This window comes from Ruegeria sp. AB5 (genome assembly GCF_056542645.1).
The window spans coordinates 113,341-166,650 of record NZ_JBQGAE010000008.1 but is presented as its reverse complement, the minus strand read 5'-3'; the positions used below and the strand labels follow the sequence as shown (position 1 = coordinate 166,650).

Sequence of the window (53,310 nt, the reverse complement as noted above, 5' to 3'; positions counted from 1 at the left end):
GTCGGGGGCCGTCCCTTCCCCGCGCAGACAGGGTGGCAAGGGTAACAGACGGTCGGCCCAATCCCCCGCGCCGCCCGCACTGACGGCCCGGCCCGTTTTGGGTGAAACGTAAACCAGCCCCTCGGTCACACCAGTTACAGCACAACAGGACAGATCCAGGCCAAAGCCCAACTCCTCCAGCAGCGCAAGCTCCCACCGCAGGTAGGCCAGCGGCCATACCGCGTCCTGACCCAGCAGGTCCATCAACTGTTCGGTCTGGATGTAGATCGCGGGATGGGGCTCACGCTCGGGTAGGCAGAAGGACAAAAGCGACACTACCGCGTTCAGCCCAGCCAGTGCCAGCCGCCCGGAAAACGCGGCAGCCGCGCGTGAGCGCAAAGGCTCGACCTGGAAGGTGCCTATATGTTCCTCGAGCCGGGCGCGCCACAACACGTCCAACTGAGCGCCGGGCTGAAGGATCGGGGCGATCTTGCGGCTGGTTCCGCCGCGCACCACCCCGGCATGACGGCCGTGGGCTTCGGTGAAGACCTCGACAATCGCGGCCGTCTCACCGTGCCGACGCGTGGTCAGTAAGATGCCGTGATCGCGCCAGTCCAAGGTAAGCTCCGGTCGAGGGTCAAAAATGGTCAGTTTACAAGAGCGCAACTGACGGGCAGGCGCAAGCTGGATGACCTGTCGGGCGTGAGACTCGACAAACAGTTCGGTTGGAACAAAGCTAGGATCAAGCGCGATGAGATGGAGGACATCAATGCCAGCCAGACTTTGGGTCACACTGTTTTTGGGGGCAATCGGATTTGCACCTCTTCAAGCACTGGCGCAAGCCGAGTGGTCGCAGGTCAAACCGGTTCTCGATAAGCGCTGCGTTGTGTGCCACGGGTGCTACGACGCGCCCTGTCAGGTCAAACTCACTTCACCTGCCGGCCTTTTGCGCGGTGGCAGCAAACTGTCGGTGTATCATACCGATCGGCTGGCCGACGCGCAGACGACCCGTCTGGACATAGATGCGACAACAGTCGAGGAATGGCAAACCCTGGGATTTCATTCGATCCTACCTAGGACAAAAGGCACGCCCGAGACGGTCAGCCTGCTGGAGAGGTATCTGGCCCTTGGGCGCGAAAATCCTCTGCCCGTCAACGCACCGCTGCCGGACGAACTGAAGCTGGCACTGGACCGTCCGCTGGTTTGCCCGACGGATCAGGAATTCGATGCGTTTCGCGACAATCACCCCCTGGCGGGTATGCCCTACGGCATGGCACCGCTGGAGGCCTCAGAATACGACCTGCTGATGGCGTGGGCGCAAAACGGCGCGGCCCTGCCTGACGCTGCTACACCTTTGCCCGAGGGCATAGAGGCGCAGGTTTCCACCTGGGAGGCGTTTTTGAACGCACCAGATCCGCGCGCGAGATTGATGAGTCGATACCTCTACGAGCATTTGTTTCTGGCCCGCCTGCGGTTTGACGGGGATGATCCGCGGCGGTTCTTTCAGCTCGTACGATCCTCGACGCCACAGGGCGAAGAAATCGACATCATCGCAACCCGACGCCCGTTTGACGATCCCGGCGTGGACGCGTTCTATTACCGGCTGCAACAGGTTGATGAGACCATCGTCCACAAGGAGCATCTGGTCTACTTGCTGAACCCCGACCGGATGGCCCGCTATGACTCCCTGTTTCTTCAACCCAATTGGGCGCTGACGGATCTGCCGCCCTATGGCGATGCCGAAGGCGGAGATCCGTTTTCGACCTTTGCCGCGATCCCTGCGCGCAGCCGCTATCAGTTCCTTCTGGACGAGGCGCTGTTCTTTGTGCGCAGTTTCATACGCGGCCCGGTCTGTCACGGAGAAACCGCCGTTGACGTAATTGAAGATAGATTCTGGGTTAGCTTCCTTGACCCCGACGCCGATCTGTCCATTTCAGATCCCGGCTTTCTGGCCGAGGGTGCCACATATCTGGAATTGCCCGTCTCGCAAATGGATCGCAGCATGTTGGGCGAACTGCACATGTTTTCTCACCGGAACCAGGCGCAGTATCTCGAGTTTCGCGACACGCGCTATCGCAACAGCCCTGCACATCAAAACGGGTTGGGTTATGACGCGATCTGGGACGGCGAAGGGACCAACCCTAACGCTCTGATCACTGTGTTTCGGCATTTCGACAACGCCTCGGCCATGACAGGATTTCACGGCGACATCCCCGAGACGGCCTGGGTCATCGACTATCCTGTTTTCGAGCGGATCTATTACGATCTGGTCGCGGGCTACGACGTTTTCGGGCGCGTCGAGCACCAGTTGGCAACACGCATCTATATGGACGAGCTGCGGATGGAGAGTGAAGACATCTTTCTGACCCTCATGCCCCGCGATATCCGGGAAGACATGCACAAAAGCTGGTATCAGGGCGTGCTGGCCGAACTTCACACCTATTGGCATACCCGCCGGATCAAAGACAGCATCCCAAGCGGGATCACATTCGAAACCGACGATCCCAAGCAAGAGTTTTTTCTGGGTTTGCTGAGCCGGGGGAGCGGGCTTTGGCCCGAGCAAGATCTCATCAACCGATGCCCCGCCGGAGGTTGCCCACAAGACGCCATCGGCGACGCTCTGGCTGCCCTGACCAGCCAAACAGGACACTGGGTGACGTTTCTGCCCGACCTGTCCCTGCTGGTCATCGGAACGGACGACGACAAGCCTGACGTCTATTCAATGATTCATGACAAGGCCCACACCAACGTGGCATTCCTGTTCGACGAGGCCGCACGGCGCGCACCTGAGGATGACGCCCTGACCATTCTGCCCGGTGTGATCGGAAGCTATCCCAATTTCTTCTTCAAGCTGCGACAGGATCAAATGTCCGACTTCATCCGGGACTTGAGATCCATCGCCTCGCAAGACGATTGGATGCAGGTGGTCGCAGACTATGGCGTGCGCCGGACCAGTGAGGAATTCTGGGCGACAAGCGATCAGATCCACGCCGTCTTTTTGCAGGATATGCCCGTGCAGGCAGGTATTCTGGACCTTAACAGGTACAAGGATCCAAAAACCAAGGATGATCCGACCTGAGCGTTACGGCTAGATGAAAGGCTGATGAAGACGTGACCAGTTCGACCGTCGCGCGAGGGGTTGCACGATTAGTTCAACCCGATGGACTTGCCCGAAGGACGTGACAAGCCTACCTTTAACTGCATGCGATCTTTTGCAGATATCCGTCCGGCCTACAGCCGGGCCGAGCGCATCAGTGACGGAGTTGTACATGTTCTGGGCTTGTTTCTGGCCCTCATCGCGGTTCCCATTCTGATCGTCTTGACAGTTTTCTACCGCGCCGATCCGGACGCGGTCATGGGCGCGTCGATCTACGGCGTGACGCTGATCCTGATGCTCAGCTTTTCAGCACTCTACAACATGGTGGTCAGCGACAGGTGGACCGAATTGCTGCGCAGGCTCGATCACTCGGGCATCTACGTGAAAATCGCTGGCACCTACACGCCCTTCCTGCTGCTGTCCGGAGCGCAGGCACCGGGCCTGATGATCGGGCTTTGGTCCTCGGCCACACTGGGATCGGTCCTCAAGATGCTTGACCCGCACCGGTTTCGCTGGGTTGGGTTGGTTTTGTATCTGGGCATGGGATGGGCCGCGGTTTGGAGCGGGCATGCCTTGCTGGACGAGCTGCCACCCTCGGTCCTAGCCCTGATGATTGCCGGAGGGGGAGTCTACACCGCAGGCGTCATCTTCTACCTGTCCGACTGGATGCCCTATCACAACACGATCTGGCATGTGTTCGTACTAGCAGGCAGTGTTCTGTTCTTCGCCGCCGTATCGCTGCGGGTGTCTTTGGAACCGATGATCCAGGGTTAAGGCCCTGTCAGAACGTCACGCCCGCGTGGATCAGGATTCCAACCACCATCAAGAGGTTGAGAATCATGGACAGCCCGTTGCCCACATAGATAGGCAGCTTGCCGACCACCAAACCATAGGAAAACCAAAGAAAAGAAAGCGCAGCATAAAGCGACCAGGACAACAAAGACTGGCCGGTCGCATGTTCTGAATGCGTGAAGTACAGCTTTACCAACTGCGGCAGAGTGGCAAACGGGCCGACGACACCGACGAAGACCATGAAGCCCTCAAACCGCTGCATCCAGTGACCGAGGTTTGATTTTTCCAGTTTCTCTGCGAGTGTTTCAGCCACGCAAACACCTTACCTTTGTGCGTTGTTCCAAAGTCTCATCAGCCCAAGCCGACCAGTTCACGCACAAATTAGCCGGTTTGAGCCGCGCGTCCAAGGCCCACCGATGCAGGTGCTAGTTGAGCCCGTCTTCCCCCAACATATGCCGTCCCTCCCGGTCCTCGACCTCGACAACCCAAAGGTCGGGGTCAAAGCTGCGTTGGCGCAAGATGGCCTCATCCACATCACGCTCGGGACCGCTGGACAGCTCCACCCATTTGCGTGCGCCGCTCATCAGGTCAAAGCTGCGCTGGAAGGCCACCGCTTGACCATCAAGCGTGTTGAGTTTGACAAGAACTGCGCCTGCGGTGTCGTCGCCATGCGCAACGACGAAGGCGGGGATTTCCTGAAACCGCAACCGCGCCAGATAGGCGTGGACCCAGAATTCAGCCGTCAGTCGGGTCATGCGTTGCCGTCTTTGAAATCCAGACCCATCTCCGAGTAGCGCTCGGATTCTTCCAACCAGTTGGGGCGGACCTTGACCTGCAGGAACAGATGTATCTTGCGGTCTAGGAACTCTTCCAGTTCGGCCCGAGCGGCTTGGCTGACGGCCTTGATCGTCTCGCCTTTTTTGCCCAGCACGATGCCTTTGTGCCCATCGCGCATGACATAGATGATCTGATCAATCTTGGCCGAGCCGTCTTTGCGTTCTTCCCAGTTCTCGGTTTCGACGGTCAGCTGATACGGCAATTCCTGGTGCAGGCGCAGGGTCAGCTTCTCGCGCGTCATTTCGGCGGCAATCATACGAAGCGGAAGATCGGCGATCTGGTCTTCAGGATACAGCCACGGTCCTTCAGGCAGTTCCCCCGCCAGCCATGTGCGCAGGTCGTCGACGCCGTGGCCTTTTTCAGCCGAGATCATGAAGGTCTCAGCAAACGGATAGCGCGCGTTCAGGTCGCTGGTCAGGGCCAACAATTTTTCGGACGGAACCTTGTCGATCTTGTTGATCGCCAGTGCGACGGTGCGGCCTTGTCCAATCTCGTCCAGACCTTCGAGGATACGTTCGACCCCTTCGGTGATACCGCGATGTGCCTCAATCATCAGAACAACCACATCCGCATCGGCGGCCCCGCCCCAGGCTGCGGCAACCATTGCGCGGTCCAGACGACGGCGGGGTTTGAACAGGCCCGGCGTGTCGACAAAGACCAGCTGCGCATCGCCTTCCATCGCGACGCCACGAATACGGGCGCGTGTGGTCTGGACCTTGTGGGTCACGATCGAGACCTTGGCCCCGACCATACGATTTAGAAGGGTGGATTTGCCTGCGTTGGGCTCTCCGATCAGGGCGATAAATCCGGCGCGTGTGGTCATGTGTATGGCAATCCTGTTTGCAAGTGCGCACCCCTATAGCAGAAAGCCCGGACGGGCCAGAGGGATTTGTCGCATTGCAGTCATGCCTACGCCGTGACAGAAACTGACTGCGCCGCGCCAGTGACAGTTAGGCGTATCTTACCTTGAAGAGGCGTCTCATAAAACGTGGCGCGTTCCTTCTAAGAAGCGGAGCCGCTGCCGAAGCCATAGGTCTGGGGAATCTAGGGCTGGCCTCAGGTGAACCTGAGCTGGTTGTGCAGCCTGCCAGTTACACTTCGCGCGATCAGGTGACAACCGACAAGGTCGGCCTGTCGCCGGATGCGCCGCTGCCGGTGCTGTTTGCGCGCTAGGCGCAGGCGATGCGGCTGCCGGTACGGAACGCCACATCGGACTATACCGCGATGCATTGGCACGGGTTACGCATTCCAAATCGCATGGACGGTGTGCCTTATCTGACCCAGGTGCCAATTACGCCGGATGAGGCGTTCGACTATGCGTTCACGCCCCCGGATGCGGGCACGGACTGGTATCATCCTCATTGCATGACGATGGAACAGATGGCCCATGGGCTGACCGGGGTGAGTGGGTTTATTCGGGTCGCCTGAATTTCGAATTGGCTTTGCAGAGCCCGTCTATTTCGGCAACGTTTCAAGCAGGGATTTTGCGGCGGCCTGTTCAGCCTGACGTTTGGAACCTGCAGTGGCTTGTGCCTCGGTTCCGTCCTGCAGGCGGGCCGCGATTGTGAAGATGGGGGCGTGGTCCGGGCCGCTGCGTTTGACCTCGATATAGCTGGGCGGTGTCTGGCCGCGCGCCTGCGCCCATTCCTGAAGCGAGGTTTTGGCGTCCCGCGCATCCGATTCGACCGTGTGGATGCGGTCGCCCCAGAGGGCGAGGATAACATCGCGGGCCGCCTCAAACCCGGCGTCGCGGTAGATGGCCGCAATCACCGCCTCCATCGCGTCGCCCAGAAGGGCCAGTTTGCGGCGACCGCCCGACAGCATTTCGGATCGGCCGAGTTTCAACACCGCGCCCAGATCGATCTGACGTGCAACGTCTGCGCAGGCCTCTTTACGAACCAGTGCGTTGAACCGGGGGGCCAGTTGGCCTTCGGAGGCTTTCTTGTCCGCTTCAAGTAGTGCGGTGGCCATGACAAGGCCCAGAACGCGGTCACCCAGAAACTCAAGCCGCTGATTGTCGGGTCGGGTGGCTGATGAGACCGAACCGTGGGTCAATGCCCGCACCAGCAGTTCGGGGTTCGAGAATTGATACCCCAATCGCTGCTGGAATGCGTTTATCTCAGCCGATAGCTTCAATTGACCGCCTTGAAGAACCGATCGCCCCGCCACGTCCAGAAGAACAACATGGACCGGCCTGCGGAAGAGAACATGATCCGGTCGGCGCGACCGATCAGGTTTTCGTAGGGAACATAGCCAACGCCACCAGCGGATTGCGGCAGGCGGCTGTCGCTGGAATTGTCGCGGTTGTCGCCCATGAAGAAATAGTGGCCGTCGGGTACCGTGTAGATGCCGGTGTTGTCCGAACCCTGATTGCCGATATTCAGCACATTATATGACACACCGTTGGGCAAAGTTTCGATCAGCCGGTTCTTTTCGCACGTTCCCCCAATGCCGACCGGGCCGTTGGAACAGCGGGGGCGCAGGCGTTGGGGGCCTTGCGGCTCGGCGGTTTCGGTGAAGACGCCGTCCGGCTGTTGCGGAACCGGTGTGCCGTTGAGATTGATCTGGCCCTGACGGATTTGAATACGGTCCCCTGGCAGGCCGATCAGACGTTTGATATAGTCTCGACCCGTGACCGGGTGGCGAAAGACGATGACATCGCCGCGTTCGGGCTCACCACCCCAAATGCGCGAATTTTCGTCGCCTTGCATCCAGCCGCAGATGTCCTCGGCATCGATGTTCAGGCCGACGCTGGGGATGATCAGGCTGGGGCAGGACGCGTAGGAATAGCCGTACGCCATCTTGTTGACGAAGAGGAAGTCACCGATCAGCAAGGTCTGCTTCATGGAACCCGAGGGAATCCAGAATGGCTGAAAGAACAGGGTGCGGAACACGCCTGCGATCAGCAAGGCGTAGACGATGGTTTTGATCGTCTCCCAGATGGGATTTCCGGTTTTGACGTCCTCGGCCATACTGCTCTGTGCTCCTTGGGTTGTTGGGGTGCTACATGCGGGGCATGCAGGGGCAAGTCAAGGCTGCGAGGCCGGTTCTTGAAGCGGTCGCGCCTCGATCACCACAAAGGCCTGCGCCCAGGGGTGATCATCGGTCAATGTGACATGGATGATCGCCTCGTGCCCTGCGGGCGTCATCTCTTTCAGGCGTTCGGCCGCCCAGCCGGTCACATGCATCACAGGTTGACCAGTTCGCAGATTGGTAACCGCCATATCTTTCCACGCAATCCCCATGCGGAGGCCGGTTCCCAATGCCTTGGAGCACGCCTCTTTCGCCGCCCAGCGTTTGGCATAGGTCCCCGCGGTGTCGTGGCGACGTTCGGCCTTGCGTTGTTCGGTCTCGGTAAAAACGCGGTTACGGAAGCGGTCGCCGAACCGGTCAAGCGTGCCCTGGATCCGTTCGATGTTGGCGAGGTCTGTGCCGATGCCAAGGATCATCTGGAAAACGCTGATTTAATGAGGCCCAAACCCGCGACTGCAAACAGTCCAGAGACGATACCCTCAATCCAACGACGAAACCGGCGATACGCAGCCATCATCCCGCGGACCGAGAACGCAAGAGAATAAAGCGCGTTGTTGGCAAACCCTGCAACGATGCACACCAAAGTGGCAGCTGCTACGGAGACCAATCCGTCTTCCGGGCGCAAGCCGACGGACAAAGCTGCCATCCACGCGATAACCGATTTCGGATTGGAGAGGTTCAAAACCAACCCGCGCCAAAACCAACGCCCCTTGTTTGGCAAAGCGACGTCTTCAGCACGTGATCGCATTGCAGATCGGCCCGACTGCCATGCAAGCCACAGCAAATAGAGGCCTCCAAGCACCTTGAGAACCATCAGAACATAGAACGAACTGTTGAGCACTGCACCCATGCCGCTGGCGGCGATCACCCCCCAGAACATCAGACCACAGGACAGTCCCGCCCCATAGATCAGGCTGGTTTTTCGGCCATAGCTCATGGCAATGGCAGCGTTTGAGATGTTTGCCGGTCCGGGTGACACTGCAACAACAAAAAATGCAGCTGCCGCAACGGCGAGGGATGTCGGATCAATCACGCTCGCGCCTCGTCCATCAACAGCCGCATTTCCCGTATGGCGGGCGTGAGGCCCAGGAAGATCGATTCACCAATCAGGAAATGACCGATGTTCAGCTCGCGCACCTCGGGGAAAGCCGCGATCGACTGTACTGTGTCATAGGTCAGGCCATGCCCTGCATGGACCTCCAGGCCCAGCGAATGGGCGAAGGTGGACATGTCGCGCAGGGCGTCCAATTCGCGCGCGGCATCCTCCATGCGTCCTTCCGCGAAGGCGTCGCAATAGGCACCCGTGTGCAGCTCGATCACTTCGGCGCCGATTCGGTGCGCCGCTTCGATTTGACGCCGGTCAGCGGCGATGAAAATCGACACGCGACAACCCACCTCGCGCAGAGGTGCGATGAAATGCGCCAGCTTGTTTTCTTCGCGCGCGACTTCCAGCCCGCCCTCGGTCGTGCGTTCCTCGCGCTTTTCGGGCACGATGCAAACCGCGTGGGGCTTGTGACGCAGGGCGATTTTCTGCATCTCATCTGTTGCGGCCATCTCAAAATTCAGCGGCACCGACAGAACCTCCATCAACCCGTCAATGTCGGCATCCGATATATGGCGGCGATCTTCGCGCAGATGCGCTGTAATGCCATCAGCGCCGGCTTCTTCGGCCAGTTTGGCGGCGCGGAGCGGATCAGGATACGCCCCGCCGCGCGCATTTCGCACGGTCGCAACGTGGTCGATGTTCACGCCCAGACGCAGGTGGTTGTCAGACATCACGCGATTCCTTCTTCACGGTTTTGCCAGAACCTAGAGCGTTTTGAACGGGAACGTCAGGTTTTCCTTCGGCCAAACGCTTGATTTGATCAAATTTTGCCTTGATACGCGCAAGACGGCGCTGTTGATAGGTGCGCACCAAAGGCAGACTGAGGTAGTAACAGACCACCCCCGCAACGAGCCCGGGAGGGATGCCGCCAATCAGCCAGGGAAAGAACACCTCATCATAAAAAATGCTCAACCCGCGCCAGTCGGCGACGCGATCTGTGAATACGGCCAGAAAGTTGTTTTTCAAATCGCCCATTGCCTGGACAAAACTGTTCATCAGGCCGTGGGTCTCGCCTTCTTCAAAATCGTCACCCAAAAGGAAATGTCCGGTCTGAAGGCAGACGACGCCGATGGGCACATAGGTCAACGGGTTGCCGAAAAAAGTCGAACTCAGCGAGGCCAACAGGTTGGCGTTCAAAATACGGCTGAGCGCCGCGGCGACCACAAAATGCAGGCCGTAAAATGGCGTGAACGCCGTAAATACGCCCACCCCAACGCCGCGCGCAATGCGTTCAGGGGAATCCGGCAGGCGGCGAATGCGGTGCTTGACATAGAGAAAGGCGCGGGTCCATCCGCCACGCGGATAGATGAATTCCGAGGCAATCTGGATGGGCGAGCGTCGATCTCGGCGCTTGAAAACCACTCCTGATCACCCCTTCTCAACCCGCCGCAACGGCGGTTTTTTCCCTGTCCCGATGCCGTTCAACCGCAGCGACATCGCTTTCCGCCTCAAGCGTCAGCATCAGCGAATGCAGCTGTTCAAGGTCACGCAGTTCGACATTGATCAGCAGGCGGTAGAAATCCGGTTTGCGGTCGACGAATTCCAGGTTCGAGATATTGGCCTTTTTCTCACCGATCAATGTGCAAATGCGTCCCAGTACGCCCGCGTCATTCCCGATCGTGAGGTCCAGCGTCGTGCCATATGCCGCGGGGTGCGTGCCAGAATGCCAATGCAAATCGACCCAGCGCTCGGGCTCGTTCTCGAATTCGCCCAGACGGTTGCAATCGATGGCATGCACGACCACGCCCTTGCCGCGATAGGTAATGCCGACAATACGTTCGCCCGGCAGCGGCTGACAACAGGGCGCGCGGTCAAATTTCTGACCCGGCTCCAGACCGATCACCGCGCGGCGCATCGGAATGGCATCGCCCTCGTCCTTGGTCAGTTCGGGATAGACGGCCTCGACCACATCATGGGCGGTCAGTTCTGCACTGCCCAGACGGGCGAGCAGCTCATGCCGGTCCTTGAGACGCAAATGTTTGGCAGCCGTATCCAGAGCCTTGTCGGTGGACTTGCGCCCCACATGTTCAAAGCCCGAGCGCGCCAATTCCTTGCCCAGCTTGATGAACCTTTCTCTGTCTACCTCGCGCAGGGCACGGCGGATCGCAGTGCGGGCCTTGCCGGTCACGGCAATCTCGAGCCACGTGACCTGCGGCGTCTGGCCATCGGCGGTGATGATGTCAACCGACTGACCGTTTTTCAGGCGCGTCCAGAGCGGTACACGAATGCCATCTACCTTGGCCCCAACGCAGGCATGGCCAATGCGGGTGTGAATCGCGTAGGCAAAATCAATTGGCGTCGCCCCGCGCGGCAGCTTGACCACATCGCCTTTTGGCGTGAAACAGAAGACCTGATCCGAATACATCTCGAGCTTGACGGCTTCGAGGAAATCTTCGTGGTCTTCCTCGTTGTCGAATTGCTCGGTCAGGTTGGAAATCCACTTGGCCGGGTCGACGGCAAAGGGGTTTTCGGATCGCACACCATCGCGATAGGACCAATGCGCCGCCACACCGGTTTCGGCCACATCGTGCATTTGGCGGGTGCGAATCTGCACTTCGACCCGTTTGCCGTCGCGGCCGGACACCGTGGTGTGGATCGAGCGGTATCCGTTCGATTTTGGCTGGCTGATATAATCCTTGAACCGTCCCGGCACCGCGCGCCAGCGCTGGTGAATCGCGCCGAGGGTCCGGTAACAATCTTCCTCGGACGCCGTGATAATGCGAAAACCGTAGATGTCGGACAGGCGCGAAAAGCCCTGGTCTTTTTCCTGCATCTTGCGCCAGATCGAATAGGGTTTCTTGGCGCGACCAAAGACTTCGGCCTCGATCCCGGCTTTTTCCAGTTCGTGCCGCATATCGCCCGTGATCCGATGGATCACATCGCCAGTTTCGCGTTGCAGCGTGATGAAGCGTCGGATGATCGACTGGCGGCCCTCGGGGTTCAGAACGCGGAAGGCGAGGTCTTCCAGTTCTTCCCGCATCCATTGCATCCCCATCCGGCCTGCAAGCGGCGCGTAGATATCCATTGTCTCGCGCGCTTTCTGGACCTGCTTTTCAGGGCGCATCGCTTTGATGGTGCGCATGTTGTGCAAACGGTCGGCGAGCTTGACCAGAATGACCCGCAGATCCTTGGACATGGCCATGAACAGTTTGCGGAAGTTCTCGGCCTGCTTGGTCTCGCGGCTGGAAAGCTGCAGGTTGGTCAGCTTGGTGACACCATCAACCAGCTTGGCCACCTCATCCCCGAACAGATCGGACACTTTACCATAGCTGGCCTTGGTGTCTTCAATCGTGTCGTGCAGCAGGGCCGTGATAATGGTCGCATCATCCAAACGCTGTTCGGTCAGGATGGCAGCAACGGCAACGGGATGGGTAAAGTAGGGCTCGCCTGAATGGCGGAACTGCCCGTCGTGCATCTGTTGGCCAAATTCATAGGCCCGCTCGATACGATCGGCATTTGTTTTGGGATTGTAGTTGCGGACCAGCGCAATCAGATCGTCAGCAGAAATCATCCGGTCCGCACCTTCGTCTTTTTGGGGCTTACCCCTGGCCTTGCGCCTCCATCAGAGCGCGCAGCAGCTTTTCTTCCGACATGTCATCATCAGCAGGCTTGTCCGTCTCGGCACCCATAAGCAGCGCCATCTGATCTTCTTCCGGCTCGTCCACCTCGATCTGGGTCTGGTTGGCCTCGATCAGACGCTCACGCAGTTCGTCGGCGCTCTGGGTCTCATCCGCGATCTCGCGCAGAGATACGACCGGGTTCTTGTCGTTGTCGCGATCAACAGTGATCGGGCCACCGGCAGAAATCTCGCGTGCCCGGTGGGCCGCCAACATCACCAGTTCGAACCGGTTCGGAACCTTGTCTACGCAGTCTTCAACCGTCACGCGGGCCATGGGACGCTCTCCGTTAGTGAGTCCATATCAGGAAGCGTTGTATCTAAGGCCGATTGAACGCCTTGACAAGCAGGAAATACCCGCATCGCGCCAATCTAAAGGGGCGTCACCGCCGCGATATCTTCGGCTGGTAGTTCCGCCAGCATCTGTGTCACCGTCCGGCCCAATACGGGATGGCGCCATTCGGGGGCCACATCAGCCATCGGAACCAACACAAAAGCGCGGTCCTGCAACCGTGGATGGGGCAAAATCAACTGGTCCGGGGCTTCGTGCCGCTGCGATTGTTCCGACAATGTCAACCAGCGATCAAAGATCGCCCGGTCGGGCCAAACCTGATCATCATAGCTTACCAGATCCAGATCCAGCGTCCGCATGCCCCAGCGCTGGTCGCGTGCCCGTCCAAAGTCATCTTCGACCTGATGCAAAACCTGCAAAACCTCGGTCGGAGACTTGTGGGATTCGACCAAAACGGCAGCATTCACATAGTCAGGCCCAGCCCCGACCGGAAAACACGGGGTTGCAAAAAACCGGCTTTCGGCGCGAATCACCAATCCCTGGTGTGAAAGCGCATCTAGAGCCTGACGAAGTGTCACCTTGGGCTCATTCCCTCTCAGATTGAGATTGGCACCCAGGGCCACAACCAAGTTTGGCACAGATTCGCCCATTGATACCCCCATATTCGGCCAAATGCATACTTGCGATGCCCATTAAAAGCCCTAATTATAGACATACCAGCGCGCTGATTTTTTAACCACTCACATGTAATCAGGCAGCGGGCTGGATTATACCGGAAGGACCTATTTATGTTTTATAAGGACGAACGGCTAGCGCTGTTCATCGACGGCTCGAATCTTTATGCCGCCGCGAAAGCCCTGGGTTTCGACATCGACTACAAGCTTCTGCGGCAGGAATTCATGCGCCGCGGCAAGCTGCTACGGGCTTTCTACTATACAGCGCTACTGGAAAATGACGAGTATTCCCCGATCCGGCCTCTGGTGGACTGGCTGCATTACAACGGCTTCACCATGGTCACCAAACCGGCCAAGGAATACACCGACAGCATGGGGCGTCGGAAAGTCAAAGGAAACATGGATATCGAACTGACCGTCGATGCCATGGAACTGGCACCGCGTGTCGATCATATTGTGCTGTTCTCGGGCGATGGGGATTTCCGCCCGCTGATTGCAAGCCTGCAGCGTCAGGGCGTGCGCGTCTCGGTCGTGTCGACCATCCGCAGCCAGCCGCCGATGATCTCGGACGAATTGCGCCGCCAGGCCGACAACTTTATCGAACTTGAGGATCTGCGCGACGTCATCGGTCGCCCTCCGCGTGAGATACCGGCAGAGCCACGCAGCGTTGCTGCGGCAGGCGGTCACTAGACGCCGTTAAATCTCCGAAACTTCAAAATCGCGCGGTCAGGGTGTGACACCCCGACCGCGCTTCTTTAACTATGGATTGGTGCTGAAACAGCTCATTGGCTAGCACTGATTCATGTCAGATCAATGACGCGTTCCTGTCTGGACCTAGACCTGCAAAAGACTTACCTGTGGCGCAAGGAGACAGCGACATGACCAAGCCGCCACTGGCACTTTATCTGGCCGCACCGCGTGGCTTTTGCGCGGGCGTCGACCGCGCCATCAAGATCGTCGAGATGTCCCTGCAGAAATGGGGCGCGCCGGTCTACGTACGCCACGAGATCGTCCACAACAAATTCGTTGTCGACGGCTTACGCGCCAAAGGGGCGGTATTTGTCGAAGAACTGGACGAATGCCCCGATGACCGCCCGGTGATATTCTCGGCGCATGGCGTGCCCAAATCGGTGCCCGAAGCTGCCGCGCAGCGTCAGATGATCTATGTGGATGCCACCTGCCCTCTGGTTTCCAAAGTGCATGTCGAGGCACAGCGCCATGCGGATGCCGGTTTGCAGATGATCATGATCGGCCACAAGGGCCACCCCGAAACCGTGGGTACAATGGGCCAATTGCCCGAGGGCGAAGTGTTGCTGGTGGAAACTGTCGAGGACGTGGCGGCAGTCGAGGTCCGCGATCCAGAAAAGCTGGCCTTTGTCACCCAAACCACCCTGTCCGTTGACGACACCAAGGATATCATTGCCGCGCTGGAGGCGCGCTTTCCCTCAATCGTCGGTCCGCACAAGGAAGATATCTGCTACGCCACCACCAACCGGCAAGAGGCCGTGAAGGCCGTCGCGCCGAAGGCCGACGCCCTGCTGGTTGTCGGTGCGCCGAACTCATCCAACTCGCGCAGGTTGGTCGAAGTCGCGTCGCGCGCGGGGTGCGACTATGCGCAACTGGTGCAACGCGCGACCGAGATCGACTGGCGCGCGTTGGACGGAATCTCAAGCGTGGCCATCACAGCGGGCGCATCGGCCCCGGAAGTGCTGGTCAACGAGGTTATTGATGCGTTTCGCGACCGCTACGACGTGACCGTCGAGCTGGCCGAAACCGCCGTTGAAAATGTCGAATTCAAAGTGCCTCGCGTACTGAGGCAACCTGCGTGACTGGCGTGCCAAAGTCGGCCCTCTATCTGGGGTTGGCCGGGTTGATCCCGTTTGTCTGGGGTGCACTGACCTATCTGAACGGCGATTTACACGACTGGGGAAGCCGTGAGCTTGGATCGCGTTTTGTCGGACCCTACATTCAGCTGTTTTATGGCTCGGTCATCCTGAGTTTCATGTCCGGCGTACTGTGGGGTTTTGCAACAAAAACCTCGGGTAGCAAGGCAACGGTCGCCTATACGCTGTCGGTTCTGCCGGCGCTCTGGGCCTTTTTCATGACGGGTGGCGGGCCGGTCAGCGCGGGCACACACCTGATGATGGGTTTCGCGGGGTTATTGGCCCTGGACGCGCTGTTCTGGTATTGGGGGCTGGCCCCCAACTGGTGGATGCGGCTGCGTATTCTGCTGACGGCGATTGTGCTGATATGTTTGGCTGTCGGAGTGTATTTGTGAGCGACCGTGATACCATTTCCGTCTACGACACGCAGGCCGCCCGCTATGCCGAGCTGACCGATGACGCCAACGCGGAAGACCCGCAGCTGGTCAGCTTTGTTCAGGCTGTGCCTGACGGTGGCACGGTTCTCGATCTGGGCTGCGGTCCTGGCACCTCGGCTGCGATCATGGCTCGAGCGGGGCTACGGGTTCACGCCATGGACGCCTCGGCCGAGATGGTCCGGCTGGCCTCGACCCACCCCGGCGTTGCGGCCCGCCAAGCTGCGTTTTCCGACCTTGAGGCCGATGGTGAATATGACGGCATCTGGGCGAATTTCAGTTTGCTGCATGCCAAACGTGCAGAATTCCCCGCCCTGCTTGCGGCCATTCATCGGGCGCTGAAACCCAAGGGCATCTTTTTCATCGCCATGAAGCTGGGTCAGGGGGACGGCCCCGACCGGCTGGGGCGCTACTATAGCTACTATACCGAGGATGAATTGAAGACCTATCTGCAACAGGCAGGGTTTACCGTCACCGACCAGAAACACGGCAGCGGTACCGGGCTGGATGGCTCGGTTTCGGACTGGATCGGACTGGCCGCGCATGCCTGAACTGTTTGCCTATACGGATGGTGCCTGTTCCGGCAATCCCGGCCCCGGCGGCTGGGGCGTTCTGCTGCGCGCGATGGAAGGCGACACAGTCCTGAAAGAGCGTGAGTTGAACGGTGGCGCAGCCGAGACCACCAACAACCGGATGGAGCTGCTTGCCGCCATCAGCGCGCTTGAGACGCTGGAGCGCGCCTCGAAAGTCACGGTCGTGACCGACAGCGCCTATGTGAAAAACGGTGTCACGGGCTGGATTTTCGGCTGGAAACGGAACGGGTGGAAAACCTCGAACAAGAAACCCGTCAAGAATGTCGACCTGTGGCAACGACTGGACGCTGCGCAGGAGCGTCATGATGTGATCTGGGAATGGGTCAAAGGCCATGCGGGTCACCCGGAGAACGAAAAAGCCGACGAGCTGGCCCGCGCAGGCATGGCCCCGTTCAAACCCAAGAAAGCGCAGGCGTGAGCGCGCTTGCCCTATTGGACTATGCCTCGGTTCTGATTTTTGCACTGACCGGGGCGCTGGTGGCCAGTCGCGCTCAACTTGATCTGGTGGGTTTTGCGTTCATCGCCTGTTTGACGGCGGTGGGCGGTGGCACGGTGCGCGACTTGCTGCTGGACCGGCATCCGATCTTTTGGGTCGGCCAACCGGACTATATTCTTATTGCAGTTACCGCTGCCGTTTTGGTGTTTTTTACCGCGCATCTTGTGGAAAGCCGGTACAACTTGCTGATCTGGCTGGACAGTTTCGCCTTGTCGATTGCCGTGGCCGCCGGCACCGGCGCGGCGCTGTCGTTGGGCCAATCCGGAATCATCGTTGTTCTGATGGGTGTCACAACCGGCTGTCTGGGCGGTCTGATGCGGGATGTGGTCTGCAACGAGGTGCCACTGGTACTGAAACAGGGCGAGCTTTATGTCTCCTGCGCTTTCGCGGGGGCGCTGACGGCGGTCGTGGCGACGCGGTTCGGGCTTGAGGGGCTGCCGGCGCTGGGCCTTTGTGCAATGATGTGCTGGGCGCTTCGGGCCGGGTCCTTGCTGTTCGGGTGGCAATTGCCGGTCTACAAAAGCCGTCCGCCCCGACAGTGACCATTTCCGTGGACGGCACGCCGTACCGCCTGCTATCTCTTTCTGACCCTATCGTGTGAAGCTGATGAAGCGTTCTTCTTTCCTTTCGCTGACCGTGTTTTCCCTGCTGGCTGCTTGCGGCCAGAGCTATACTCCGGTCACGTTTGTTGCGCAGGACACCCGGATCATCGCGACGGGTACCATCGATCACACGACACTTGACGCGTTCAATGAGGTGTTGGCCGAGAACCCCCAAGCCGACACATTGGTTCTGCAATACATCGAAGGGTCGGTGGACGATGACGCCAACGTTGTCTTCAGCCGCGTCGTGCACGAGGAAGGATTCGATACGGTTGTCCCTTCGAACGGGATGGTCGCCTCGGGCGGAACCGATCTGTTTCTGGCCGGTCGCACACGGACCTTGCAGCCGGGGGCCTGTGTGGGCGTCCACAGTTGGAGCGGATCCGGCATCGTGGCAACCGAGTTACCCGATGATGACCCTGAGCATGAGCGCTATCTGGACTATTTTCAGGACATCGGCGTCGATGAAGCGTTCTACTGGTTCACGCTCAATGCCGCCCCTGCGGAAGAAATGCACTGGATGAACGCCGCCGAGGCCGACCGGTTTGACATGACCAGCCGCGCAGCGCCGCAGCTGGGATCAACCCTTGTCTGTGACGAACGCTAGGATCAGCGCGTCAGAAGCCGCGCCCCGATCTCTTTGACAAACTTCGCGGCGACCATTGCCGTCATTCCGTAAGGATCACGGTGCGGGTTCAGCTCGACGATATCCGCGCCAACCAGTTGCCCTTCGAATCGGTGGATCAGATCGATCACCTCGCGCGTGCTGAGCCCACCAGGTTCGTGATGCGACACGCCTGGCGCAAAGGCCGGGTCCAGTGCGTCCAGATCAAGCGACAGATAGACCGGACCGTCGAAGGAAAGCTGCAGGTCCGCGCGCCAGTTGCGCATGTCGATCACCTCGACTCCGAATTTGTCGGCCTGTTCGCGTTGATGCGCATTCATGGTCCGAATACCAACCTGAACCAGCCGGTTGATCTGGCAGCTTTCCATCACGCGTGCGAAAGGGCAGCCGTGACCCAGCGGGCCGATATCCTGCGTGTCATAAAGGTCTGGATGCGAGTCGATATGCAGGATGTTCAACCCCTCATTCCGCTCGGCATGCGCCTTGATCAGCGGGAAGGCGACCGAGTGATCCCCGCCCAGTGACAAAAGCCGCGCGCCGGTTGCGATCCGCTGGGCGGCCCCGGCTTCGATTCGATCAATAGGTTCCTGCCCGCGCATCTCGAACACTGCCAGATCGCCCGTGTCCTTGAACCGCTCGGTTGCGCCCAAATCGGTGCCATCCTCAGCCGTCAGGTTCGCGGCCCCCGAATGCAGCGCCTCACGGATACGACCCGGGGCGAAGGCCGGACCCTGCAGGAAGGATGAGTGCAAATCCAGCGGAACGCCCATCAGGGCGACATCGCCCGGCTTCAGATCATAAGACATAGATCACCTGTCATGAGTTTCGGGGTGATCTGGCAGAGGCCGGACCTAAAGGTCAAGGCTTAACGCCGTCGAATGGTCTGCCACAGCCAGATCACCAGCAAAGCCCCCAACACTGCGCCAACGAACCCCGAAAGCCACCCGGCGACGGTGATCAGCGTGCGCAGCAAAAACCCACCGACCAGTGCGCCAACGATACCGATCAGCATGGTGGTGGGGATGTCGGCCTCGACCCGCATCAGGCGGGTGGCGAGGAACCCGGCGGCAGCTCCGATCACGATCAAGGCAATGACGGGCATGTCACTTCCTCCAATGGGTGGGCACGATGATCAGCGCCCCGATAGAGGATAGGATCGCGTTCAGACCCGGTGGGCCAAAGGTGACGCCGAACATGATGCGGACAAAGTAGAACAGGAAGGCCCCGCCGACACAGATGATGATGGATTGCAAATAACCATTATGGGTAAAGCCCGTCTTCTCGGACAGGTAGCCGACGATCCCGGCAATCACGACGGTGCCCATCAGGACCATGAACATGTGGCTCTACTCCGAAGTCAGGCGGGTGCCGATCGGAATGGGCCACCCCCGCAGAAACGTTTCCCTATCCTGCGCGCCTTTGCCGGCCCTTTGCAAGCGCAGCAACTCAACAGCGCCCTGCCCGCAGGCGACGTGCAGATCTTCGGTCAGAACCTCTCCCGGAAGGCCGTTCCCATCTGCCACGCGTGAAGCCAGCAGCTTGAGACGGTCATCTCCCATTTCAGTCCACGCCCCTGGAAAGGGAGACAGGCCGCGAATCTGGCGGTCAACTTCGGCGGCGGGGCGGGTCCAGTCGATCCGTGCCTCGGCCTTGTCGATCTTGGAGGCATAGGTGATCCCGTCCTCTGGCTGCGGTTCAGCGGTAAGATCCGGCAGGTGTGTCAGCGCGGAAACGATCAACGAGGCCCCCATAGCCGAAAGCCGGTCATGCAGGTGCGCTGTGGTTTCTTCCGGATCAATCGGCGTGGCCCGACGCAGCAAAACCGGACCAGTGTCCAGCCCGGCTTCCATCTGCATGATGCAGATCCCTGTTTGCGTATCACCCGCCATGATCGCGCGGTGGATCGGCGCAGCACCGCGCCACCGCGGCAACAGACTGGCGTGGATATTCAGGCAGCCTAGTGCCGGCGCATCCAGAACGGGTTGCGGCAGGATCAGACCATAAGCCACGACCACCGCCACATCCGCGTTCAGCGCGGTAAAGCGCTCCTGTTCTTCCGGAGATTTCAGCGAGAGGGGGTGGCGGACCTCAAGGCCCAGCGCCTCGGCCCGGGCATGAACCGGGGTTGGGCGGGCCTTCTTGCCTCGGCCAGCAGGGCGCGGGGGTTGGCAATAGACGGCGGCAATGTCGTGCCCTGCCCCGACCAGCGCATCCAGCACCGGGACCGAGAAATCGGGGGTTCCCATGAAGACTATGCGCATTGTTGGCTCCGTTTTGGGGCGGAAGCCGGGCTGAAGCCCGGCCTACGTGGATTTGCGCGCCTTGCGCAGCAGCATGTCGCGTTTGACCTTGCTGAGGCGGTCGAAATACATCCGTCCGTTCAGGTGGTCGATCTGGTGCTGCACGCTGGTGGCCTCAATCCCCACAAAATCACGGCGGTCAATCTGGCCCTGTTCATTCAAGTATTTGACCGTCACCGCACGGGGGCGTTTCACTTTGGCTGACACTCCCGGAAGGTTCGGGCTGGCCTCATCATGTTCGCGCAATTCGATCGAGCTGTGCAGGACCACCGGGTTTGCCAGACGTACCGCACGGCCCCGTTCGGTCGAACCATCGACAACTGCCAGGCGCAGCATCACTCCGATCTGGGGGGCAGCAAGGCCAACACCCGGCATCGCGTCCATCGTGTCGATCATATCGTCCCAGATTGCACGGATCTCATCTGTGATCTCGGGGACGTTCTCGGCCTTGGTCCGTAAGCGCTTGTCTGGCCACGGCAGGCATGTCCGGACGGTCATGTACGTGCCTTTTCGCGCTTGAGCTTCTGCATCTTGCGCGTGATCATCTGCCGTTTAAGCGGCTTCAGGTAGTCGATGAACAGCTTGCCGTTCAGATGATCAATCTCGTGCTGGACACAGGTGGCCCAGAGACCATCAAACGTTTCCTGCTGCAGATTGCCGTCGCGATCCATCCATGTCACGTCCACCACTTTGGGGCGCGTGACCTCGGCATATTGCTCGGGGATCGACAGACAACCTTCCTCGTAGACATTGGTTTCGTCCGAAGATGCAATGACCTCGGGATTGAACATCACCAGCGGGCGCGGGGCTTGACCCTCTTCTTTGACACAATCCACTACGATCAGCCGATCCAGCACACCGATCTGCGGCGCGGCGAGACCAATACCCGGCGCGTCATACATGGTCTCTAGCATGTCGTCGGCCAGTTCGCGCAGCTCATCGGTCAGATCGGCAACAGGTGCGCAAACCTTTTTCAGGCGAGGATCGGGATGGATAAGAATAGTGCGTTTCATGAGGCTGATTTAGGCCATCGTGCCCGCCGCCGCAACGCCCCCCTTGCACCTGCCTGATTTGCGGTTAGCTTTCCGCCAGACAATCGGAGCAGACATGACCTTCAACGACCTGATCGACCGCCGGAGCACCCAGAGTTCAAAATGGGACAAGATGGAGCAGCTCTATGGTGTGTCGCCCGATGACGGGCTGGCCATGTGGACCGCCGATTCCGACTACCGGACCGCGCCCTGCGTCATCGATGCGGTACGCCGCGCGGCTGAACATGGGGTCTTTGGCTATTCGTGGAAACACACCGCGTATCTGGCGGCCATCCAGTGGTGGATGCAGAACCGACATGATTGGCAAGTTGACGCTGATTGGATATTGACCTCACAAGGCTTGGGCAATGCCATTGCACTCTGTCTCGATGTCTGGAGTGCGCCGGGGGACGGCGTGGTGATCTTCACACCCGTCTATCACGAGTTTGCTCACAAGGTGAACAAATCCGGGCGCCGTGTGGTGGAATGCCCACTGGTGCGCGACGGCGACACCTATGCAGTTGACCTCGACGACGCGCAGTCCCGTCTGGACGGGTCAGAAAAGCTGTTGCTGTGGTGCTCGCCCCAGAATCCGTCCGGTCGGGTGTGGACAAGTGACGAATTGCGGGCAGTGGCAGAATTTGCCGGGCGCAATGGGTTGGTTCTGGTCTCGGATGAGATTCATCACGATCTCGTCTATCCCGGCGCCACGTTTGTACCGATGGATATCGCCGCACCAGAGGCGCAGCCATGGACTGTCACTCTGACTGCGGCGTCCAAGACCTTCAACATCGCGGGTCAACGCACAGGGAACATGATCATCCCAGACCCTAAGCTGCGTGCGGCGATGCGCCATCGGCTGGATACACTCGACTACGATCCGAGCGCGTTGGGTGTTGCCATGATCACAGCTGCCTACACGCCAGAGGGGGCCGAATGGGTCGATGCTCAGATTGCGCATCTGGACGAAAACCGCAAACTCTTCGACGCCGCTATCTCGGAAATTCCCGGCCTCTGGTCCATGCCACTGCAAGCAACCTACCTGGCCTGGGTCGATTTTTCGGGCACCGGCATGAACCACGATGAGTTTGTTCGACGTCTGCGCGAGGACGCGCGGATTGCAACATCGTCCGGCCCCGGATTTGGCACCGGCGGCGAGACATTCGAGCGGTTCAACCTGGCCACCCAACGCGCCCGGGTCGAGGAGGCTTGTGCGCGGCTGAAAAAGGCGTTTTCAGATCTGCAGTAACCCATGCCCAAGCTGGCTTGGACATCGCTGGTTTTCCCGATCACAGACAATGGCCCGATCGGTGGATTGCGTCGCCATCTCGGACGCACAGGCCGCGTGGTATAGGTGCCTGACGCCGACCGGAACGACCGTCGAAATACGACCCTAGTCGTCGTAACCCAACAAGGCGATCGGTGCATCCGGCGCGCGGTAGAAATCCAGCGGGGCCTTGTCTGCGGCAGCTGTGTTGCGCTTGAACTCATAGCGCATCTCGCCCGATGCGTCCTCATCCGCGACAATCAGGCATTGGTAGAGGTGGTTTGCCCCGTCATAGATGTCGACCAGCCCGCGCAAGCGCGGCGTTGTCGCGGCCTCGACTGTGAAACCGTCTTTCCACAATTGCAAAATTTTGAAGTAATTGTCGCCCATTTCCACCCGCAAACGGCTGGCCTTTTTCAGCGAGGCGATTCGTGCCGCATCCAATTCGGCGCTCATTTCCTTTGAAACATAGGTACTCATAACAAATTCCCCCTCCGGCCCCTCTTATTGTGGGGCCAAAACTGTAAAATTCCAGTGAACCGGTACACATAGCTTGGCCGTGCATAGAGTTGTTGCACGGAAATCTCACCCCGAGACTGTGCGCAGGTGCAGGCCGAGTGCGCGCGGGCTGTTGTAGGAAGGCCGGGGTCAGCGCCCTATCTTTGCCGAAACGCAGATGCGGAGGACGCAAAATGGGCCTTCTGGTCAATGGGCAATGGCACGACAGCTGGTATGATACCAAATCCACGGGCGGGGCGTTCAAACGCAGCGCTGCACAGTTTCGCAACTGGCTCACCGCAGATGGCCGTGCCGGGCCTTCGGGCAAAGGCGGGTTTCAGGCCGAGCCGGGGCGTTACCATCTCTATGTCAGCCACGCCTGCCCCTGGGCGCATCGCACCTTGATCTTTCGCGAGCTTAAGGTCCTGGGCGATCTGATCTCGGTCTCGGTGGTCCATCCGGACATGCTGGACAAGGGCTGGACCTTTCAGGTGGATGATCACGGCGCGACCGGGGATGATCTCTATGGTCTCGACTTTGCGCATCAGGTCTACACCAGGGCCGATCCCAGTTATTCCGGCCGGGTCACAGTGCCGATCCTGTGGGACAAAAAACAAGAAACGATTGTTTCGAATGAAAGCTCGGAAATCATCCGCATGTTCAACTCGGCCTTTGATGGTATCACCGGCAACACCGATGACTACTGGCCCGCAGCGATGCGCAATGAGATTGAAGCAGTCAATGCGCGGATCTATTCCGACGTCAACAACGGCGTTTACAAATCGGGCTTTGCAACCTCGCAAGAGGCTTATGACGCCGCCATCCACCCCTTGTTTGAAACTCTGGATTGGCTGGAACAGCGCCTGAGCCAAAACCGCTACCTGATGGGCGACCGCGTGACCGAGGCCGATTGGCGGCTGTTTACCACACTGATCCGGTTCGATCCGGTCTATCACCTGCATTTCAAATGCAACAAACGGCGATTGATCGACTATCCCAACCTATGGGCGCATACGCGCGAACTGTACCAGTGGCCCGGTGTCGCCCGGACAGTGAATATGAGCCATATCGTGCGGCACTATCACTACAGCCATGAGACCATCAATCCAAACCGGATCATCCCGATAAACCCGGACCTGAACTATCACGAACCCCATGGGCGGGATCAGCGACCCGCCGCGTAGTGTTCTACCATCGCCGCCAGATCCTCTGGCGGCGTTCCGCTTTGGACATATGCGCAAGCATTTGGGCTGTGGGCAAAGATGGACCCGTCCGAGAAAAAGGTGGTGTTGGTTACAAAGATCACCCGCGCCTCGGGGCGGCGATAGCTGGCGAAATCGGCCACGGCCAGCGCGCTGCCGGTTTCCAGAACCAAATCCAGAACAATGATCTCGAATTCCGAGCCATAGAGCGCCAGAATCGCGGCCTCTTGCCCGGTCACCAGCGTGACCTCGGCGCCTTGCCGTTCCAGATGCCTTTGCCAGACCCGACCCAGATCGGGGTTACTCTCAACAATCAGAACTTTCATTTGCAACAACCTCGGCACTTGGTAAAGTGTATGGTGCCGACCCCCGAGGTCTGTGATCACGTGATTTCCTTAACAAAGTGTTAACGCCCCCCCCAGCGCGCTCGGATCATGCGGATTCCCTTGTCAAAACGGCAAAAATCCGCTTGAAACGGGCTCAAATTGACGTTTGGGGCGAAAAGTGCAGATGAACGACAACGGTTTGAACCCACGCGCCAAACGTGACCACGGTGGCGGGTTGGACGGGGCCATCGCGCGCTATGGTGGCACCCGTGAAGGTTGGATTGATCTGTCCACAGGAATCAACCCGCACCCCTATCCGATTGAAGGGCTACAAGCCTCGGATTGGGCCGAGTTGCCCGATCAGGGCGCGTTCGAGCAGCTTGGAACAGCCGCGCGACAGTTCTGGTCTGTGCCCAAAGAAGCAGCAATCCTGCCGACGCCCGGAGCTTCGGCTTTGATCGCCCGCATGCCCGCTTTGGCCAAGCCGGGCCGGGTGCAAATCACGATGCCTACCTACAACGAGCACGCTGCTGCGTTCTCTGCGCAAGGTTGGTCAGTGCAGGGCACCAACCCCGCCGACGCCCGTGTCATCGTGCATCCGAACAATCCAGACGGACGATTGTGGCAGGCAAGAGACGCGAATGCGGCGCTGACCGTGATTGATGAAAGCTTTTGCGACGTGACGCCGCAAGCTTCTTTGGTCCATCTGGCAACCCGCCCTGGGGTGGTTGTTCTCAAGAGTTTCGGCAAGTTCTGGGGGTTGGCCGGTCTTCGGCTGGGTTTTGCCATCGGAGATCCGGACCTGATCACCCGACTGAACGACCTGACCGGCCCTTGGGCTGTGTCGGGGCCGGCGCTGCGTGTTGGTACGCAGGCCTTGGTGGACACCGACTGGGCCACTGAAACGCGCGCGCGGTTGGAGGTTGATAGCGCCCGTCTGGATACTCTTGTCACAAAGAAAGGCGCCCGGCTGGTGGGGGGCACAAGCCTGTTCCGTCTCTACGATGTCGACGCTGCAACCACATGGCAAGATCGGTTGGCGCAGGCACATATCTGGAGCCGCGTTTTCCCCTATTCCAAAACCTATTTGCGCCTTGGACTGCCCCCCTCGGACGGATGGGACCGGCTGGAGGCCGCGTTGTGAGCACACCCCTGCTGCTGGTCTGTGCGATGTGTCTGGACGCTGCACTGGGCGAACCCGACTGGCTCTGGTCACGCATACGCCACCCTGCGGTGGCCGTCGGCAATGGTATCGGATGGCTGGATAGGCGTCTGAACACCGGTATGGCGCGGCGTGCCAAGGGTGTGTGCGTCCTGATCCTGTTGGGCAGCTTAGCCTGCGGTATCGGATGGCTGTTGTCGCAGCTTGGCGCTGTGGTTGAGGTTCTGATCTGCGCCATCCTGCTGGCTCAGAAGTCTTTGGTCGCTCATGTCCGTGCTGTTGGTGATGGGCTGCGCCTATCCCTGCCCGAAGGACGCGCAAAGGTGGCCATGATCGTCTCACGCGATACCACGGACATGTCAGAAGAACAGGTCGCCCGATCCGCGATAGAAAGTGCCGCCGAAAACCTCAGCGACGGCGTCATCGCGCCTGCCTTTTGGTTTCTTGTCGCCGGCCTGCCGGGACTGCTGGTTTACAAGGTCGTAAACACAGCTGACAGCATGATCGGCTACCGTACTGAGAAACATCGCGACTTTGGCTGGGCTTCGGCCCGGTTCGACGACCTGTTGAACGTGATCCCGGCCCGACTGACCTGTGTGATGATCGTTGCTTTGTCGAACCAATGGTCCCGATGGGGCGAAATCCTCGGGGACGCCCGCCACCATATTTCACCAAACGCGGGCTGGCCCGAGGCGGCGATGGCGCGCGCACTGGACATCGCACTGGCGGGACCGCGCAGCTATGACGGACAGATTCGGGATCTGGCCTGGGTCAACGGAGACGCTCGGCGCGAAATTGGCGCGTACGAGGTTTTCCGCGCATGCGACATGCTCTGGAAGGTTTGGGGGCTTGCGCTTGTCTTCTTGTCGGTGTGGGTTGGGGTCGACCTGATTGTTTAAAGGACACCCCATGCGCTTACTGCCCGGACTGTTTGCCGCCGCCCTGTTCGCCTCACCCGTAGTTGCCGAATGTGGAGGAGGGTTCAATTCCTTCGTCAATGGGCTCAAGGCCGAAGCTGTCCAGCAGGGCTTTGACACATCGACGGTCAACTTCTTCTTCCAGGGCGTGCAGCAGGACAGTGCGGTTCTGAAAGCTGACCGCGCGCAGGGCGTGTTTCAGAAACCCTTCATTGATTTCTCGCGCCGCCTGATCTCTGCCAACCGGATCGAACGTGGACGGTCGATGTCGCAAAAATACGACGCGGTGTTTGACCGGATCGAGCGGGAATACGGCATCTCGCGCGGTGTGCTGTTGGCCTTCTGGGCATTCGAGACCGACTACGGCGCGTTTCAGGGTGATTTCAACACTCGCAACGCGCTTGTGACACTGGCCCATGACTGCCGTCGGCCCGCGTTGTTCCGACCCCAGATTTTCGCCGCAATCGAGTTGTATAGCCAGGGCAGTTTCGATCCCGCCCGTACTACTGGTGCCTGGGCTGGTGAGATTGGCATGGTGCAGATGCTGCCTCGCGACATTCTGGAAAACGGCGTAGATGGGGATGGAGACGGCACCGTCTCGCTGAAAACCTCGGCCCCCGACGCGTTGTTGTCCGGGGCCAAGATGCTGTCGCATTTGGGCTGGCAACCGGGCCAGCCATGGCTGCAGGAAGTCACCCTGCCCGCGCAAATGGACTGGTCGCTGTCCGGCCCCGGCAAACCGCGCCCGATCACTGACTGGCAGGCGATGGGCGTGCAGGCTCGCAGCGGGTCGTTGGCCAACCTGCCTGCCTCATTGATCCTGCCGCAGGGCCATCAGGGACCGGCCTTTCTGGCCTATCCCAATTTCGACGTCTACTTCGAGTGGAACCAGAGCTTTGTCTATGTCCTGACGGCCGCCTATTTCGGAACCCGTCTGGAGGGTGCGCAGGTCTATGACGCGGGAAACCCGGCACAGGGTTTGTCGGGAGCGCAAATGAAGCAATTGCAAAGCAAGCTGCAGGCGCGCGGATATGACGTCGGCAAGATTGACGGCATTCTGGGTGCCGGGACGCGAGCAGCTGTACAGGCCGAACAAACGCGCTTGGGGCTGCCCGCAGATGCATGGCCGACGATCGAGTTGCTGAGACAGTTGTGAAGCGATGTCGGTTTTGAGCCCTTGGCTTACAGCGAACTGGAACGTTCAAAAGTCTTCTGCAGCTGCTCTCGCCACGCCCTGATCATACTATTGGAGAGATGGTGGATATTGTCAGATTCCCAACGGTCGGTTTACACCACCGTCAACGGTGAAGCATTGGCCAGTTATATAGCTTGAGGCCTCAGAAAGTAGGAATGCTATTGTAGAGCCTACTTCTTCATTGCGGCCAACACGTCCCAGCGGAACGGTCGTTGCCCAATCCGGATGAAACTCTGAGTTCGCACTTTCCATGAGACCAGGCGCTATAGTATTGAAACGGATGCCTTTCGGCCCATATCGATCAGACAGAAGTTTGATAAATCCCTGCAAAGCTAGACGCGTAGGACCAAGAGTGAAGGGCAGTCTGGGTTGGGCTGCCTCTATCCCGGAAATTGCAACAAACGAGCCTCGGCCGTTAGCGCCAATATGCGGCAGCACCGCTTTTGCCAATCGCATCGGTGCAACGACCATCATTTCGTAGTCATCGTGCCAAGCTGGCCAAGGAATATCGAAGACATCACGCGTATATTTTGGGTCGTAGCTGAAACTGTCGCGTGTTGTGGAAGGTGCTGCTGGTAAATCGTAGGCTTTCAAAACTTCACTATGTCTACCTGCACCGAAAACGGCAGAATCAATTCTGCCAAAGGCCTCCAATGCTATCGCTACTGTTTGGTCCACGTCGTCATCACTCAGCACTGAACCAGCAACACCAATACCTCCGGTTTCTTTCGCAATGTCCTGGCAGCCGCTTCGAGACATCAAGACAAGACGATAGCCCTCCGCGCTGAGAGCAAGTGCAGTAGCGGAACCAAGCCCACCGCTTGCGCCAGTAACAATTGCGACCGGTGCGTTGTTGTTGGAACTATTCATGATTGCAACCCTGCTAAGTATTCATTTCATTCAATACGCCATTCTACTTACTAGAGTTTTCTTTGATGTCTTTACAATAATGGTTTGTTCTTCGACTATCCTGCACATACTGGGTAACGGCATGGTCCGCTAAACTGTTCAAAACAAACTTTTTTCAACCGATTATCGTTTGAGGTGCCCGTGCAATCCCGAAAAATGACTTTGAAAGACAAGATTTCCGATCCTACTAAACGTTTGACGGCGCATGTCTGCACCATTCCGTCAGCAGCGGTGACCCAAGCCATGGCGGCGGCTGGAAGCGACGCGGTCATCATTGATATGGAACATGGTGCAATTGATTATGCGACTGCCCACGCGATGATCGCAGCAACGGCAGGCACAGCTTGTGCACCGCTCGTCCGCGTCACAGAAAACGACCGGTCACAGGTTAAACGAGTGTTAGACCTCGGCGCGGAAGGTATTGTTTTTCCGTTGATCCGAACAGTCGAAGATGCCGAAAAAGCCGTTGGCTCTTTGCGCTACCCGCCAAATGGCACACGTGGTTTCGGCCCCTTCCTCGCGCACTCTCGGTGGGGCACATCACTCATGGACTACCGCGAAACAGTTGATGGCCACATGGTGTGTTGTTTGCTGGTCGAAACACGGGATGCAATTGAGAATATCGAAGCAATATGCGAGGTTCCTGGCATCGATGCAATTATTCCGGCGCAGTTTGATCTATCGACGGATTTGGGCGTTTCCGGTCAATTCGACCATCCCGACTTTCTCTCAGCCATAGCCAAAGTCGAAAAAGCAGCGAACTCTGCAGGCATCCCACTCGGCAACGTTGGACTTGCAAAACCTCAAGCAGAAGCGCTATTCGCCAAGGGGTATCGGATTATCGCAGGCTTCGACATTCTATGGCTCAAGGCGATGGCTGCCGAAACACAATCCTGGACGCTATAGTTTGTGCTTCGCCATCCCGCTCAAAGCGGTCCTGGGCACTTCCGAGTCGTACGACGGCCTTGTCCGGGCAGCGGCCATCGGAAGAAGCGATTGAGGATTCATTTCCACCTCACTCCGGTCGCACCGGATACCGATCGCCCTTTTCATCGATCAGGATCAGTCGCTCACCCCTGTGGACGTACAGATCGCAGCGGCTGAAGCCGTTGCGATAGGCGATGCAGATGCTGCCATCCTCGGCGATGGAATAGGTGCCGAAGGCGGACTCGCCACTGGCGTAGGTGTAGGAATAGGCCCCGCCGGCTGAGAATTTGGACTGGCCGTCATCATAGAAGGTGAGGGTTTGCCCCGCCAACGCATCCAGTTCCTGCGGCGTCAGGGGGACGTCTCCGGGCTTTGTGGGCCAGTCTGCCGCCAATAGTGGATTGGCAACCAGCAAGGCAAGGATAAGGTATCTGGTCATGCGATCAGCCTAACCGGATACGCGAGGGATGGCTCATAACGATCCGGTGAGGGATCAGGCGACCATTTGCTCGGCCTTCTTCAGATCGACCGAAACCAGTTGGCTGACGCCCTGTTCCTGCATGGTCACGCCAAACAGACGGTCCATTCGCGCCATTGTCACCGCATGGTGGGTGATGATCAGGAACCGCGTATCGGTCTGGCGGCACATCTCGTCCAGCAGATCGCAGAACCGCGTGACGTTGGCATCATCGAGCGGCGCGTCGACCTCATCGAGCACGCAGATCGGGGCCGGATTCGCCAGGAAGACACCAAAGATCAGCGCCGTCGCGGTCAGGGTCTGTTCCCCGCCTGACAGCAGGCTGAGGGTCGAGAGTTTCTTGCCCGGCGGCTGGCACATGATTTCCAGACCGGCATCCAGCGGATCATCGCTTTCGACCATGACCAGATTGGCCTCACCGCCGCCAAACAGGTGCTTGAACAGCATGGCGAAGTTTGAATTCACCTGTTCGAACGCGGTCAGCAGACGTTCACGACCCTCGCGGTTGAGACTTGCGATGCCGCTGCGCAGGGCTTTGATGGCCTCTTCCAGATCAGCCTTTTCGCTGTTCAGCGTGTCGAATTCGACCTGAACGTCCTTGCTGTCTTCTTCAGCCCGCAGGTTTACAGCGCCCATCGCGTCGCGCTGACGCTTGTGGCGGTTCACTTCCGCCTCCAACGCATCGGCTGCGGGCATCTGATCGGGGTTGGTGTCCAACTGGTTCAACAGCTGGTTCGGTGTCAGTTGCTGATCCTCTGCAATCCGTTCCGCCGCTGCCACCACACTTTCCTTGGCCGCATCACTCCGCGCCTCAGCCGCGGCCCGGCTTTCGCGCGCTTCCGAGGCCAGACGTTCCGCTTCGCGCTCGGCCAGAACGACCTCGCGTTGCTGGGTCTCGGCCTCGGCCAGCTTGTCGGCGGCTTCGGCCCGACGGGCCTCGGCGGTTTCGATCAGTTCGTTCAGTTCCTCGCGCGCCTCGGCGATCTCACCGGGGGCGGCCATGGCATCCGAGAGATCCTCTTCCGAACTTTCCTTGCGCTCGGCCAGTTCCGCGATGCGTTTCTCGGCGGTTTCCAGACGGTGCTTCCAACCGCTGAGGTCTTTCGTCACTTCCTGCGACCGACGGGTGCGCGCTTCTCCCTCTCGGCGCAGTTCATCATGGGACGAGCGATGGGTCAGCATGGTGATCCGCGCGGCCTCGACCGTCTGCTTGATGTCTTCGACCTGCGCCCGGGCGCTATCAAGATCACCCAGATCAGTCAACGCGGCCTCAGCCTCGCGCAGTTGCGCGCGGGCGGACATAGCGTCTTCCTTGTGGCGGTCGACCGCCAGAGCCAGAGTTTCCAGCCTGCCTTGCGCCAGATTGCGATCCGCCTCGGCCCTGCTGAGCGCGCGCGCGGTTTCGGCCATGCGCTGATCGGCGGCGCGGCGGGTGTCACGGGCGCGGCGGTCAGCCTCGGTCACGTCCGTCAGTTGCCGCGACAACGCCTCATGCGCGGCGCGGGCACCGTCGGCCTGCGCCTCGGTCCGGGCAAGCTCCTGCTTCAGCGCTTCCAGCTTGTTCAGCTGTTCCAAACGCAAGGCGGCAGCGCTTGGTGCGTCTTCGGCCCAAGCGCGGAACCCGTCCCAGCGCCACAGATCGCCTGAGCGTGAGACCAGCCTTTGACCGGGTTTCAACAAAGCCTGCAACCTCGCGCCCTGATCCGCATCGACCAGCCCGATCTGGGCGATCCGGCGGCTGAGGCGATCCGGGCCGGACACATGCAGGGCCAAAGGCTCGGCACCTTGCGGCAGGGGCTGGTCACTGTCATAGCTTGCCACCTGAACCCAGCCCGAGGGACCGTCGCCTTCGACCAGTGGCGCACGCAGGTCATCAGCCAACGCAGCACCCAATGCCTTCTCAAAGCCCGAGGCGACGCGCAGCAGATCCAGAACCTGCCCGCCTTCGGCGGTGTCGCGTTCGACAAGCTTGGCCAGCGCGGTCGTTTCGGCGCGGATGGCCCCCAGTTCACCCTCGGCCTCGGACCGCTTGGCCCGCGCTTCGGATTCACGCGCCTGCGTTTCGTTGCGCAGCTCATCTGCTGCAGCCAATGCCTCTTCGGCGGCCTCGGCGGCCTCGCGCGCTTCTTCCTCGCCGTCCTGAGCAGTCGCAAATGCATCGCTGGCACGGGTCAGTGTGGATTTGGCCTCATCCACGGCGGCGCGGGCCTTTTCTTCTTCTCCCTCGGACCGGGCCAGGGTCTTGCGACTGTCCTCAACCAGGCGCTGCGCCGATTGATGGCGCGCTACAAGGCGGGCCATGTCTTCGGTCTCTTGCGAAAGATGGTCCTCGCGCTCTTGCAGAACCGATGCAGCATCACGAGCGATTTCGGCAGCTTCAGCCAATTTTTCGTCATAGCCTTCGGTGGCTTTGGCAAGCTCGCGGGCCTCCCATTGCAGCCGTTCGATCATATCGACAGCGTCCCGGTTCAGACCGGATTCGCGTTCGATGTCGTTGCCCAACTGCTGGATGCGGTTGGTCAGGGTCTCGATCGTCTGGCGCGCGCGCGTTTCCTGATCTGAGAGCTGATCGCGCTGCACTTGGTGGCGCTGCAGGACGGCGGCGGCGATGGCCTCTTCCTCGCGCAGGGGCGGCAGGGTTTCCTCGATCTCGGCACGCTTGGTACCCGCTTCACGGGCTGCAGCTTCGGCGCGGGACGCTTCTGTGATCCGGTCGCGCAGCTTTTCCTCGGCCTGTTGGCGCGCTACATCGGCCTCTTTCCAACGGCGATAGAGCAGCATCCCTTCGGCCTGCCGCAACTGTTCGCCAATCTCACGATAGCGCGCGGCCTGCCGGGCCTGACGCGCCAGTTGCGCCAGTTGCCCGCCCAACTGTTCCAGCACGTCATCGACGCGGGTCAGGTTTGCCTCGGTACCTTTCAGCTTCAACTCGGCCTCGTGGCGCCGCTGGTAAAGGCCCGAAATCCCGGCGGCTTCTTCAAGAATACGGCGGCGGGCGCGGGGTTTGGCATTGATCAGCTCGGCAATACGGTTCTGCCCTACCAGCGCAGGCGAATGCGCACCTGTCGAAGCGTCAGCGAACAGCATCTGCACATCGCGGGCGCGGACATCCTTGCCGTTGGTCTTGTAGGCGCTGCCCACGTCACGCGTGATGCGCCGCACAATCTCGAGCTGATCGCTGTCATTGAAGCCCGAAGGCGCCAGCCGGTCCGAGTTGTCCAGGGTCAGGACCACCTCGGCAAAATTGCGCGCAGGACGCGTCGCGGCGCCGGCAAAGATCACGTCCTCCATCGCGCCGCCACGCATGGATTTGGGGCGGTTTTCGCCCATCACCCAGCGCAGAGCTTCCAGCAGGTTGGACTTGCCGCAACCATTAGGACCCACCACACCGGTCAACCCATCCGCAATGATCAGATCGGTCGGGTCCACAAAGCTTTTGAAGCCGGTCAGTTTGAGTTTGCTAAAGCGCAAAGGCTGCTCGTTTCGTGATTCCTATGGATAGGAAGTCTGCGCAACAGAGAGGCAAGGTGTCAACGTGATTGCGCAGGATATGGGTTGTTTACCCAAGTTATCCACAACATCTTGGCCATTTGGCGCTTGAGTATACGTGTCTCAGTAGGGCGTACACTCAAAGACCTGATAGCCGTAGTCGCCGGAGTAGCCATAGTTGACACATTCGTAAGGTCGTCGGAGCAGCGCACCAAAAATCAGCTTCTCGCCCAATTCGCGGTCGCAACCCAACACGCCCACGGTCACCGCCGCATCGCCCAAAACATCAAGAAGCGGACAGCCCGAGACCTGCGCCATGGCCAGCGCCGCCCGGTCGCGGATCGGACCCAGGCGCGGAGCATATTGTCGATTCACGCGCACGGCCTCGGCCAGCTCGTCGCGAACGCGTACGTCAAAGACACTGCCATTGACCGCCACGCGCGTTGCGGGCAGGTCCCTGAAATATGGCGTGCCGCCGGAACAGGCAGCCAACAACACGAAGGCGAACAACCGGATCATTCTGCAGCATTGCTGCAAATTGGTTAATGAAACCTTTCCAATTCAGGCGCGCAATACCTCTCCCAGGCGGCGGATGCCTTCACGGATTTTTGCCTCATCCGAGTTGGAAAAGCTCAGCCGGATCGTATTGGCCCCGGACCCGTCCGGAAAGAAGGCACGACCCGGCACGAAAGCCAGCTTGACAGTCTCGAGCGCGCGCGCCAACAGATCGGCCCCGTCGGTGCCTTTGGGCAGGGTGACCCAGACAAACATACCGCCTTCGGGCCGGGTCCAGTCCACCTCGTCGGGCATGTACTGGGCCAAAGCGTCCAGCATGGCATCACGGCGCGCGCTATAAACCTGACGCAGCATTGGTACATGCGAGGCAAAGCAGCTCTGCGCGACGTGGTGAACCGCCATCTGGTTGATGGTGGCCGAATGCAGATCAGCGGCCTGTTTCATGAGCACCAGCTGCGAGATGATCGGCTTGGCCGCCACGACCCAACCGATCCGTAGCCCCGGAGACAGGGTTTTCGAGAAGCTACCGCAATAGATTGTTCGACAGTCTTCGATCGTACCTTTTCGTGCTTGCTCCAGCGCCAGAACCGGGGGAATAGGCTCACCCTCAAACCGCAGGGCCTGATAGGCTCCATCTTCGATCACAGCACAGTTCAAATCCTCGGCCAGATCCAGCAGCGTCTCGCGCCCGCGCAGGTCCATCGTTTCCCCGGTCGGATTGGCAAAATCCGGCGAGATATAGGCGAATTTGACAGCGCCCTTTCCTGCCGCCTCGCGATATTGCACAGCCCCGCGATTGCCGTTGACAACAAGTCGGTCATACCGTGGCTCATAGGCGTTGAACGCGGCAATTGCCCCCAAATAGGTCGGCCATCCCACCAACGCCGTGTCGCCAGGTGACAGGTAGAGTTTGCCCAGATAGTCCAGCGCCTGCTGTGAGCCCGAGGTGATCAGGATGTTGTTCAATTCACATTCGATACCGATCTCGCGCATGTGTCGGACAAGCCACTGTCGAAGAGGCCCATGCCCTTCGCTGACAGAATATTGCAGCGCCTGCGCCTGATGTTCCGGCGCCAGCGCCTGCTGAAACGCCTGCGCGAACGCCTCGGCCGGGAACAGCTCGGGGTCCGGGATACCGCCAGCAAAAGAGATTATGCCTGGCTGATCCAGAAGTTTCAGCAGTTCACGGATTTCCGAGGCCTTCATCCGCGACATGCGCGCAGCCTGTTGCGGGTGTTGTGACATGTGGCTCCTCCCACCTGAAATATCGGCAGCCTAGGCAGCAATTAAACAAAGTCAACATTACTGACCTAATGTTACACCACTTGTGACCACCCCATGTTGCGCCTTTCACGGATGTGTGGTCATATGATTTGACCAATTTTGGACTGCACCATGCCCTTTCAGAAAGTTCAGACCGAAAAACTCTCGCTCGCCGTTGTGAAGCAGATCGAATTGCTGATTCTGCGCGGCATATTGCGTCCCGGTGAACGTCTGCCTTCGGAGCGCGAGCTGGCAGATCGCATGGGCGTCTCGCGCCCGTCATTGCGCGAAGCGATTGCCGACTTGCAGGATCAGGGCCTGCTGACTGCCAAAGCCGGGTCGGGCATTTTCATCGCCGAGGTCTTGGGGTCGGCTTTCTCACCCGCCCTGATCCGACTGTTTGGCAGTCACAACGAGGCTGTATTCGACTATCTGTCCTTTCGCCGGGATATGGAGGGTTTGACAGCCGAACGCGCTGCGCGGTCTGGATCAGAGAGCGACTTGAAAGTCGTTCAGACCATCTTTGACAAAATGGAAGCCGCCCATGCCCGAAACGCGGCAGACGAAGAGGCGCAGCTGGACGCTGAATTCCACATGGCGATCATTGAGGCCAGCCACAACGTGGTCATGCTTCACATGATGCGATCCATGTACGACCTTTTGCAACAGGGCGTGTTCTACAATCGCCAGGTCATGTTTCAGCAGCGTACAACACGCGATGCCATTCTGGACCAACACCGCGCCATCAACGATGCCCTACAGATGCGAGATCCCGCCGCAGCGCGGGCTGCCGTCGAACAGCATTTGGGCTTTGTGGAACAATGCCTGGCAGATCAGAAAAAAGCCGACCGCAATGAGGCTATTGCCCGACAGAAACTGATGAATGAGACTACAAAATAAAGTAACATCATTACTCTGTTGTTGCACTCGAACCCGATGCGGTTTTTTCGACGACCTTTTCATAAAGTTCTTTATACTGGTCCGCCACCACCGATTGTGCAAAGCTTTCCACTGCGTGTTGCCGGGCGGCACGCGATGTGGCTTTCCCAGCATCGCTGTCGCGGTTCTGCAGGATAGAGATAATCCCATTCGCGAGGTCCTCAGCCTCAAAAGGCTGGGCCAAGTACCCTTGGCGTTGATCGGGAACCAGATCTGACAATCCGCTGGTCTTGAAGCCCACGACTGGAACACCACAACTCATGGCCTCAACACCGGTGTATCCCAGTACCTCTCGTCTGGACGGCAACACAAAGACATCCGATGCCGAATAGATACGTTTCAGCAACCGATTGTCGCTAACCCTTCCCATGAAGTGCACCGGATAGGGAAACTCTGCGTCGATCTTGTCACTGCCAAATACTACCGCCTGCACATCGGGAACGTCGGAATGCACCCGTTCCATCGCCTCGACAAGGTGAGAGAAGCCCTTGTTGGGGTCTTCGGTGGCTTGAACCGCGCCAAACAATACCAAAGGAGAATCCTGCGGTAGCGCCAGTTCAGCCCGCGCTTGTGTCCTGTCGACAGGTGCCCAGAAACCGGTGTCGATAGCGTTTGGAATCACGGTGACAGGCCAGTCTCGCATCAATGCACTTTGCCGCACGCAGTCGGCCAACCAATTGCTGGGGCAGACGATCTGAAACGGCTTTCTCCAATGCGCGGCTTTTCTCTTGAAGACCCAACGGTTCAAGTCGAATCCTTTGCATTCAGATGACATGTACCCGTCACGCCACCTATCCAACTCGCTCACATGCTCGGCCCCCGAGAACGGCCACATGTCATGAAACGTCCATACCACAGGGCGATTCAGCATTCCGATCTCGGCAATCGAAATCATGTCGGAATTCACCCAGTGCAAATTCAATATTTGCGAGGATTGATTGTTCAAAAAAGCGCCCAAACCAGAGCGTGCAAGGCCAAGCGATGCCAACCCACGGACCTGCTGTCTTGCATACTTTTTTCGCAAGTACCGCGCGAATTCGCGCTGACAAAACCGCGTAGGCGTTCTTTGCGGAACGAATTTTGTAATCCGGTCTTCGTCGGGGCCATCGACTACTGTCATGTGCGAATCTGTTCCAATGGACAACAAAGCATGATGCAGTCGGCGAGCGGCGATTGCGGCCCCGCCGCCCGAAAAACTATGGCTAATGTGGTTTACAAGCATTTGAGAGAATTTCGTTGGTATGCCCGAGTTTCGAAGGTCGGAGCCATTTGATTGTCGTTATCAGGAGGCACCAACCGCAATTAGATTTACACCGATCACTTCAGAGCCTTTTCATCAGTCTTCTAAACTTGCGTCTTAGACGGGTCAAACGACCCGGTCGATAGCTGAAATGCGCCCGCAATGCCTCGAGCGCGACCTTGTCTTCGATGGCCTTTTCCGGGAACGGCAAGTCGTAGTCGTAGCACAGGTCTTTTGGCTTCAGTTCGTCTACTGGACCACAATGGGTGCCTGATCCGTCCAGACCGATATTGTCTACAAAGGATTTGCAAGGAGAAAGACACAAGCCACCCTGCTTGAAAATTGTCGCATACCAGAACACCGCCCAGGTTCGAATTTCGCCACGGACATTGCCCTGCACCTGATCCCAAAAATCTTGGGCACCATTGAGGTTAAATCGATAAATGTCATCTTCAGAGAACTGCTGAACCAGCTTTTCTGGATCTCGCTCGAAATGCTGCCAGCGATCGGCCCAACTGGCCCATCCCCAGCAGCTCATGAAACGCCAGAATACTGCTCCTCGCCGGTCCAACAAGGCTGGAAGGTCTTCGTTGAACCCTGAGACATGCCAGACCCGAGTGTCGTCTTGGTAGCGGTCAAGCGCACGGTTCATATAGGTCAGAAACGCAGGCGAAGTCACTATGTCATCTTCGACAACAATTGCCTTGCCATAAGTCTGCATCGTGGCGGTTACGCCGTCCTGAATAGACTGTGCCAACCCGGCATTTGCCTCACGCGCATGCAGATTGACAGATGCAAAGCCGGTCTGTGCTTCGATCACTTTTCGGGTTTGCGCGACCAGTAACGCGTCATCTTCCGAACGAGGCCCGTCGAGGTAGACTTGCAACTCGGTGTGCGCCGCCAGAGGTGACGCCGAAAGCGCCTGCAGAGTTCGCGCCGTGTGATCCGGTCGGTTGTAGGCGAACAGACAAACTGGTGCCGGATTGGTGATCACGGCTGCCGTTTCAATCATAGCAACTCTCCGTCGGGGTTCACACAAGGTGTTTCTCAACCCAAATGCCAACAAGACTAGTCCAAAAAAAGAAGACCCGAAAGCGATCAGCTTTCGGGTCGCTTTTTGTCGAAGCGGCGTTAGAAACGATCAGTGCAGCTTTTCACCAACATCTGCAATCGACGCATCGATCAGCTTGTTGGCCTGCGCCGCGCTCATCTGTTTGGCCAGAACCGCGCTGGCCGCTGAGACAGCGACGGACACTGCCTGATCGCGGACTTCCTTGACGGCCGACGCCTCTGCCGACGCAATCTGATCCTGAGCTGCCGCCAGACGGCGTGCAATGGATTTCTCCAGATCGGCCTTGGCCTGTTCCGCAGCCAAAGCCGCGTCTTCTTTGGCGGCAGCGACGATGGCATCCGCCTGACCCTGCACTTCGCGCTGCTTGCGCTCGTACGAGGCCAACAGGCTGCGGGCTTCTTCGTGCAGGGCGCGTGCTTCGTCCAGTTCGGACTTGATGCCTTGGGCACGGGTGTCCAGCGCGCCGCCGATCATGCCGGGAACCTTGAAGTAGAACAGGACCGCGATGAAGACGATGAAGCCCAGAAAGACCACAAAGTCCGTGTTGGCCAGCGAGAAGAACGGGCCTTTGGCGGCCAGTGCCGGGCTGGCTGCGCCGAAGGTCAGGATAAGGGCAAGAGTGTTCCGCATGTCGCTTATCCTTTCATCTGCGTGTCAATGGCACTGTCGATGGCTTTGGCATCCGCCTCGCCGCCCAGTGCAGTCACCAGTTCAGCCGCCGTATCCTTGGCAACCACTTGAATGCTTTCCAGCGCACCTGCACGGATATCGGCAATCGCCTTTTCCGATTCAGCCGCCTTTGCAGCGATTTCCGCATCCGCCTTGGCAATCGCGTCATCCAGACCAGACTGGATTTCGGCGCGGGCTTCCGCTGCGATACGCTGTGCCTCAGAACGGGCATCGGCCAGCGCCTTGTTATAGGCCTCTTCGGCCTCGACCGCCTTGGCCTTCAGATCTTCGGCCGCAGCCAGGTCATTTGTAATGGTCCCCTGACGTTCAGCCAGGATTGCCGCAATGCGGGGCAGAGCCACGCGGGACAAGACCAGAAAGATGACGACCAGCGTAATGACCAGCCAGAAAATCTGGTTGGGGAACCAATCGAAGCAGAGCTGCGGCATCCCGATGGCAGAGCCATAGGAGTCGACGCACGAGCCAGCTACCTCTTCTGTAAGGGGTTCAGTCGCCATGATATCCTCCGTCGGAAACTTGTCTTTACAACAGGTGGGCCGCTATGGCTTGGGCCCACCTGCGCGTAAGGATCAGGTTCCGCAGATTATACGGCGAACATCAGCAGCAGCGAGACCAGGAATGCGAAGATCCCCAGGGCTTCTGCGAACGCGATACCGATGAAGAGGGTTGCGGTCTGCGAAGCAGCCGCCGAAGGGTTGCGCAGGGCGCCGGCCAGGAAGTTGCCTGCAACGTTGCCCACCCCGATTGCGGCTGCGCCGGAACCGATTGCTGCCAGGCCTGCGCCGATGTGTGCGAGATCGCCTTCCATGATGTTTCTCCTTACGAATTGGAAGTTTCGATGTTGGGTGTTCGGACCTTAGTGCGACGGATGCAGCGCATCCTTCAGATATACACAGGTCAGAATGGTGAATACGTAGGCCTGGATAAAGGACACAAGGACCTCAAGGCCATACATAGCGGTGATCGCCAGAACGGACACGGGCGAGATCACGGCAATCGCGGCAAAGCCTGCGAACACCTTGATCACCGCGTGACCTGCCATGACGTTACCGGCAAGACGAATGGAGTGGCTGACCGGGCGTACAAAATACGAGATCAGCTCGATAACCGCCAGAATTGGGCGCAGCGCAAGAGGCGCGCTGGATACCCAGAACAGACCCAGAAACGCTGCACCGTTCTTGACAAAGCCCAGAACGGTCACGGTCAGGAACACAGCCAGAGCCAGAGGGATAGTCACGGCGAAATGCGATGTGGTGGTGAACGAGGTCGGAATCAGGCCCAGGAAGTTGGCGCAGACAATGAACATGAACAGGGTCATGACATAAGGGAAGTACTTTACACCTTCCTTGCCGCAGATGTCTTCAAGCATCTTATATACGAAACCGTAGGTCAGCTCTGCGACCGATTGCATGCGCGTCGGGACAATTGCGCGTTTGGACGTCGGCAGAACCAGCAGCAGGATAACGGCGATAATTGCAAGGAACAGCCACAGCGTCACGTTGGTGATCGTGAACATGCCAACCGCACCGTCGCCGAACAACGGCTTAACGATGAACTGGTCCATCGGGTGGAAAACCAGGCTGCTGCCTTCTGCTGCGGTGGTCTCAGTTGCCACGTTCAGTCCCTCTCGTCCTTCTCGGCCGCCTCAGCCGCCGCTTGCTTCTCTTGAACCTCTTTCGCGCTGCGGAGCATAACCTTCACGCCCGCGACAAGGCCCAACAATGTGAACAGCACCAGAAAGATCGGGATCGTCCCGAGCAGGCTGTCCAGCCCGTATCCGATGCCAAATCCGATCCCCAGACCGGAAACCATTTCGATGACCATCCTCCAGGCAAGCTCGCCCCCGGACACGTCAGCATCTGCACGGGGCTTCGGCGCTTTGGCCTTTTTCGCCGCGTCGATCTTGGCCTCCAGCTGCGCCATACGCTGCTTTTGGTCGTCATCGGTCACGGGCGTTTTCCTCGCACAGTCTTGAGGCTAGGTGCTAAGGGGCATCAGGCGCAGAGTCAACGACTCAGTTCCGGGGCAAGAAATACAGTTAACGTGTTGTTTTGTTGTGAAGTTTTGACACACCCGGACAGCCGCGCCAGTGCGTCGCAGGGACATAGCATCAGGAAAGGGCCGTTTCACAATATTCAACCAAATGGTTGACCAAACTTCGGGGCTGTGGTTCAGCGAAGCATGTCAAAAGACCTCGACACCGTATTCGCAGCCCTCGCCGACCCTACGCGCCGCGCTATCCTTGCGATGCTGCTTGAGGATGATATGGCGGTCACCGACGTGGCCGAGCCGTTCGAGATGTCGCTGGCGGCCATCTCGAAACACCTCGTGATCCTCACCAGGGCCGGGCTGATCTCTCAGGAAAAACGTGGCCGAGTGAAATGGTGCAAGCTTGAGCCCGATGCGCTGCGGGCGGCGTCGGTCTGGATGCAGGGGTTCGGACAGTTCGAACCGGTCAACCTGGACGCGTTCGAGCGCTTTCTCGAGATCGAACTCCCAATTTCTGACGATCCTTAAGCCGGGCCTACCTGACCACGAACACAGAAACTTTGGCATGTTGTGCCAGTTTCCCGGCGTGGCTGGCAAAGATGTAGTCCGTTATCCTCGGGGCGTGCGTACCGACAACAATCAGATCAGCGCCGATCTCTTCGGCGGCGCGCGCAAGATTTCCGTCAACCTCGGCAGCAACATCCACCGAATGAATGTTGCGCGTCTCGACCTGTGTCCCGCTTTGCCCGGCAATCTGATCCGCCAGCGCCGACAATTCGTTGGCAATCTCTTCCTTTGACTGCGTGATGTCCCCGGGTTGAGTGCCGGTCACACTGACAAGCGTAATCCGGGCTTTTTGCCACTTGGCGATTTCCGACGCGACTGCGGTTGCCCTTTGAACTTCTGGCGGCATGTGCAGATCGACGGGGATCATGATGTGATTGAACATGATGTCCTCCTCTTCCGGCCCGAGTTTCTGGGAAAAGGCAGCGTTTTGCCTTGATCTGGCTCAAGACCGAGAGGGCGAAAAAATTGTCAACCTTGCTGGCTGTACGCCACATTTACTATGACACCGCCGGGGTCGGCGCGGCAGACCCATGGGGCGTCAGCGCCCGCAACGTTGACAGAGATAAGCGTTCCGCCGGGCTCTGTCCGCGTTGATATCGCCGCGACATCCTCTGACGCCACACCCGTTTCGGCTGCAACCAATGCCTCGCAACTGGCTTGAAGATCGGCTTTGTCGATCTGGCCTGAGTCACTGACACCACAGGCAGATAGCGCCACGAATGCTCCAACAAAAACGATCCGATGCAATTTACTGTCCTCTTGATGGCGCAACTCCAGACTGAGCCTGCCACAACCTGGCACCGGCGCAAAGATCAATCGGACGCATGGTGGACCTGGGCCGGTATGGGGGTCTCTTCTTTCAGCAATAGAAGCAGAGCCAGAACAGTCAGCGCGACCCCACCCAGGATCAGTCCGGTGGGCACACCATTGCCCAGCGCGATTTCCCACAGGATCACCCAGCTCGGCACCAGATAGGTGTAGGCCATGACTTTGGCCGAAGGCAGGCGCAGCGCAGCGAACTGCACCAGAACAAAGCTGGCGGCGGTTGCAAAGAACGACAAATAGAAAAGCCCGACCCAGAACATCCCCGAAAGGTTAGCCCAGTCCGTCGCAACAATGTCGCGCCAGCCAAATCCTGTCAGCAGCAGGCAACCCGCTACAAGGGTACCAAAGGTGAAAACCACCGCTGGTTCGCCCCGGTTCAGCTTCCGCACCATGGGCGTATAAACCGCGTGCGCGACGCAGCCCCAGAAGTAGATGATTTCACCGCCGCCGATCGAGAAAGCCCGGAACAGCTGCCAATCCGCGCGAAAAATCACCCACAGCGCGCCTGCGGCACCGACCACAAGTGCCAGAGCCATGCGCGGCGTGGTAATCTGGCGCAAAAGGAACCAACCGGCTACGGCCGATATCACAGGCGTCAACGTGAACACAGCCGCCGCACTGACCGGTCGAGCGGTTTGCAGGCCATAAAACATCAGCACGAAATAAGTAGCGAACAGTGCCCCCAACACAAGGTACCGCCACGGCGCGCGTGCAGCGACACGCGGCAAACCGGTGGTCGCAAGCGCGGCCAGTCCGATCACCACCGCCGCAATTGCGAAACGCATTGCGTTCAGCGCCGCCGGGGCAATCTCGTTGGCGATGATCGAACCCAGCGAGAAACTGCCCGCCACCAAAGCTGAGAAAGTCAGCATGGCCAGATGGCCACGCGCCTGCGAGGTCATGGGATCCAGGTCCGCGCTTCGTCCTTGAGGAATTTAAGGAAGGCCTGCACCTTTGTGGTACGATGCAGATCAACATGTGTGACAAGCCACAGCTTGCCTGACAGTTCGGGCAATATCTCCATCACCTCTTCCAGGTCGGAATGGCGCGCGGCTTCCCAGCGGGGCATAAAGCCTATACCGGCCCCGGCGCGCACGGCTTCGGCCACGTTGAAATTGTTCGAACAGCGAAAGGTGATTGACTTGTCCGGCGCATTCTCGCGCAGCCACCGCGAAAATGGCGCACGGCTGTTCTCGTCGTCGGCGCCCACAAAAGAGTGTTGGGGAAAATCCTCAACGCCAGACGGCTTGCCCCGACGCGTAATGTAGTCCTTGGAGGCATAAAGGCCCATGTCCTGGGTCAGGAACGGCTGCACCACGTTGTCCGGCTGGTCCGGAGCTGAACCGGCGCGGATCGCCACATGCGCCTCGCCATATTCCAAGCGGAAAAGACGGTCTCCGGTCAAGTAGCGCACGATCAACTCGGGATGTTCTCGTTGGAACGCGCTGAGGGTCGGAACCAGCAGCGGCGCCAGCGAGGCCAGCGAGGTCACCACAAGCTCGCCCGAGACATCATCGCCGCGCCCTTTCATACGTCCGACCAACTGGTTGAACTGGTCCTCGGTGGCTTGGGCGACACGCAACAGGTCCTCTCCGGCCTCGGTTGGCGTATATCCGCGCGCATGGCGTTGGAACAGTTTGACACCCAGCCTCGCCTCGATGGCGTCGATATGACGGATCACCGTGGCATGGTGTACGCCCAAAACCTCGGCCGCCCCGCTGACAGTGCCCATCCGCGCAACCTGATAGGCGGTTCTGACTTCATCCCAGTTGTCCATGGCCTGATCACCATTGTGCAATTTCCAACAATAACTGTGGATGTAGCCGGGTTTTGTTCGACCACGCAACACTCATATTGAACCTGAAAGCAAATTATCCATCCAAAGGACGAAGGACATGACCCACACCACACTGCATATCGATGCCTCGGCCCGCCGCACAGGATCGACCACACGCGATCTATCGGACCGGATCGTAAAGCACCTGAATCCCGAACGCATCATACGCCGAGACCTTGCCTCGCCGCTGCCCCTGCTGACCGAGGATTGGATCGCCGCCAATTTCACCCCCGCGGACCAGCGGGATGCAGTGCAACGCGATCAACTAGCCCTGTCCGATGAACTGGTATCCGAATTGCAGCGCGCGGACACAATTGTAGTCGGCTTGCCGATCTACAATTTCTCGGTTCCCGCCGCGTTCAAGGCGTGGGTTGATCTGGTTGCCCGCGCCGGCCTGACATTCTCGTACACTGAAAGCGGGCCAAAAGGCCTGTTGGACGGCAAGCGCGCCATTCTCGCGGTTGCATCGGGCGGCACCGCTGTCGGATCCGAGATCGACTTTGCCACTGACTACGCCAAGCATGTTCTCGGCTTTATCGGCATCACTGACGTCGACGTGGTAGCCGCAGATCAATTGGCCATAGATGCCGAAGCGTCGGTTGAAAATGCCCATAAGGCCATTGGTAAACTTGCTGCCTGAACAGGCTCTGGTCAAAGAAGACTGAAACGTTCAATCTGCGCGGCAACGACGATGTGCAGATTGGGCGTTTGGCATGAAAAAGATAGGAATACTCGGCGGTGTCGGCTGGGCCTCGACCGTCGATTACTACCGCGCTATTTCCGAGGGGGCAGGTCGATACTTCGCCGAACGCGGGTACGGCGCGCCTCTCCCCATTCCCCCAATGACGATCGAGTCCGTCACGCAGGCAAAAACACGGGCCTTGCGCGGCGTTGCCGGGGACGAGGCCAGCTGGGCCGGGTTCGACGCCGTGTTCCGGGATGCTCTGCGAACCCTGGAAACAGCTGGCTGCGACTTTGGCATCATCGCTTCGAACACGCCGCACGCAAGGCTGCACGCAATCCGACAGGGTGTCACGATGCCCATTCTCAGCATCTTTGATGCCACGGCCCAAGTGACGGCCTCGACCAATGCCACTTATGCGCTGGTTCTGGGAACAGCCGTGACCATGCAAGCCACAAACTACGCCGACACGCTGCGCGAGGTCGGCATCACCGCAAACGCACGGCTGCCTGATCCCGAAATTGCCGAGATGCAGGACATGATCGACAGTGAGTTCTATGGCGGCGCTTCTGCTGGTGCGCGCGCTAGGCTGCTGGCCTTCTGCAACCGACATGCCACACCCGGAACCGCCATTCTGCTGGCCTGTACCGAGCTACCTCTGGCCTTCCCCGATCATCTGGACGATCCGGTTTTCGAGGCCGACGGGCATCTGTTCATCAACCCCTCGGCCGCGCATGTTTCGGCGGCCTTGAAACTGGCCCTTGAGGACTAGTCAGGGCAGCCAAACCACCTCGGCTCCGATCCGGTCGAAAAACGCCATCATATCCGCCCGTGCCATCGCCACGGTCCGGTCGTTCACCAGAGGATGCATATAGATGACATCTGCCTGCTGTGCGGCGCTGTCCATGAAGAACTGAACACTGTTCTCAACTCCGTTGATCATTGCCAACGGGCTGACCGCTCCGGGCCGGATGCCGAGGGTCTGAAACAGGCGTTCTGCCGATCCGAAAGACAGGCTGCCGACCCCGAGTTCAGCGCCAAGTGCCTTGAGATTGATCTCGCGGCTTTGCTCTAGCGTGACCAGATAGTTCCGTTTCTTCCTGTCGCGCAGATACAGGTTCTTGAGGCGCAAGGTGCTCTCGCCGGGCACCAGAAACTGATCTTCGACACCTTTCGCATCTTCGACAGTGCGCAGCGGGACATGAGTATGCAGCCGATAGCTCAGGCCCCAGGCATCCAACTGCGCCAACAGGGCGTCGGAACTGAGCGGCAATGTGTCCTGAAAAGTGGATGATGCGTCCATGAGACCCTCCTGTTTCACGCGCTCATCGCGTAACTCGTGGGTAAATTCAAGCCACGACAGCCTGCAATTTCAGTGTTAGCGTGCCGCCATGAAAGTGACGCGCAACACTCCGGACCAGTTGATCCTGTCCAATACGCCCTGGCTGATTGGCATCATGTTGGCCATCTTTATCCTCTGTTTCGTTGGCGCAGGCCTCTTCATGGCCACCGAAGGGGGTGAGGGCATCTTGTTCGGCCTGTTCTTTGCCCTGTGCGGTGGCGGATTGGGCTTTGGCGCCTTCTGCGTCTTTGTGCGGCGCGTGCAGGTTGTATTGGACCGTCGGAAGAACAGCATCCTGATCCGTCGCCAATCGGTCTTTGGATATGACGCCGTGGAACATGAGCTGTCGAACCTGTCCCATGCAGAGGTGGAAACCACCACCTCGACGCGTGACGGGACCACGTCCAAGATGCATCGTCCCGTCCTGATCCTGGAAAAGGGCATGAGCGCGGGACGTCACCCGATTGTCGAAGCCTATATCAGTGGACGCGGCGCGCAGCGGATGGCCGATGCGGTCAATGACTGGCTTCCGGCGCGCAAGGTTGACTCTGACAGCCAATCCGCCTAAAGCCCCCTCCAAACATCCGGAAGCGTCTGATCTTCCGGTCCCTTGAGTCGTTCAGGGATCGCCCCCCACCAGCGAGTTTCGCCCGTGGGGGCAATGCCATTTGGCATTACCCCCACGTCTAAACAAGTGGGAGGGGGCAATTGTGCATTTAACCGGCATTTCCTACTTAGGGGATGCCACATCTAAACCGGCATAGGAGGCCGCAGGCATGTTTGAAAATCTATCCGAACGCCTCTCTGGCGTCTTTGACCGGCTGACGAAACAGGGGGCGCTGTCCGAAGAGGACGTCAAGACCGCCCTGCGCGAAGTCCGTGTGGCCCTGCTTGAGGCCGACGTCTCGCTGCCGGTGGCGCGCGAATTCGTCAAGAAGGTGCAGGAACAGGCGACCGGTCAGGCGGTGACCAAATCGATCACCCCCGGCCAGCAGGTTGTCAAGATCGTGCACGACGCGCTGGTCGATACTCTGCGTGGCGAGGAAGACCCCGGCGCGCTGAAGATCGACAACCCGCCTGCCCCAATCCTGATGGTCGGCCTGCAGGGCTCGGGTAAGACAACCACCACCGGCAAGCTCGCCAAACGCCTGAAAGAGAAAGAGGGCAAGAAGGTCCTGATGGCCTCGCTGGACGTCTATCGTCCGGCGGCGATGGATCAGCTGGCCGTCTTGGGTACGCAGGTTGGTGTGGACACACTGCCGATCGTGCCGGGCCAAAAGCCCGTTGATATCGCCAAGCGCGCCAAACAGCAGGCCACTTTGGGCGGCTATGACGTCTATATGCTGGATACCGCGGGCCGTCTGCATATCGACGAAGTCCTGATGGACGAGGTCGAGCAGGTCCGTAACGTTGTTGACCCGCGCGAGACGCTTCTGGTGGTCGACGGCCTGACCGGTCAGGTCGCCGTTGAAGTGGCCGAGGAATTCGACGCTAAGGTCGGCATCTCGGGCGTGGTCCTGACCCGTATGGATGGTGACGGGCGCGGTGGTGCGGCGCTGTCGATGCGCGCGGTCACCGGCAAGCCGATCCGCTTTGTCGGTCTCGGCGAGAAGATGGACGCGCTCGAAACCTTCGAGCCGGATCGGATCGCCGGTCGTATTCTGGGCATGGGCGACATCGTTGCTCTGGTCGAAAAGGCCCAGGAAACGATGGAGATGGAACAGACCGAGCGCATGATGAAGCGCATGGTCAAAGGTCAGTTCAACATGAACGACCTGAAAATGCAGCTGGAACAGATGATCCAGATGGGCGGCATGCAGGGCATGATGGGCATGATGCCGGGCATGGGCAAGATGGCCAAGCAGATGGATCAGGCCGGTCTCGACGACAAGGTCCTGCGCCAGCAAATCGCGCTGATCCAATCAATGACCAAACGGGAACGCGCCAATCCGCAGCTGCTGCAGGCCAGCCGCAAGAAGCGTATTGCGGCCGGTTCGGGGATGGAGGTCAGCGACCTCAACAAACTGCTCAAGATGCACCGGCAGATGTCGGACATGATGAAGAAAATGGGCAAGATGGGCAAAGGCAAGATGCTGAAACAAGCCATGAAGGGCATGTTCGGCAAGGGCGGCCCCTCGCCCGAGGAAATGGCAGCAGGTATGGACCCGAAGGCGCTGGAACAGGCGGCCAAAGCTATGGGCGGACGCGGCGGTCTGCCCGGAATGGGTGGCGGCATGGCTCTGCCCCCGGGCCTCAGCGGGTTCGGGAAGAAAAAGTAAGTGACCCTTGCGCCCACCATAACCACCGCGCGCCTGACGCTGCGCCATCACCGGCTTGATGACTTCGAGCCGATGGCGGCGCTGTTTGCGACGGATTGGGCGCGGTATATGGACGGGCCTTATTCGGCGCAGGACCTGTGGTCGATGCTGGGCTCTGACGTGGCCAGCTGGCAGTTCCTGGGCTTTGGCGCATGGGCGGTCGATCTGACTGAAACCGGTGAGCTCATCGGTCAGGTCGGGATCAACAAACCCCCGAAGTTCCCGGAAACCGAAATCGGCTGGTGCATTTTCCCCGGATTTGAAGGCAAGGGCTTTGCATTCGAAGCAGCCTGCGCCGCGCGCGACTGGGCGTTTCAGAACACCGCTTCGGCGACTCTGGTCAGCTATATCGATGCGCCAAACATTCGTTCAATCGCGCTGGCCAAGCGGTTGGGGGCAATCGAAGACCCAAGCGCAGCACGCCCGAACCCCGAAGATGTCGTCTATCGTCACCCTCACCCGGATGAGCTGCAAAGCGGATCGGAGGTCTACGCATGACCTTCCGGTTCGAAGCAGCACCGAATGCTCAAAGTGTTGAGCTGGCGACTCGGGTGGCGAATGCCATTCCCATGCTCGAAACCGAGCGTCTGGTTCTGCGCGCGCCGCAATTGTCGGATTTCGACACTTATGCCCATATCGTTGCCAGCCCGCGTGCGCGGTATCTGAGTGTCATGTCCCGCGAGGATGCTTGGTACGATTTTGCCCAGATGGTCGCCATCTGGTCGCTACGTGGCCATGGCATGTGGTCGGTCTGCGCGAAAGACACTACGCAGCTGCTGGGTTTTGTCGTGCTGGGGTTCGAACCCGAAGACCCCGAACCCGAGCTTGGCTTCATCTTCACCGAAGCCGGTGAGGGACAGGGTTACGCCTTTGAGGCTGCCTCAGCCGCACGCGATTTTGCCTTCGACCAACTCGGTTGGGATACACTCGCCAGTTTTGTCGTCAAGGGAAACGAACGCTCTGAGCGGCTTGCAGAAAGACTTGGCGCTTTTGTTGAGCGCGAGATTGCTGAAGAGGAAGGCGTTACTCTGGTGTATCGCCACCTTTCGACCGATGACGACGGCGGGATGGAGGCCTACGCGTGACCTCATTTACTATTCCTACCGTCGAGACCGAGCGCCTGATCCTGCGTTCGCCACATCTGGATGATCTGCCTGCGATGACCGAATTCTTCGCCACCAAGCGCAGCCATATGGTCGGCGGCCCTAAGGACGCGCTTGAAAGCTGGAGCTCGCTGTCGAACAGACTGGGGCATTGGGCGTTACGTGGCTATGGCCTGTGGCACCTGACCGAAAAAGCCAGCGGCGCATTCGTGGGATGGGCTGGCATGATCTATGTGCCGGGCTGGGCCGAGCCCGAGCTGGGCTGGACGCTGATGGCAGAGGCCGAGGGCAAAGGTCTGGGCTTTGAGGCCGCGCAGGCTGCGCGTGACTACGCCGCCCGACATCAGGGGCTGAACGGGGTGATTTCCTACATCGCCCACGCCAACGACCGCTCGCGCGCACTGGCCGAACGCCTTGGCGCGACGCTGGAGATTGAGAGAGCCGAGCTTTTGGGCAAGCACGCTCAAATCTGGCGTCACCCGCAGATTGACTTGACCACCGAAAGGACCGGCCAATGACCAACCCCGTGACACAGGCTGCCACGCTGTTGAAAGAGCATCGCGAAAGCATCGACCGGCTGGACGCGATCCTTGTCTACACGCTGGGCGAGCGGTTCAAGCACACGCAGGCCGTTGGCAAGCTCAAGGCCGCACACGACCTTCCCCCGTCCGATCCTTCGCGCGAAGCCGCGCAGATCGCACGGTTAGAAGACCTGGCGAAAGAGGCCGATCTGGACCCCGATTTCGCCAAGGCTTTCCTGAACTTCATCATTCAGGAAGTCATCCGACACCACAAGAAACATCAGAATTAACCGGAAACGATCCCGGTAAACGCCATCTAAAGGAGATACCACCATGGCAATGAAAATTCGTCTCGCCCGCGGCGGCTCGAAAAAACGTCCCTTCTACCGCATCGTGGCTGCTGACAGCCGCATGCCGCGCGATGGCCGCTTCATCGAAAAGCTGGGCACCTACAACCCGCTGCTGCCGAAAGACAGCGAAGAGCGCGTGAAAATGAACATGGAGCGCATCCAGTACTGGCTGGATCAGGGCGCACAGCCCACCGACCGGATCGCGCGTATGCTGGAAGCCGCTGGAACCCGCGACAAGGCCGAGCGCAACAACCCCAACAAGGGTACTCCGGGCAAGAAAGCTCAGGAGCGCGCGGAAGAAAAAGCTGCCAAGGCGGCTGAAGCTGCCGAAGCCGCTGCTGCACCTGCTGAAGAAGCAGCCGCAGAAGAGTAAGCAGGACGGCGCGTGCGGGATCAAACGTTCAGTGACGATTTTCGCACGCAGTTCGATCTGTTGATGCGGCTCCGGCGTGACGTGCGCCGGTTTCGCAGCGATGCGATTGACGAGGCAGTGCTGACGCGCTGCCTCGAGGCGTTTCGGCTGGCCCCTTCTGTTGGGCTCAGCGAGCCCTGGCGTGTGATCCGGGTCGAAAGCGAAACAGCAAGAAAAGCGGCGCTTGAGAATTTTCAATCTGCCAATGCCCGGGCTCTGGACGGGTATACAGGCGAAAAGGCGCAGCTTTACAGCAAGTTGAAGTTGTCAGGGATGCAGGACGCCCCGGTGCAACTGGCCGTATTCTGTGACGATGCCACCAACAAAGGCCAAGGTCTGGGCGCGGGCACGATGCCTGAGATGCGACGGTACTCTGTTGTGTCGGCGATCACCCTTTTCTGGCTGGCTTTGCGCGCGCAAGGGCTGGGGCTTGGCTGGGTATCGATCCTCGACCCCGACCGACTGACCCGCGATCTGGACGTACCCGAGACTTGGCGGTTGATCGGCTATTTCTGTGTCGGCTGGCCCGAAACTGTGTCGGACAGGCCGGAACTGGAACACGTCGGTTGGGAAAGCCGAAACGCCACTCTGCCCATCGATGTGAGATAGCTGTATGTTTGGATTGTTACGGCTTCCCATCCTGTTGATGATCGCCTTTATTGTGGGTGTATTCTTTGAACGCTCGAACCAGCGCGAGGCCTGCGAGGGGATCGGTCAATGGCGGAATGGACTATGTGTAACGGAAGGCTCAAATGAGTGATCTGATCTGCGTCGGCAGCATTGCAGGATCGTATGGTGTGCGCGGCGAAGTACGCCTGAAAAGCTATTGTGCCATACCGGAAGATATCGAGGCTTATTCGCCCCTGACCGACGAGACCGGCAAGGACCGCTTTCCGCTGGTGCTGACCCGGACCATCAAGAATGGGTTTGCCGCCCGTCTGGGTGGCGTCGAAACCAAGGAAGAGGCCGACGCCCAAAAGGGCCTGCGTCTGTTTGCCCGGCGCGATCAGCTGCCTTCACTGCCCGACGACGAATTCTATCATGCAGACCTGATCGGATTGGACGTCTACGACACCGGAGGCACCTTGCTGGGTCGGGTCAAATCTGTTCAGAACCATGGCGCTTCGGACCTTCTGGAACTGCACGGGCCGGGGTTGAAATCAACCGTTCTGCTGCCCTTTACGCTTGAGGCCGTGCCGACGGTTGATCTGGACGCAGGCCGCATCATCGCCGACCCGCCCGAAGGCCTAATCTGATGCGACGCGTTCTGTTGCATCTGGGGCTGCACAAAACCGGCACCACCGTTGCACAGTCGTTCCTGTACAAGAACCGCAAGCTGATCTGGCCGCATTTCTCGCTGATCCTGCCCTATAAAACGCGCAAGACCGGTCTGGCCGACGCAGCCACACGCCATTCGATCTATCGGATGAGCAGCACTCTGGCCGAATTCAAAGCGGGTGTTGTCGATGTGCTGCAATCGATAGATTTCGGCACCCGCCGCGGCCTGATCCTGAGCGAAGAAAACTTCGCGGGTCTGCGTCCCAGCCGCAACAGCGCCGAGGGCTATGCTGCGGTTCCCGAACTGGCCACTGCTCTGGTCGATCTTATTCATGACAGGCTGCGCGGCGACCCGGTGGACATCACGATCTACCTGTCTCTGCGACAGCAAGAAGACTGGCTGTACAGTCTTTGGGCGCATGACCTGCGGCGCACACGGCTGGTACAGGATTTCAACAGCTTCCGCACGGCGATGGATCATCTCCCGTCGCTGCAAGAAACTGCAGACGCGCTGCAAAGCAGGTTGCCAACAGTCAAGGTCAAAACCGAATGGTTGGAAAATCTGCGTGAACAGAGGTTTGGACCGGGTGCGCCCTTTGCCGTTTTT

The 53,310-nt window shown here is 59.0% G+C and carries 70 protein-coding genes (2 of these 70 cut by a window edge); 32 read left to right on the top strand and 38 right to left on the bottom strand.

All coding sequences use genetic code 11. From position 1 onward, the window contains the following. Positions 1–597: the 5' portion of a DNA repair protein RecO gene (gene recO / locus ACR0L4_RS15295; RefSeq protein ID WP_480513948.1), read on the bottom strand. Its footprint begins 129 nt before the window's first position; the window shows 597 of its 726 coding nt (coding positions 1–597); it begins with the start codon at positions 595–597; the stop codon falls past the left edge of the window. A 151-nt stretch (positions 598–748) separates the two neighbouring features. Here recO and ACR0L4_RS15290 point away from each other — a divergent pair, with 151 nt between their 5' ends. Further along, entirely contained in the window at positions 749–3,058 is a 2,310-nt protein-coding gene (locus ACR0L4_RS15290) for a fatty acid cis/trans isomerase (protein WP_480513946.1), read from the top strand. Positions 3,059–3,181: 123 nt separating this feature from the next. After that, positions 3,182–3,850, top strand: coding sequence for a PAQR family membrane homeostasis protein TrhA (trhA, locus tag ACR0L4_RS15285; protein WP_480513944.1), 669 nt, complete (start codon positions 3,182–3,184; stop codon positions 3,848–3,850). A gap of 7 nt (positions 3,851–3,857) precedes the next feature. Here trhA and ACR0L4_RS15280 read toward each other — a convergent pair whose 3' ends face one another. The 3 genes from ACR0L4_RS15280 to era all read right to left on the bottom strand — a co-directional run bounded on the left by ACR0L4_RS15280 (position 3,858) and on the right by era (position 5,528). Further along, positions 3,858–4,181 (bottom strand): SemiSWEET transporter, encoded by a 324-nt coding sequence (locus tag ACR0L4_RS15280; RefSeq protein ID WP_170752234.1) that lies wholly within the window; start codon positions 4,179–4,181, stop codon positions 3,858–3,860. A 112-nt stretch (positions 4,182–4,293) separates the two neighbouring features. After that, a complete protein-coding gene (locus ACR0L4_RS15275) occupies positions 4,294–4,623 on the bottom strand; it encodes a DUF1491 family protein (protein WP_480513941.1) in 330 nt (109 codons plus the stop codon). After that, on the bottom strand, positions 4,620–5,528 hold the full coding sequence (gene era / locus ACR0L4_RS15270) for a GTPase Era (protein ID WP_170752239.1): 909 nt from the start codon (positions 5,526–5,528) through the stop codon (positions 4,620–4,622). Before era ends, ACR0L4_RS15275 begins: the two co-directional genes overlap by 4 nt. A 143-nt stretch (positions 5,529–5,671) precedes the next feature. On the opposite strand from era, the gene ACR0L4_RS15265 reads away from it, so the two are divergent. Both ACR0L4_RS15265 and ACR0L4_RS15260 read left to right on the top strand, forming a co-directional pair. Further along, positions 5,672–5,878 (top strand): hypothetical protein, encoded by a 207-nt coding sequence (locus ACR0L4_RS15265; RefSeq protein ID WP_480513939.1) that lies wholly within the window; start codon positions 5,672–5,674, stop codon positions 5,876–5,878. Positions 5,879–5,887: 9 nt separating this feature from the next. Further along, complete coding sequence (locus ACR0L4_RS15260) at positions 5,888–6,133, top strand: multicopper oxidase domain-containing protein (RefSeq protein ID WP_480513937.1); 246 nt, start codon at positions 5,888–5,890, stop codon at positions 6,131–6,133. Between the two features lie 27 nt (positions 6,134–6,160). Here the strand turns inward: ACR0L4_RS15260 and rnc are convergent, their stop codons facing one another. From rnc to folK, 9 genes are all read right to left on the bottom strand, one after another. After that, a complete protein-coding gene (rnc, locus tag ACR0L4_RS15255) occupies positions 6,161–6,841 on the bottom strand; it encodes a ribonuclease III (protein WP_170752241.1) in 681 nt (226 codons plus the stop codon). Then, positions 6,838–7,677: a signal peptidase I gene (gene lepB, locus ACR0L4_RS15250; RefSeq protein ID WP_480513935.1), complete on the bottom strand. Its 840-nt coding sequence runs from the start codon at positions 7,675–7,677 to the stop codon at positions 6,838–6,840. The genes rnc and lepB overlap by 4 nt, the downstream gene beginning before the upstream one ends. A 57-nt stretch (positions 7,678–7,734) precedes the next feature. Then, positions 7,735–8,154 carry a holo-ACP synthase gene (acpS, locus tag ACR0L4_RS15245; protein WP_480513933.1) on the bottom strand — a complete coding sequence of 140 codons (420 nt, stop codon included), beginning with the start codon at positions 8,152–8,154 and terminating at the stop codon, positions 7,735–7,737. After that, a complete protein-coding gene (locus tag ACR0L4_RS15240; protein WP_480513931.1) occupies positions 8,151–8,771 on the bottom strand; it encodes a LysE family translocator in 621 nt (206 codons plus the stop codon). The genes acpS and ACR0L4_RS15240 overlap by 4 nt, the downstream gene beginning before the upstream one ends. Continuing rightward, complete coding sequence (locus tag ACR0L4_RS15235) at positions 8,768–9,514, bottom strand: pyridoxine 5'-phosphate synthase (RefSeq protein ID WP_480513929.1); 747 nt, start codon at positions 9,512–9,514, stop codon at positions 8,768–8,770. The genes ACR0L4_RS15240 and ACR0L4_RS15235 overlap by 4 nt, the downstream gene beginning before the upstream one ends. Then, positions 9,507–10,205, bottom strand: coding sequence for a DUF2062 domain-containing protein (locus tag ACR0L4_RS15230; RefSeq protein WP_170752252.1), 699 nt, complete (start codon positions 10,203–10,205; stop codon positions 9,507–9,509). The genes ACR0L4_RS15235 and ACR0L4_RS15230 overlap by 8 nt, the downstream gene beginning before the upstream one ends. 16 nt (positions 10,206–10,221) lie before the next feature. Then, positions 10,222–12,354 (bottom strand): RelA/SpoT family protein, encoded by a 2,133-nt coding sequence (locus ACR0L4_RS15225; RefSeq protein WP_480513926.1) that lies wholly within the window; start codon positions 12,352–12,354, stop codon positions 10,222–10,224. Between the two features lie 28 nt (positions 12,355–12,382). Next, positions 12,383–12,736: a DNA-directed RNA polymerase subunit omega gene (gene rpoZ / locus ACR0L4_RS15220; protein ID WP_142639234.1), complete on the bottom strand. Its 354-nt coding sequence runs from the start codon at positions 12,734–12,736 to the stop codon at positions 12,383–12,385. A gap of 95 nt (positions 12,737–12,831) precedes the next feature. After that, complete coding sequence (gene folK / locus ACR0L4_RS15215; protein ID WP_480513924.1) at positions 12,832–13,401, bottom strand: 2-amino-4-hydroxy-6-hydroxymethyldihydropteridine diphosphokinase; 570 nt, start codon at positions 13,399–13,401, stop codon at positions 12,832–12,834. Between the two features lie 138 nt (positions 13,402–13,539). Between folK and ACR0L4_RS15210 the strand changes: the two genes are divergently transcribed. From ACR0L4_RS15210 to ACR0L4_RS15180, 7 genes are all read left to right on the top strand, one after another. After that, the gene (locus ACR0L4_RS15210; protein ID WP_170752257.1) at positions 13,540–14,115 is read left to right on the top strand and encodes a LabA-like NYN domain-containing protein; all 576 of its coding nucleotides are present in this window, start codon (positions 13,540–13,542) and stop codon (positions 14,113–14,115) included. A 188-nt stretch (positions 14,116–14,303) separates the two neighbouring features. Beyond that, positions 14,304–15,254 (top strand): 4-hydroxy-3-methylbut-2-enyl diphosphate reductase, encoded by a 951-nt coding sequence (gene ispH, locus ACR0L4_RS15205; protein WP_170752259.1) that lies wholly within the window; start codon positions 14,304–14,306, stop codon positions 15,252–15,254. Then, complete coding sequence (locus tag ACR0L4_RS15200; protein ID WP_170752260.1) at positions 15,251–15,703, top strand: DUF3429 domain-containing protein; 453 nt, start codon at positions 15,251–15,253, stop codon at positions 15,701–15,703. The genes ispH and ACR0L4_RS15200 overlap by 4 nt, the downstream gene beginning before the upstream one ends. After that, positions 15,700–16,293 carry a class I SAM-dependent DNA methyltransferase gene (locus tag ACR0L4_RS15195; protein WP_480513921.1) on the top strand — a complete coding sequence of 198 codons (594 nt, stop codon included), beginning with the start codon at positions 15,700–15,702 and terminating at the stop codon, positions 16,291–16,293. The genes ACR0L4_RS15200 and ACR0L4_RS15195 overlap by 4 nt, the downstream gene beginning before the upstream one ends. Further along, on the top strand, positions 16,286–16,753 hold the full coding sequence (rnhA, locus tag ACR0L4_RS15190) for a ribonuclease HI (protein ID WP_170752264.1): 468 nt from the start codon (positions 16,286–16,288) through the stop codon (positions 16,751–16,753). The genes ACR0L4_RS15195 and rnhA overlap by 8 nt, the downstream gene beginning before the upstream one ends. Next, positions 16,750–17,373, top strand: a complete 624-nt coding sequence (locus tag ACR0L4_RS15185; protein ID WP_170752266.1) for a trimeric intracellular cation channel family protein — start codon at positions 16,750–16,752, stop codon at positions 17,371–17,373. Before rnhA ends, ACR0L4_RS15185 begins: the two co-directional genes overlap by 4 nt. Before the next feature lie 64 nt (positions 17,374–17,437). Further along, positions 17,438–18,040, top strand: a complete 603-nt coding sequence (locus ACR0L4_RS15180; RefSeq protein ID WP_480513918.1) for a COG3904 family protein — start codon at positions 17,438–17,440, stop codon at positions 18,038–18,040. A 2-nt stretch (positions 18,041–18,042) separates the two neighbouring features. On the opposite strand, the gene speB is transcribed toward ACR0L4_RS15180, so the two are convergent. From speB to def (ACR0L4_RS15150), 6 genes are read right to left on the bottom strand one after another with little or no spacing between them, the layout of a single operon-like run. After that, positions 18,043–18,864, bottom strand: coding sequence for an agmatinase (gene speB / locus ACR0L4_RS15175; protein WP_480513916.1), 822 nt, complete (start codon positions 18,862–18,864; stop codon positions 18,043–18,045). A gap of 59 nt (positions 18,865–18,923) precedes the next feature. Beyond that, a complete protein-coding gene (locus ACR0L4_RS15170; RefSeq protein ID WP_170752271.1) occupies positions 18,924–19,160 on the bottom strand; it encodes a GlsB/YeaQ/YmgE family stress response membrane protein in 237 nt (78 codons plus the stop codon). A 1-nt stretch (position 19,161) separates the two neighbouring features. Continuing rightward, positions 19,162–19,398, bottom strand: a complete 237-nt coding sequence (locus ACR0L4_RS15165; RefSeq protein WP_480513914.1) for a hypothetical protein — start codon at positions 19,396–19,398, stop codon at positions 19,162–19,164. A gap of 6 nt (positions 19,399–19,404) precedes the next feature. Then, positions 19,405–20,319, bottom strand: coding sequence for a methionyl-tRNA formyltransferase (gene fmt / locus ACR0L4_RS15160; protein ID WP_480513911.1), 915 nt, complete (start codon positions 20,317–20,319; stop codon positions 19,405–19,407). A 42-nt stretch (positions 20,320–20,361) separates the two neighbouring features. Next, entirely contained in the window at positions 20,362–20,856 is a 495-nt protein-coding gene (def, locus tag ACR0L4_RS15155) for a peptide deformylase (RefSeq protein ID WP_480513909.1), read from the bottom strand. Then, the gene (def, locus tag ACR0L4_RS15150) at positions 20,853–21,371 is read right to left on the bottom strand and encodes a peptide deformylase (protein WP_480513907.1); all 519 of its coding nucleotides are present in this window, start codon (positions 21,369–21,371) and stop codon (positions 20,853–20,855) included. The genes def (ACR0L4_RS15155) and def (ACR0L4_RS15150) overlap by 4 nt, the downstream gene beginning before the upstream one ends. A gap of 94 nt (positions 21,372–21,465) precedes the next feature. Between def (ACR0L4_RS15150) and ACR0L4_RS15145 the strand changes: the two genes are divergently transcribed. Continuing rightward, positions 21,466–22,638, top strand: coding sequence for a MalY/PatB family protein (locus tag ACR0L4_RS15145; RefSeq protein WP_480513905.1), 1,173 nt, complete (start codon positions 21,466–21,468; stop codon positions 22,636–22,638). 144 nt (positions 22,639–22,782) lie between these two features. On the opposite strand, the gene ACR0L4_RS15140 is transcribed toward ACR0L4_RS15145, so the two are convergent. Then, entirely contained in the window at positions 22,783–23,136 is a 354-nt protein-coding gene (locus ACR0L4_RS15140) for a hypothetical protein (protein ID WP_170752284.1), read from the bottom strand. A gap of 212 nt (positions 23,137–23,348) precedes the next feature. On the opposite strand from ACR0L4_RS15140, the gene ACR0L4_RS15135 reads away from it, so the two are divergent. Next, the gene (locus tag ACR0L4_RS15135) at positions 23,349–24,338 is read left to right on the top strand and encodes a glutathione S-transferase family protein (protein WP_480513903.1); all 990 of its coding nucleotides are present in this window, start codon (positions 23,349–23,351) and stop codon (positions 24,336–24,338) included. On the opposite strand, the gene ACR0L4_RS15130 is transcribed toward ACR0L4_RS15135, so the two are convergent. Then, complete coding sequence (locus ACR0L4_RS15130) at positions 24,320–24,682, bottom strand: response regulator transcription factor (RefSeq protein WP_480513901.1); 363 nt, start codon at positions 24,680–24,682, stop codon at positions 24,320–24,322. The genes ACR0L4_RS15135 and ACR0L4_RS15130 overlap by 19 nt on opposite strands. Before the next feature lie 184 nt (positions 24,683–24,866). Between ACR0L4_RS15130 and cobD the strand changes: the two genes are divergently transcribed. Genes cobD through ACR0L4_RS15115 form a run of 3 tightly spaced genes read left to right on the top strand, consistent with a single transcriptional unit; the run spans position 24,867 to position 27,917 of the window. Further along, positions 24,867–25,826, top strand: coding sequence for a threonine-phosphate decarboxylase CobD (gene cobD / locus ACR0L4_RS15125; RefSeq protein WP_480513899.1), 960 nt, complete (start codon positions 24,867–24,869; stop codon positions 25,824–25,826). Beyond that, positions 25,823–26,743 carry an adenosylcobinamide-phosphate synthase CbiB gene (gene cbiB / locus ACR0L4_RS15120; protein ID WP_480513897.1) on the top strand — a complete coding sequence of 307 codons (921 nt, stop codon included), beginning with the start codon at positions 25,823–25,825 and terminating at the stop codon, positions 26,741–26,743. Before cobD ends, cbiB begins: the two co-directional genes overlap by 4 nt. A gap of 10 nt (positions 26,744–26,753) precedes the next feature. Next, entirely contained in the window at positions 26,754–27,917 is a 1,164-nt protein-coding gene (locus tag ACR0L4_RS15115) for a lytic murein transglycosylase (protein ID WP_480513895.1), read from the top strand. Between the two features lie 111 nt (positions 27,918–28,028). On the opposite strand, the gene ACR0L4_RS15110 is transcribed toward ACR0L4_RS15115, so the two are convergent. Beyond that, on the bottom strand, positions 28,029–28,826 hold the full coding sequence (locus tag ACR0L4_RS15110; RefSeq protein WP_480513893.1) for an SDR family oxidoreductase: 798 nt from the start codon (positions 28,824–28,826) through the stop codon (positions 28,029–28,031). A gap of 201 nt (positions 28,827–29,027) precedes the next feature. Here ACR0L4_RS15110 and ACR0L4_RS15105 point away from each other — a divergent pair, with 201 nt between their 5' ends. Further along, the gene (locus ACR0L4_RS15105) at positions 29,028–29,771 is read left to right on the top strand and encodes an HpcH/HpaI aldolase family protein (protein WP_480513891.1); all 744 of its coding nucleotides are present in this window, start codon (positions 29,028–29,030) and stop codon (positions 29,769–29,771) included. A 109-nt stretch (positions 29,772–29,880) separates the two neighbouring features. Here the strand turns inward: ACR0L4_RS15105 and ACR0L4_RS15100 are convergent, their stop codons facing one another. The 4 genes from ACR0L4_RS15100 to ACR0L4_RS15085 all read right to left on the bottom strand — a co-directional run bounded on the left by ACR0L4_RS15100 (position 29,881) and on the right by ACR0L4_RS15085 (position 35,520). After that, positions 29,881–30,231: a hypothetical protein gene (locus ACR0L4_RS15100; RefSeq protein WP_480513889.1), complete on the bottom strand. Its 351-nt coding sequence runs from the start codon at positions 30,229–30,231 to the stop codon at positions 29,881–29,883. A gap of 54 nt (positions 30,232–30,285) precedes the next feature. Beyond that, positions 30,286–33,741, bottom strand: a complete 3,456-nt coding sequence (locus ACR0L4_RS15095; protein ID WP_480513887.1) for a chromosome segregation SMC family protein — start codon at positions 33,739–33,741, stop codon at positions 30,286–30,288. A gap of 141 nt (positions 33,742–33,882) precedes the next feature. Then, the gene (locus ACR0L4_RS15090; RefSeq protein ID WP_170752305.1) at positions 33,883–34,278 is read right to left on the bottom strand and encodes a hypothetical protein; all 396 of its coding nucleotides are present in this window, start codon (positions 34,276–34,278) and stop codon (positions 33,883–33,885) included. 42 nt (positions 34,279–34,320) lie between these two features. After that, positions 34,321–35,520 carry an aminotransferase-like domain-containing protein gene (locus ACR0L4_RS15085; RefSeq protein ID WP_480513885.1) on the bottom strand — a complete coding sequence of 400 codons (1,200 nt, stop codon included), beginning with the start codon at positions 35,518–35,520 and terminating at the stop codon, positions 34,321–34,323. 150 nt (positions 35,521–35,670) lie between these two features. On the opposite strand from ACR0L4_RS15085, the gene ACR0L4_RS15080 reads away from it, so the two are divergent. Continuing rightward, on the top strand, positions 35,671–36,438 hold the full coding sequence (locus ACR0L4_RS15080; RefSeq protein WP_480513883.1) for a FadR/GntR family transcriptional regulator: 768 nt from the start codon (positions 35,671–35,673) through the stop codon (positions 36,436–36,438). Positions 36,439–36,448: 10 nt separating this feature from the next. On the opposite strand, the gene ACR0L4_RS15075 is transcribed toward ACR0L4_RS15080, so the two are convergent. The 7 genes from ACR0L4_RS15075 to ACR0L4_RS15045 all read right to left on the bottom strand — a co-directional run bounded on the left by ACR0L4_RS15075 (position 36,449) and on the right by ACR0L4_RS15045 (position 41,429). Next, the gene (locus ACR0L4_RS15075; protein ID WP_480513881.1) at positions 36,449–37,699 is read right to left on the bottom strand and encodes a glycosyltransferase; all 1,251 of its coding nucleotides are present in this window, start codon (positions 37,697–37,699) and stop codon (positions 36,449–36,451) included. 100 nt (positions 37,700–37,799) lie between these two features. Continuing rightward, a complete protein-coding gene (locus ACR0L4_RS15070; RefSeq protein ID WP_480513878.1) occupies positions 37,800–38,729 on the bottom strand; it encodes a glycosyltransferase family protein in 930 nt (309 codons plus the stop codon). 129 nt (positions 38,730–38,858) lie between these two features. After that, positions 38,859–39,419, bottom strand: a complete 561-nt coding sequence (locus ACR0L4_RS15065) for a F0F1 ATP synthase subunit B (RefSeq protein WP_170752316.1) — start codon at positions 39,417–39,419, stop codon at positions 38,859–38,861. 5 nt (positions 39,420–39,424) lie between these two features. Further along, complete coding sequence (locus ACR0L4_RS15060) at positions 39,425–39,976, bottom strand: F0F1 ATP synthase subunit B' (protein WP_170752317.1); 552 nt, start codon at positions 39,974–39,976, stop codon at positions 39,425–39,427. An 86-nt stretch (positions 39,977–40,062) separates the two neighbouring features. Continuing rightward, entirely contained in the window at positions 40,063–40,287 is a 225-nt protein-coding gene (locus ACR0L4_RS15055) for a F0F1 ATP synthase subunit C (protein WP_005981269.1), read from the bottom strand. Positions 40,288–40,335: 48 nt separating this feature from the next. Beyond that, positions 40,336–41,094, bottom strand: a complete 759-nt coding sequence (locus tag ACR0L4_RS15050) for a F0F1 ATP synthase subunit A (protein ID WP_170531413.1) — start codon at positions 41,092–41,094, stop codon at positions 40,336–40,338. A 2-nt stretch (positions 41,095–41,096) separates the two neighbouring features. After that, positions 41,097–41,429 (bottom strand): AtpZ/AtpI family protein, encoded by a 333-nt coding sequence (locus tag ACR0L4_RS15045; RefSeq protein WP_170531415.1) that lies wholly within the window; start codon positions 41,427–41,429, stop codon positions 41,097–41,099. Between the two features lie 231 nt (positions 41,430–41,660). On the opposite strand from ACR0L4_RS15045, the gene ACR0L4_RS15040 reads away from it, so the two are divergent. Continuing rightward, a complete protein-coding gene (locus tag ACR0L4_RS15040) occupies positions 41,661–41,996 on the top strand; it encodes an ArsR/SmtB family transcription factor (protein WP_480513875.1) in 336 nt (111 codons plus the stop codon). Between the two features lie 7 nt (positions 41,997–42,003). On the opposite strand, the gene ACR0L4_RS15035 is transcribed toward ACR0L4_RS15040, so the two are convergent. The 4 genes from ACR0L4_RS15035 to ACR0L4_RS15020 all read right to left on the bottom strand — a co-directional run bounded on the left by ACR0L4_RS15035 (position 42,004) and on the right by ACR0L4_RS15020 (position 44,637). Continuing rightward, positions 42,004–42,417, bottom strand: coding sequence for a universal stress protein (locus ACR0L4_RS15035; protein ID WP_480513873.1), 414 nt, complete (start codon positions 42,415–42,417; stop codon positions 42,004–42,006). 86 nt (positions 42,418–42,503) lie between these two features. Beyond that, on the bottom strand, positions 42,504–42,782 hold the full coding sequence (locus tag ACR0L4_RS15030; protein ID WP_170752326.1) for a hypothetical protein: 279 nt from the start codon (positions 42,780–42,782) through the stop codon (positions 42,504–42,506). Between the two features lie 65 nt (positions 42,783–42,847). Then, positions 42,848–43,762 carry a DMT family transporter gene (locus ACR0L4_RS15025; RefSeq protein WP_480513871.1) on the bottom strand — a complete coding sequence of 305 codons (915 nt, stop codon included), beginning with the start codon at positions 43,760–43,762 and terminating at the stop codon, positions 42,848–42,850. Further along, on the bottom strand, positions 43,759–44,637 hold the full coding sequence (locus tag ACR0L4_RS15020) for a LysR family transcriptional regulator (RefSeq protein ID WP_480513869.1): 879 nt from the start codon (positions 44,635–44,637) through the stop codon (positions 43,759–43,761). The genes ACR0L4_RS15025 and ACR0L4_RS15020 overlap by 4 nt, the downstream gene beginning before the upstream one ends. A 118-nt stretch (positions 44,638–44,755) precedes the next feature. On the opposite strand from ACR0L4_RS15020, the gene ACR0L4_RS15015 reads away from it, so the two are divergent. Both ACR0L4_RS15015 and ACR0L4_RS15010 read left to right on the top strand, forming a co-directional pair. Continuing rightward, complete coding sequence (locus ACR0L4_RS15015) at positions 44,756–45,337, top strand: FMN-dependent NADH-azoreductase (protein WP_480513867.1); 582 nt, start codon at positions 44,756–44,758, stop codon at positions 45,335–45,337. Positions 45,338–45,410: 73 nt separating this feature from the next. Beyond that, a complete protein-coding gene (locus ACR0L4_RS15010) occupies positions 45,411–46,151 on the top strand; it encodes an aspartate/glutamate racemase family protein (RefSeq protein ID WP_480513865.1) in 741 nt (246 codons plus the stop codon). Here ACR0L4_RS15010 and ACR0L4_RS15005 read toward each other — a convergent pair whose 3' ends face one another. Continuing rightward, positions 46,152–46,682, bottom strand: coding sequence for a prolyl-tRNA synthetase associated domain-containing protein (locus tag ACR0L4_RS15005; RefSeq protein WP_480513863.1), 531 nt, complete (start codon positions 46,680–46,682; stop codon positions 46,152–46,154). Between the two features lie 88 nt (positions 46,683–46,770). Here ACR0L4_RS15005 and ACR0L4_RS15000 point away from each other — a divergent pair, with 88 nt between their 5' ends. The 11 genes from ACR0L4_RS15000 to ACR0L4_RS14950 form a co-directional block, all read left to right on the top strand. Then, a complete protein-coding gene (locus tag ACR0L4_RS15000; RefSeq protein WP_480513861.1) occupies positions 46,771–47,289 on the top strand; it encodes a hypothetical protein in 519 nt (172 codons plus the stop codon). A 208-nt stretch (positions 47,290–47,497) separates the two neighbouring features. Next, entirely contained in the window at positions 47,498–49,000 is a 1,503-nt protein-coding gene (gene ffh / locus ACR0L4_RS14995; RefSeq protein ID WP_480513859.1) for a signal recognition particle protein, read from the top strand. Continuing rightward, positions 49,001–49,537 (top strand): GNAT family N-acetyltransferase, encoded by a 537-nt coding sequence (locus tag ACR0L4_RS14990; RefSeq protein ID WP_480513857.1) that lies wholly within the window; start codon positions 49,001–49,003, stop codon positions 49,535–49,537. Further along, the gene (locus ACR0L4_RS14985) at positions 49,534–50,124 is read left to right on the top strand and encodes a GNAT family N-acetyltransferase (protein ID WP_480513855.1); all 591 of its coding nucleotides are present in this window, start codon (positions 49,534–49,536) and stop codon (positions 50,122–50,124) included. The genes ACR0L4_RS14990 and ACR0L4_RS14985 overlap by 4 nt, the downstream gene beginning before the upstream one ends. Beyond that, positions 50,121–50,660 carry a GNAT family N-acetyltransferase gene (locus ACR0L4_RS14980; RefSeq protein ID WP_480513853.1) on the top strand — a complete coding sequence of 180 codons (540 nt, stop codon included), beginning with the start codon at positions 50,121–50,123 and terminating at the stop codon, positions 50,658–50,660. The genes ACR0L4_RS14985 and ACR0L4_RS14980 overlap by 4 nt, the downstream gene beginning before the upstream one ends. After that, on the top strand, positions 50,657–50,953 hold the full coding sequence (locus ACR0L4_RS14975; protein ID WP_074737903.1) for a chorismate mutase: 297 nt from the start codon (positions 50,657–50,659) through the stop codon (positions 50,951–50,953). The genes ACR0L4_RS14980 and ACR0L4_RS14975 overlap by 4 nt, the downstream gene beginning before the upstream one ends. Before the next feature lie 43 nt (positions 50,954–50,996). Continuing rightward, positions 50,997–51,386 (top strand): 30S ribosomal protein S16, encoded by a 390-nt coding sequence (rpsP, locus tag ACR0L4_RS14970; protein ID WP_170350323.1) that lies wholly within the window; start codon positions 50,997–50,999, stop codon positions 51,384–51,386. Between the two features lie 12 nt (positions 51,387–51,398). Further along, positions 51,399–52,034: a 5,6-dimethylbenzimidazole synthase gene (gene bluB / locus ACR0L4_RS14965; protein ID WP_480513851.1), complete on the top strand. Its 636-nt coding sequence runs from the start codon at positions 51,399–51,401 to the stop codon at positions 52,032–52,034. A 4-nt stretch (positions 52,035–52,038) separates the two neighbouring features. Continuing rightward, positions 52,039–52,185 (top strand): hypothetical protein, encoded by a 147-nt coding sequence (locus ACR0L4_RS14960; protein WP_480513849.1) that lies wholly within the window; start codon positions 52,039–52,041, stop codon positions 52,183–52,185. Continuing rightward, the gene (gene rimM / locus ACR0L4_RS14955; protein ID WP_170752353.1) at positions 52,178–52,681 is read left to right on the top strand and encodes a ribosome maturation factor RimM; all 504 of its coding nucleotides are present in this window, start codon (positions 52,178–52,180) and stop codon (positions 52,679–52,681) included. Before ACR0L4_RS14960 ends, rimM begins: the two co-directional genes overlap by 8 nt. Beyond that, positions 52,681–53,310, top strand: the 5' portion of a protein-coding gene (locus ACR0L4_RS14950; RefSeq protein ID WP_480513846.1) for a hypothetical protein. The gene runs 186 nt beyond the window's last position; the window shows 630 of its 816 coding nt (coding positions 1–630); the start codon lies at positions 52,681–52,683; its stop codon lies beyond the right edge, outside the window. Before rimM ends, ACR0L4_RS14950 begins: the two co-directional genes overlap by 1 nt.

Bases quoted from the DNA above. Each gene is read 5' to 3' on its own strand.
- ACR0L4_RS15290 (WP_480513946.1), top strand. From the start codon at position 749: ATGCCAGCCAGACTTTGGGTCACACTGTTTTTGGGGGCAATCGGATTT.
- trhA (WP_480513944.1), top strand. From the start codon at position 3,182: ATGCGATCTTTTGCAGATATCCGTCCGGCCTACAGCCGGGCCGAGCGC.
- ACR0L4_RS15275 (WP_480513941.1), bottom strand. From the start codon at position 4,623: ATGACCCGACTGACGGCTGAATTCTGGGTCCACGCCTATCTGGCGCGG.
- era (WP_170752239.1), bottom strand. From the start codon at position 5,528: ATGACCACACGCGCCGGATTTATCGCCCTGATCGGAGAGCCCAACGCA.
- ACR0L4_RS15260 (WP_480513937.1), top strand. From the start codon at position 5,888: ATGCGGCTGCCGGTACGGAACGCCACATCGGACTATACCGCGATGCAT.
- lepB (WP_480513935.1), bottom strand. From the start codon at position 7,677: ATGGCCGAGGACGTCAAAACCGGAAATCCCATCTGGGAGACGATCAAA.
- acpS (WP_480513933.1), bottom strand. From the start codon at position 8,154: ATGATCCTTGGCATCGGCACAGACCTCGCCAACATCGAACGGATCCAG.
- ACR0L4_RS15235 (WP_480513929.1), bottom strand. From the start codon at position 9,514: ATGTCTGACAACCACCTGCGTCTGGGCGTGAACATCGACCACGTTGCG.
- ACR0L4_RS15225 (WP_480513926.1), bottom strand. From the start codon at position 12,354: ATGATTTCTGCTGACGATCTGATTGCGCTGGTCCGCAACTACAATCCC.
- rpoZ (WP_142639234.1), bottom strand. From the start codon at position 12,736: ATGGCCCGCGTGACGGTTGAAGACTGCGTAGACAAGGTTCCGAACCGG.
- folK (WP_480513924.1), bottom strand. From the start codon at position 13,401: ATGGGCGAATCTGTGCCAAACTTGGTTGTGGCCCTGGGTGCCAATCTC.
- ACR0L4_RS15210 (WP_170752257.1), top strand. From the start codon at position 13,540: ATGTTTTATAAGGACGAACGGCTAGCGCTGTTCATCGACGGCTCGAAT.
- ispH (WP_170752259.1), top strand. From the start codon at position 14,304: ATGACCAAGCCGCCACTGGCACTTTATCTGGCCGCACCGCGTGGCTTT.
- rnhA (WP_170752264.1), top strand. From the start codon at position 16,286: ATGCCTGAACTGTTTGCCTATACGGATGGTGCCTGTTCCGGCAATCCC.
- ACR0L4_RS15180 (WP_480513918.1), top strand. From the start codon at position 17,438: ATGAAGCGTTCTTCTTTCCTTTCGCTGACCGTGTTTTCCCTGCTGGCT.
- speB (WP_480513916.1), bottom strand. From the start codon at position 18,864: ATGTCTTATGATCTGAAGCCGGGCGATGTCGCCCTGATGGGCGTTCCG.
- ACR0L4_RS15170 (WP_170752271.1), bottom strand. From the start codon at position 19,160: ATGCCCGTCATTGCCTTGATCGTGATCGGAGCTGCCGCCGGGTTCCTC.
- ACR0L4_RS15165 (WP_480513914.1), bottom strand. From the start codon at position 19,398: ATGTTCATGGTCCTGATGGGCACCGTCGTGATTGCCGGGATCGTCGGC.
- fmt (WP_480513911.1), bottom strand. From the start codon at position 20,319: ATGCGCATAGTCTTCATGGGAACCCCCGATTTCTCGGTCCCGGTGCTG.
- def (WP_480513909.1), bottom strand. From the start codon at position 20,856: ATGACCGTCCGGACATGCCTGCCGTGGCCAGACAAGCGCTTACGGACC.
- def (WP_480513907.1), bottom strand. From the start codon at position 21,371: ATGAAACGCACTATTCTTATCCATCCCGATCCTCGCCTGAAAAAGGTT.
- ACR0L4_RS15145 (WP_480513905.1), top strand. From the start codon at position 21,466: ATGACCTTCAACGACCTGATCGACCGCCGGAGCACCCAGAGTTCAAAA.
- ACR0L4_RS15140 (WP_170752284.1), bottom strand. From the start codon at position 23,136: ATGAGTACCTATGTTTCAAAGGAAATGAGCGCCGAATTGGATGCGGCA.
- ACR0L4_RS15135 (WP_480513903.1), top strand. From the start codon at position 23,349: ATGGGCCTTCTGGTCAATGGGCAATGGCACGACAGCTGGTATGATACC.
- ACR0L4_RS15130 (WP_480513901.1), bottom strand. From the start codon at position 24,682: ATGAAAGTTCTGATTGTTGAGAGTAACCCCGATCTGGGTCGGGTCTGG.
- cobD (WP_480513899.1), top strand. From the start codon at position 24,867: ATGAACGACAACGGTTTGAACCCACGCGCCAAACGTGACCACGGTGGC.
- ACR0L4_RS15115 (WP_480513895.1), top strand. From the start codon at position 26,754: ATGCGCTTACTGCCCGGACTGTTTGCCGCCGCCCTGTTCGCCTCACCC.
- ACR0L4_RS15110 (WP_480513893.1), bottom strand. From the start codon at position 28,826: ATGAATAGTTCCAACAACAACGCACCGGTCGCAATTGTTACTGGCGCA.
- ACR0L4_RS15100 (WP_480513889.1), bottom strand. From the start codon at position 30,231: ATGACCAGATACCTTATCCTTGCCTTGCTGGTTGCCAATCCACTATTG.
- ACR0L4_RS15090 (WP_170752305.1), bottom strand. From the start codon at position 34,278: ATGATCCGGTTGTTCGCCTTCGTGTTGTTGGCTGCCTGTTCCGGCGGC.
- ACR0L4_RS15085 (WP_480513885.1), bottom strand. From the start codon at position 35,520: ATGTCACAACACCCGCAACAGGCTGCGCGCATGTCGCGGATGAAGGCC.
- ACR0L4_RS15080 (WP_480513883.1), top strand. From the start codon at position 35,671: ATGCCCTTTCAGAAAGTTCAGACCGAAAAACTCTCGCTCGCCGTTGTG.
- ACR0L4_RS15075 (WP_480513881.1), bottom strand. From the start codon at position 37,699: ATGCTTGTAAACCACATTAGCCATAGTTTTTCGGGCGGCGGGGCCGCA.
- ACR0L4_RS15070 (WP_480513878.1), bottom strand. From the start codon at position 38,729: ATGATTGAAACGGCAGCCGTGATCACCAATCCGGCACCAGTTTGTCTG.
- ACR0L4_RS15065 (WP_170752316.1), bottom strand. From the start codon at position 39,419: ATGCGGAACACTCTTGCCCTTATCCTGACCTTCGGCGCAGCCAGCCCG.
- ACR0L4_RS15060 (WP_170752317.1), bottom strand. From the start codon at position 39,976: ATGGCGACTGAACCCCTTACAGAAGAGGTAGCTGGCTCGTGCGTCGAC.
- ACR0L4_RS15055 (WP_005981269.1), bottom strand. From the start codon at position 40,287: ATGGAAGGCGATCTCGCACACATCGGCGCAGGCCTGGCAGCAATCGGT.
- ACR0L4_RS15040 (WP_480513875.1), top strand. From the start codon at position 41,661: ATGTCAAAAGACCTCGACACCGTATTCGCAGCCCTCGCCGACCCTACG.
- ACR0L4_RS15035 (WP_480513873.1), bottom strand. From the start codon at position 42,417: ATGTTCAATCACATCATGATCCCCGTCGATCTGCACATGCCGCCAGAA.
- ACR0L4_RS15025 (WP_480513871.1), bottom strand. From the start codon at position 43,762: ATGACCTCGCAGGCGCGTGGCCATCTGGCCATGCTGACTTTCTCAGCT.
- ACR0L4_RS15020 (WP_480513869.1), bottom strand. From the start codon at position 44,637: ATGGACAACTGGGATGAAGTCAGAACCGCCTATCAGGTTGCGCGGATG.
- ACR0L4_RS15015 (WP_480513867.1), top strand. From the start codon at position 44,756: ATGACCCACACCACACTGCATATCGATGCCTCGGCCCGCCGCACAGGA.
- ACR0L4_RS15010 (WP_480513865.1), top strand. From the start codon at position 45,411: ATGAAAAAGATAGGAATACTCGGCGGTGTCGGCTGGGCCTCGACCGTC.
- ACR0L4_RS15005 (WP_480513863.1), bottom strand. From the start codon at position 46,682: ATGGACGCATCATCCACTTTTCAGGACACATTGCCGCTCAGTTCCGAC.
- ACR0L4_RS15000 (WP_480513861.1), top strand. From the start codon at position 46,771: ATGAAAGTGACGCGCAACACTCCGGACCAGTTGATCCTGTCCAATACG.
- ffh (WP_480513859.1), top strand. From the start codon at position 47,498: ATGTTTGAAAATCTATCCGAACGCCTCTCTGGCGTCTTTGACCGGCTG.
- ACR0L4_RS14985 (WP_480513855.1), top strand. From the start codon at position 49,534: ATGACCTTCCGGTTCGAAGCAGCACCGAATGCTCAAAGTGTTGAGCTG.
- ACR0L4_RS14975 (WP_074737903.1), top strand. From the start codon at position 50,657: ATGACCAACCCCGTGACACAGGCTGCCACGCTGTTGAAAGAGCATCGC.
- rpsP (WP_170350323.1), top strand. From the start codon at position 50,997: ATGGCAATGAAAATTCGTCTCGCCCGCGGCGGCTCGAAAAAACGTCCC.
- ACR0L4_RS14960 (WP_480513849.1), top strand. From the start codon at position 52,039: ATGTTTGGATTGTTACGGCTTCCCATCCTGTTGATGATCGCCTTTATT.
- rimM (WP_170752353.1), top strand. From the start codon at position 52,178: ATGAGTGATCTGATCTGCGTCGGCAGCATTGCAGGATCGTATGGTGTG.